This window comes from Lichenifustis flavocetrariae, assembly GCF_026130545.1.
GTDB lineage: Bacteria > Pseudomonadota > Alphaproteobacteria > Rhizobiales > Beijerinckiaceae > Lichenihabitans > Lichenihabitans flavocetrariae.
The window spans coordinates 1-50,240 of record NZ_JAMOIM010000034.1; the positions used below are offsets into that span (position 1 = coordinate 1).

The 50,240-nt window shown below is 64.9% G+C and carries 43 protein-coding genes; 25 read left to right on the forward strand and 18 right to left on the reverse strand.

The window, feature by feature from the left end:
* From M8523_RS28165 to M8523_RS28195, 7 genes are all read left to right on the forward strand, one after another.
* A partial coding sequence (locus tag M8523_RS28165) for a hypothetical protein (protein ID WP_282588204.1) occupies positions 1–367 on the forward strand: 367 nt, incomplete at its 5' end.
* 7 nt (positions 368–374) lie between these two features.
* Entirely contained in the window at positions 375–1,055 is a 681-nt protein-coding gene (locus M8523_RS28170; RefSeq protein WP_282588205.1) for a GntR family transcriptional regulator, read from the forward strand.
* Between the two features lie 140 nt (positions 1,056–1,195).
* Positions 1,196–1,912: a cyclase family protein gene (locus M8523_RS28175; protein ID WP_282588206.1), complete on the forward strand. Its 717-nt coding sequence runs from the start codon at positions 1,196–1,198 to the stop codon at positions 1,910–1,912.
* A 64-nt stretch (positions 1,913–1,976) separates the two neighbouring features.
* Positions 1,977–2,837 (forward strand): ABC transporter substrate-binding protein, encoded by an 861-nt coding sequence (locus tag M8523_RS28180; protein WP_282588207.1) that lies wholly within the window; start codon positions 1,977–1,979, stop codon positions 2,835–2,837.
* A gap of 61 nt (positions 2,838–2,898) precedes the next feature.
* Complete coding sequence (locus tag M8523_RS28185; RefSeq protein WP_282588208.1) at positions 2,899–4,710, forward strand: amino acid ABC transporter permease/ATP-binding protein; 1,812 nt, start codon at positions 2,899–2,901, stop codon at positions 4,708–4,710.
* A gap of 43 nt (positions 4,711–4,753) precedes the next feature.
* On the forward strand, positions 4,754–6,307 hold the full coding sequence (locus tag M8523_RS28190) for an amidohydrolase family protein (RefSeq protein WP_282588209.1): 1,554 nt from the start codon (positions 4,754–4,756) through the stop codon (positions 6,305–6,307).
* 172 nt (positions 6,308–6,479) lie between these two features.
* Positions 6,480–7,112, forward strand: coding sequence for a tyrosine-type recombinase/integrase (locus tag M8523_RS28195; protein ID WP_282588210.1), 633 nt, complete (start codon positions 6,480–6,482; stop codon positions 7,110–7,112).
* A 372-nt stretch (positions 7,113–7,484) separates the two neighbouring features.
* Here M8523_RS28195 and M8523_RS28200 read toward each other — a convergent pair whose 3' ends face one another.
* The 6 genes from M8523_RS28200 to iolE all read right to left on the reverse strand — a co-directional run bounded on the left by M8523_RS28200 (position 7,485) and on the right by iolE (position 13,433).
* Complete coding sequence (locus M8523_RS28200) at positions 7,485–8,597, reverse strand: Gfo/Idh/MocA family protein (RefSeq protein WP_282588211.1); 1,113 nt, start codon at positions 8,595–8,597, stop codon at positions 7,485–7,487.
* A 24-nt stretch (positions 8,598–8,621) separates the two neighbouring features.
* Entirely contained in the window at positions 8,622–9,446 is an 825-nt protein-coding gene (locus M8523_RS28205; protein WP_282588212.1) for an ATP-binding cassette domain-containing protein, read from the reverse strand.
* Positions 9,446–10,567: an ABC transporter permease gene (locus M8523_RS28210; RefSeq protein WP_282588213.1), complete on the reverse strand. Its 1,122-nt coding sequence runs from the start codon at positions 10,565–10,567 to the stop codon at positions 9,446–9,448. Before M8523_RS28210 ends, M8523_RS28205 begins: the two co-directional genes overlap by 1 nt.
* A gap of 46 nt (positions 10,568–10,613) precedes the next feature.
* On the reverse strand, positions 10,614–11,600 hold the full coding sequence (locus tag M8523_RS28215) for a rhizopine catabolism ABC transporter substrate-binding protein (protein ID WP_282588214.1): 987 nt from the start codon (positions 11,598–11,600) through the stop codon (positions 10,614–10,616).
* A gap of 78 nt (positions 11,601–11,678) precedes the next feature.
* The gene (locus tag M8523_RS28220; RefSeq protein ID WP_282588215.1) at positions 11,679–12,530 is read right to left on the reverse strand and encodes a polysaccharide deacetylase family protein; all 852 of its coding nucleotides are present in this window, start codon (positions 12,528–12,530) and stop codon (positions 11,679–11,681) included.
* A 3-nt stretch (positions 12,531–12,533) separates the two neighbouring features.
* Positions 12,534–13,433 carry a myo-inosose-2 dehydratase gene (gene iolE / locus M8523_RS28225; RefSeq protein ID WP_282588216.1) on the reverse strand — a complete coding sequence of 300 codons (900 nt, stop codon included), beginning with the start codon at positions 13,431–13,433 and terminating at the stop codon, positions 12,534–12,536.
* 119 nt (positions 13,434–13,552) lie between these two features.
* Here iolE and mocR point away from each other — a divergent pair, with 119 nt between their 5' ends.
* From mocR to M8523_RS28295, 14 genes are all read left to right on the forward strand, one after another.
* Positions 13,553–15,061: a rhizopine catabolism transcriptional regulator MocR gene (gene mocR, locus M8523_RS28230; protein WP_282588217.1), complete on the forward strand. Its 1,509-nt coding sequence runs from the start codon at positions 13,553–13,555 to the stop codon at positions 15,059–15,061.
* A 452-nt stretch (positions 15,062–15,513) separates the two neighbouring features.
* Positions 15,514–17,250, forward strand: a complete 1,737-nt coding sequence (gene poxB / locus M8523_RS28235; protein WP_282588218.1) for a ubiquinone-dependent pyruvate dehydrogenase — start codon at positions 15,514–15,516, stop codon at positions 17,248–17,250.
* 81 nt (positions 17,251–17,331) lie between these two features.
* Positions 17,332–18,630 carry an MFS transporter gene (locus tag M8523_RS28240; protein WP_282588219.1) on the forward strand — a complete coding sequence of 433 codons (1,299 nt, stop codon included), beginning with the start codon at positions 17,332–17,334 and terminating at the stop codon, positions 18,628–18,630.
* 181 nt (positions 18,631–18,811) lie between these two features.
* Positions 18,812–19,642 carry an alpha/beta fold hydrolase gene (locus M8523_RS28245; RefSeq protein WP_282588220.1) on the forward strand — a complete coding sequence of 277 codons (831 nt, stop codon included), beginning with the start codon at positions 18,812–18,814 and terminating at the stop codon, positions 19,640–19,642.
* Positions 19,643–19,684: 42 nt separating this feature from the next.
* Positions 19,685–20,401: a mechanosensitive ion channel family protein gene (locus M8523_RS28250; protein ID WP_282588221.1), complete on the forward strand. Its 717-nt coding sequence runs from the start codon at positions 19,685–19,687 to the stop codon at positions 20,399–20,401.
* A 146-nt stretch (positions 20,402–20,547) separates the two neighbouring features.
* Positions 20,548–21,114 (forward strand): cyclic nucleotide-binding domain-containing protein, encoded by a 567-nt coding sequence (locus tag M8523_RS28255; RefSeq protein WP_282588222.1) that lies wholly within the window; start codon positions 20,548–20,550, stop codon positions 21,112–21,114.
* Between the two features lie 181 nt (positions 21,115–21,295).
* On the forward strand, positions 21,296–22,009 hold the full coding sequence (locus M8523_RS28260) for a helix-turn-helix domain-containing protein (RefSeq protein ID WP_282588223.1): 714 nt from the start codon (positions 21,296–21,298) through the stop codon (positions 22,007–22,009).
* 38 nt (positions 22,010–22,047) lie between these two features.
* Positions 22,048–23,484 carry a cytochrome ubiquinol oxidase subunit I gene (locus M8523_RS28265; protein ID WP_282588224.1) on the forward strand — a complete coding sequence of 479 codons (1,437 nt, stop codon included), beginning with the start codon at positions 22,048–22,050 and terminating at the stop codon, positions 23,482–23,484.
* A gap of 1 nt (position 23,485) precedes the next feature.
* Positions 23,486–24,502: a cytochrome d ubiquinol oxidase subunit II gene (gene cydB, locus M8523_RS28270; protein WP_428351506.1), complete on the forward strand. Its 1,017-nt coding sequence runs from the start codon at positions 23,486–23,488 to the stop codon at positions 24,500–24,502.
* 164 nt (positions 24,503–24,666) lie between these two features.
* Entirely contained in the window at positions 24,667–25,689 is a 1,023-nt protein-coding gene (locus M8523_RS28275; protein WP_282588226.1) for an HlyD family secretion protein, read from the forward strand.
* The gene (locus M8523_RS28280) at positions 25,686–28,022 is read left to right on the forward strand and encodes an ABC transporter permease (protein WP_282588227.1); all 2,337 of its coding nucleotides are present in this window, start codon (positions 25,686–25,688) and stop codon (positions 28,020–28,022) included. The genes M8523_RS28275 and M8523_RS28280 overlap by 4 nt, the downstream gene beginning before the upstream one ends.
* On the forward strand, positions 28,012–28,980 hold the full coding sequence (locus M8523_RS28285) for an HlyD family secretion protein (RefSeq protein WP_282588228.1): 969 nt from the start codon (positions 28,012–28,014) through the stop codon (positions 28,978–28,980). Before M8523_RS28280 ends, M8523_RS28285 begins: the two co-directional genes overlap by 11 nt.
* A 286-nt stretch (positions 28,981–29,266) precedes the next feature.
* Complete coding sequence (locus tag M8523_RS28290; protein ID WP_282588229.1) at positions 29,267–30,088, forward strand: alpha/beta fold hydrolase; 822 nt, start codon at positions 29,267–29,269, stop codon at positions 30,086–30,088.
* A 76-nt stretch (positions 30,089–30,164) separates the two neighbouring features.
* Complete coding sequence (locus M8523_RS28295; RefSeq protein ID WP_282588230.1) at positions 30,165–31,376, forward strand: alpha/beta hydrolase; 1,212 nt, start codon at positions 30,165–30,167, stop codon at positions 31,374–31,376.
* A gap of 65 nt (positions 31,377–31,441) precedes the next feature.
* Here M8523_RS28295 and M8523_RS28300 read toward each other — a convergent pair whose 3' ends face one another.
* Positions 31,442–34,237 (reverse strand): ATP-binding protein, encoded by a 2,796-nt coding sequence (locus M8523_RS28300; RefSeq protein ID WP_282588231.1) that lies wholly within the window; start codon positions 34,235–34,237, stop codon positions 31,442–31,444.
* Positions 34,238–34,781: 544 nt separating this feature from the next.
* Here M8523_RS28300 and M8523_RS28305 point away from each other — a divergent pair.
* On the forward strand, positions 34,782–35,258 hold the full coding sequence (locus M8523_RS28305; RefSeq protein WP_282588232.1) for a hypothetical protein: 477 nt from the start codon (positions 34,782–34,784) through the stop codon (positions 35,256–35,258).
* Between the two features lie 279 nt (positions 35,259–35,537).
* Here the strand turns inward: M8523_RS28305 and M8523_RS28310 are convergent, their stop codons facing one another.
* The 5 genes from M8523_RS28310 to M8523_RS28330 form a co-directional block, all read right to left on the reverse strand.
* Complete coding sequence (locus M8523_RS28310) at positions 35,538–36,095, reverse strand: hypothetical protein (RefSeq protein ID WP_282588233.1); 558 nt, start codon at positions 36,093–36,095, stop codon at positions 35,538–35,540.
* A gap of 149 nt (positions 36,096–36,244) precedes the next feature.
* Positions 36,245–36,853, reverse strand: coding sequence for a hypothetical protein (locus M8523_RS28315; protein ID WP_282588234.1), 609 nt, complete (start codon positions 36,851–36,853; stop codon positions 36,245–36,247).
* 59 nt (positions 36,854–36,912) lie between these two features.
* Positions 36,913–37,413, reverse strand: a complete 501-nt coding sequence (locus M8523_RS28320; RefSeq protein ID WP_282588235.1) for a DUF4189 domain-containing protein — start codon at positions 37,411–37,413, stop codon at positions 36,913–36,915.
* A gap of 128 nt (positions 37,414–37,541) precedes the next feature.
* Positions 37,542–38,183, reverse strand: coding sequence for a hypothetical protein (locus tag M8523_RS28325; RefSeq protein ID WP_282588236.1), 642 nt, complete (start codon positions 38,181–38,183; stop codon positions 37,542–37,544).
* A gap of 129 nt (positions 38,184–38,312) precedes the next feature.
* Positions 38,313–40,337 (reverse strand): VIT domain-containing protein, encoded by a 2,025-nt coding sequence (locus M8523_RS28330; protein WP_282588237.1) that lies wholly within the window; start codon positions 40,335–40,337, stop codon positions 38,313–38,315.
* Positions 40,338–40,534: 197 nt separating this feature from the next.
* On the opposite strand from M8523_RS28330, the gene M8523_RS28335 reads away from it, so the two are divergent.
* Positions 40,535–41,779 carry a S1C family serine protease gene (locus M8523_RS28335; protein ID WP_282588238.1) on the forward strand — a complete coding sequence of 415 codons (1,245 nt, stop codon included), beginning with the start codon at positions 40,535–40,537 and terminating at the stop codon, positions 41,777–41,779.
* 176 nt (positions 41,780–41,955) lie between these two features.
* Here M8523_RS28335 and M8523_RS28340 read toward each other — a convergent pair whose 3' ends face one another.
* Positions 41,956–43,098, reverse strand: a complete 1,143-nt coding sequence (locus tag M8523_RS28340; protein ID WP_282588239.1) for a tetratricopeptide repeat protein — start codon at positions 43,096–43,098, stop codon at positions 41,956–41,958.
* Positions 43,099–43,326: 228 nt separating this feature from the next.
* A complete protein-coding gene (locus M8523_RS28345; protein WP_282588240.1) occupies positions 43,327–43,788 on the reverse strand; it encodes a hypothetical protein in 462 nt (153 codons plus the stop codon).
* A gap of 74 nt (positions 43,789–43,862) precedes the next feature.
* On the opposite strand from M8523_RS28345, the gene M8523_RS28350 reads away from it, so the two are divergent.
* Positions 43,863–44,363, forward strand: a complete 501-nt coding sequence (locus M8523_RS28350; RefSeq protein WP_282588241.1) for a hypothetical protein — start codon at positions 43,863–43,865, stop codon at positions 44,361–44,363.
* 19 nt (positions 44,364–44,382) lie between these two features.
* Here M8523_RS28350 and M8523_RS28355 read toward each other — a convergent pair whose 3' ends face one another.
* Together M8523_RS28355 and M8523_RS28360 are read right to left on the reverse strand one after the other, a co-directional pair.
* On the reverse strand, positions 44,383–45,213 hold the full coding sequence (locus M8523_RS28355; RefSeq protein WP_282588242.1) for an anti-sigma factor family protein: 831 nt from the start codon (positions 45,211–45,213) through the stop codon (positions 44,383–44,385).
* Complete coding sequence (locus M8523_RS28360; protein ID WP_282588243.1) at positions 45,210–46,382, reverse strand: sigma-70 RNA polymerase sigma factor region 4 domain-containing protein; 1,173 nt, start codon at positions 46,380–46,382, stop codon at positions 45,210–45,212. Before M8523_RS28360 ends, M8523_RS28355 begins: the two co-directional genes overlap by 4 nt.
* A gap of 149 nt (positions 46,383–46,531) precedes the next feature.
* On the opposite strand from M8523_RS28360, the gene M8523_RS28365 reads away from it, so the two are divergent.
* Complete coding sequence (locus tag M8523_RS28365; RefSeq protein ID WP_282588244.1) at positions 46,532–47,101, forward strand: invasion associated locus B family protein; 570 nt, start codon at positions 46,532–46,534, stop codon at positions 47,099–47,101.
* 15 nt (positions 47,102–47,116) lie between these two features.
* Here the strand turns inward: M8523_RS28365 and M8523_RS28370 are convergent, their stop codons facing one another.
* Both M8523_RS28370 and M8523_RS28375 read right to left on the reverse strand, forming a co-directional pair.
* The gene (locus tag M8523_RS28370) at positions 47,117–47,485 is read right to left on the reverse strand and encodes a hypothetical protein (RefSeq protein ID WP_282588245.1); all 369 of its coding nucleotides are present in this window, start codon (positions 47,483–47,485) and stop codon (positions 47,117–47,119) included.
* A gap of 215 nt (positions 47,486–47,700) precedes the next feature.
* Positions 47,701–50,175, reverse strand: coding sequence for a tetratricopeptide repeat protein (locus M8523_RS28375; RefSeq protein WP_345894315.1), 2,475 nt, complete (start codon positions 50,173–50,175; stop codon positions 47,701–47,703).
* Between the last annotated feature and the right edge of the window lie 65 nt (positions 50,176–50,240).

Consider the following 50,240-nt stretch of genomic DNA (forward strand, 5'->3'; position numbering starts at 1 on the left):
CCTTCTTACAACTGGCGTCTATTCGACTCATGCTGCGAAAGCTCTGCCAGAAAAAGATATGACTTCGGACAGACTCTCAGACGCGCTGGCTCCCAAAACAGCTCAAGCGCGACCGCCTTTCCCGATGTGGATGATGTCGCCCGCGCTTTTCTGCGGCTTACTCGCACGAAGCCAACGACACCATGCCGGCCGGCGCCAATCCGGCTGTCGAGCGAGAACGGAAGGCGAGTCCAACTTTGGCAAATGCTCGTGCGTTTTTCCGCAAACTGCCGTGCCGCAAGGGCGCACGGCCGGCCTGTTCACCCACCTCGCTTCCGGATTGTTCAAGAGAGACGATCTGGCCAAATCCTCACGGCTCTGCGAATGACATCGTCATGGAACTCAGACCTCTTCTGGATCAGGTCCGCGCGCGCCACCGGACGGCAGCGTCCGCAGTGACGGAGACGTTACGCGCGGCCATCGTCGATGGCGTCATCCCCGGTGGCGCGGCGCTGCGGCAAGACCTTTTGGCCGCCGAACTCGGCGTCAGCCGCATGCCGGTCCGCGAGAGCCTACGCCGACTGGAGACCGAGGGCCTGATCGACTTCGTGCCACATTGCGGCGCGGTCGTCGCAACGCTTTCGACAGAGGATATTTTTGAGATCGCGCAGATGCGCGTGGCGCTGGAGAACCTCGCGCTCGAACGCTCCTTTGCGTCGTCTGATATGAGCCATCTTGATCAGGCGGAGGCGATCTGCGTGGCGCTTGACGATGCGGAAGCCCTGACCGTCTTCACCAGCCTCAACCGCCGCTTCCACATGGCGCTTTACGGGATTAAGCCGGGCACCCGCCTGCGTCGCCAGATCGAGACGCTTTATGACGCCTACGATCGGTATTTTGCCGTCGAGCACGCGAGGCTCGACCGCCGGCGACGCTCGCAAGACGAGCATCGCGCACTTCTGGCAGCCTGCCGCGCCCGCGATCTGTCCGCGGCACGCCGGACGTTGAAGCGCCACATCGGCGACCCAGCCGCCAAGCTGGCTGCCATTTTCGAGCGACGCAACCCGCCTGTCTAAGCGAAAGCCAATCTGTTTCAGAAAAGGCTTTCTGCATAAGATTGGATCCGATCTTGTCGAAACATTGGATCCAATCGACGCCGGCTGGTGGCACGGAGCTTGCTCATGATCAGCGAACCCAACCGTTCGCGGAGCTTGATATGGCCGTCGCACGCCCAAACCCGATCGTCGACGTCGTCGACCTCAGCCACGAGATCCGCGAGGGCATGCTCAACATGGGCGGCTGGACGACGGCCTTTCCGGTCATCGACACGCTCGCCAAAACCCGGACCCTGAGCCAAGGCAAGATGGGCGTCGCGTCCCGCATGATCCTTGTGTCCGAGCATAACGGGACGCATATCGACGTCCCCCGCCACTTCGTCGACGATGGCGCGGCGATCGACGAGGTGCCGCTGACGAAACTGTTGCTGCCCGGCCACCTGCTCGACTTCACCCAAAAGGGTCACGGGGAAGCAATTACCGTCGCCGATTTCGAGGCCGCGGAAGAACGCTCGGGCCAGCGTGTGGGGCCGGGCACGGCTCTCGTTTGCTGGACCGGTGTCGACAAGTTTTGGGGCAGGCCGGACATGAACCGGCTACGGCCATACGTCCCCGCCGAGACCGCGATGTGGATGGTGGAGCGCCAGGTCTCGCTGTTTGCGACCGACCTTGTTGGCATGGACAATCCCGACGAGTGGTGGGAACCGACCCACCTCGCTTGGCTGTCCAATGGCATCTGCATGGTGCAGCAGCTCTGCAACCTCGACCAACTCGTCGGCAAGACCTTCCTGTTCCAAGCTTTTCCGATGAAGACCGTCGGCGGTACCGGCTGCCCAGTGCGCGCCGCAGCCCTGGTGCTCGGCGACGATACCGCTTGACGCTGCCGACGCCCTGTAGACCGGGCGGGCCAAACCGATGCCGATCCCTAGAAGGAGTGCTGACATGACGATACGTGCTTTGAGCGTTCTTGCGATGCTGACCCTCGGCGCAACCGCGGCTGGCTTAGGAACTGTACAGGCAGCGCAGCAATGCGCGCCCGATAAACTGGCCGAGCGCTACCCGGCACTCATTGGCAAGACCGTCAACGTCGGGTTGACCGCGGCGCAGGCACCCTACACTTACCCCGACCCCAAAAACCTCGACCACATCATCGGCGCCGACGCGGACCTGATGAACGAGGTCTTTGCCTGCATCGGGGTGCCGTGGAAACCCAATCTCGGCGCCTTCGCGGGCCTCATCACCTCTGTCACGGAGGGCCGCAACGATGTGATGTGGGACTCGCTGCTCTACACGCCGGCCCGCGGCAAGCAGGTCGATTTCGTCATCTATGAATCCGCCGGCACGGGGTTCCTCGTCCAGAAGGGCAATCCGAAGAAGGTGACATCGCTTGACGCCGTTTGCGGCATGAATGTCGGTGCCATGCTGGGCACCGTTCAGGAGGCGGCCTTCCGCGCTCAGGGCAAGCTATGCGTCAAAGACGGCAAGCCTGACGTGAACCTCCTGACGTTCGGCGACGAGGCGCAAGGCGACCGCGAGGTCATGAATGGGCGCATCGACGTGATCATGAACGATCTCGGCCAAGCTGCCTATCTGATCAGCAAGGAACCGCAGTTGGAGCTCGCCTTTTCGATCCAGAGCGACCTGCACATCGGAGCGGCGGTGAACAAGGGTGAACCGGTGCTGCTCCAGGCCATCGCCGATGCGCTCACAATCGCGCAGGCGGATGGCAGCCAAAAGGCGATCTTCGTCAAATACGGACTCGACCCAGCCCTCGTATTTCCGGTTGAAATTCGCAAGCAGTAGGAAGGATCGGCCACCGGGCCATGGCTGGGTCCGCTGATGAGCGCAGAAGGCGGGGGGTCACATGAAAACACTGATGCTCGCCGTCGCTTGGCTCGTCCTGGCGCACCTTCCCGCCTTGTCGCAGACTAGCGCGCCTGCCGACGAAGGATGCATCGTCGGCTGCGCCAAGCCCATTGCCCAGAACCCGCCGACCCACTCTGTCGCCGTCCCCCCGGTGCCCGCCGCGACTGCACCCGTGGCCGTCTCCACCGCCACGAGCTCGAAATTCAGCATCGAGGCCGTGCAGGAGATGCTCGGCTACCTTGTCGATCCCTTTCTCCTACGGGGAGCACTGGTCGCGCTGGAGATCGCCAGTGTTGCGATGGTGCTGGGCACCGCGCTTGGCCTTGGCCTCGCGCTTCTGCGCATGTCGCGTTTCAAGGTGATCAATGGGCTTGCCTGGACCTATATCTGGTTCATTCGCGGGACGCCGCCCCTGCTGCAGCTCGTCTTCCTGTTTGACGCCTTGCCAAGTTTCGGGATCAAGCTCGATATCTATTCGACGGCCGTGCTTGGCTTCGCGCTGAACGAGGCAGCCTTCAGCGCCGAAATCATTCGCGGTGGCATCCTGTCGGTCAACCGCGACCAAAGTATCGCGGCGACCTCACTCGGCATGGGGCCGATGCTGACGCTGCGGCGGATCATCATGCCCCAGGCCATGCGGGCGATCCTGCCCAGCATCGCCAACGACACGATCAGCGTCATCAAAAGCACGTCGATCGCATCCATCATCTTCGTCAACGAGCTGACATTTCGAAGCCAGCAGATCGTCGGGCAGAATTTCAAGTTCTTCGTCGTCTTCGCGGCTGCGGGGATTATTTACCTCGTAATGACGAGCGCGGTCGCCGGCGTGCAGATATGGTTAGAGCGGCACTACGACCTGGAGCGTCGCCAGGAAAGACGGCGCGGGCTGCTTGCCACCGCGGTCGCCCGCACCCGGCCGCGCCACCGGTCGACCTCTGGCGCAACGCCTCCAAGCCGCATCGACCTTTCGACCGCTCTTCGAGCGATCGGCGTGACATCCCAACCCGAGCACCCCGCCGCCGAGCCCTTCGTCACCTGCTTCAACGTCCAGAAATCCTACGGGGACCGCGAGATCCTGCGCGGTATCGACCTTGAAGTGAAACGCGGCGAGGTCGTCGTCATCATGGGGCCGAGCGGGTCGGGCAAGAGCACGCTGCTTCGCCTCGTCAACCATCTGGAGGTGTTGGATCACGGCGAGATCAAGGTAGAGGGGCGCTATGTCGGCTATGAAAAGCGGGGCGCGGTCCTGCGGCCGACGCGCGACCTCGCAAAGGCGCGGGCCAGGGCCCGGATCGCCATGGTGTTCCAGCACTTCAACCTGTTCCAGCATCTTACCGTGATCGAAAACGTCATGGAGGCGCCAGTTCACGTCCACCGCGAGCCGGCGGACAGGATGCGCGAGATCGCGCTCGGGCTTCTGGCCGCCGTCGGCCTCAGCCAACATGTCGACAAGCTGCCGCATCGGCTCTCAGGCGGGCAGCAGCAGCGCGTTGCGATCGCACGGGCGCTCGCGACTTCGCCCCGGCTCATGTTGTTCGACGAGCCGACTTCGGCGCTCGACCCGGAACTAGTTGGCGAGGTGCTGAGCGTGATGCGTCGCCTTGCCGATGCCGGCATGACGATGATTGTCGTGACGCACGAGGTCGCCTTCGCCCGCGACGTCGCCGACCGCGTGATCTTCATGGACGAAGGCCGCATCGTCGAGCAGGGGCCGCCGAACATCGTCTTGCGTACCCCCAAGGAGGAGCGCACGCAGCGCTTCCTGCGAATGGTCGAGCGAGGCGCCGACGTCTCGGCGACGCCCGCATGACGCGGGCTTTCACGCAATCCGTTTGAGAAGAGCGACACACCCGATGACCCGCGAACCCTCCCGCATCCTGATCCGTGGCGGACGCGTCTACGACCATAACGGCGACATTCACCAGCCGCCCGTGCGCGACATCTTCATCGAGGGCAACCGGATCTCTTCCGTCACGACGCCCGACGCCGATCTCGAGATGAAAAGCACGCTGGTCGCGTCGGCCAGGCGGGGCGAACCCGACGCGCCGGTGGTGATCGAGGCGCATGACCATCTCGTCATCCCGGGTCTCATCAATGCCCACTATCATTCCTATGATGTGCTGCAGAAGGGCATGCTCGAAGACATGCCGTTTGACGTCTGGGCGCTGCATTCCCAGCCGGTCTATTTCGGCAAGCGGAGCAAGGCCGAACTCCGCGCCCGCGTGCTCGTCGGCGCCCTGGAAGCGCTGCGCAATGGAATCACAACGATCCAGGACATGAACACGCTCGTGCCGCGCGACGAGGACACGCTCGACACGATTCTGGCCGCCTATGCCGAGGTTGGCATTCGGGTGGTGTTCTCCATTGCGATGCGTGATCTCGCGGCGCTCGATATCGCGCCGTTCCTGCCGCCGGATGTGCCGCCCGAGGTGCTGGCGATCATCACGGGCAGCCCAAACGATCCCGCGACCGAAATCGATTTCGTCGATCGCCAAATTGCGCGCCGACCCGCGGGACCACGCTTCAGCTGGGCGGTCAGCCCGTCCGGACCGCAGCGCTCGTCGCGGGCCTTGCTGGACGGGGTCTGCGATATTGCGGGACGGCACGGCTTGCCGATCTTCACCCATGTGTACGAAACCAAGGCGCAGACCGCGAAGGCGCGCGAGATCTACGGCGAGGACGGCGGCTCGATGATCCGCTACCTCGAGCGGGTGGGATTGTTCAAGCATCGCACCACGATTGCACATGGGGTGTGGCTGATGCCTGATGAGATGGAGATCCTCACCGGCTGCGGGGTGAGCCTCGCCCATAACCCAATTAGCAATCTCAAGCTCAAAAGCGGCATTGCGCCCATGCGATGCGTGATGGACGCGGGAATCAACGTCGCGCTCGGTTGCGACAATTGCTCATGCGGAGATTGTCAGAACCTGTTTCAGGCGATGAAAATGCTGTGCCTGCTGGCGGGTGTGACGGACCCGAACCCCACTGGCGTACATGCCGCCGACGCTATACAGGCCGCCACGATCGGGGGCGCGAAGGCAGCGGGCTTGGAGCACGAGATTGGCAGGATCGCGCCAGGGTTCCGCGCCGACCTGGCGCTGCTCGACCTCAGCGATGTCGCCTATCTGCCGTTCAACAGCGCCGCCCGACAACTTGTCTATGCCGAATGCGGGCGAGGCGTCCGGACCACGATCGTTGACGGCCGTATCATCATGCGCGACGGCCGGATCCTCAGCGTCGACGAAGCGACCCTGCGTGCCGACCTCGATGACCTGATGCCGGCCTTTCGGCGCCACTACGCGGCTGTCGAAAGCGCGAACCGTCCCGCGATCCCCTATCTTCTGGCGGCGAACCGCCAGCTCGATCAGCAAGACGTCGGCCTCAATCGTCTTCTGAGGGATCGCTGAGCGGAGAGGCGCGAGCGAAACTGGATCCTGCCGATCGGGGGCGGCTTCAATCATCGTCCGCTGCTTCGTCTGCCACGTTCCGAACCAGACGTTCCCCTTCCGGCCATGCTCTCCAGTCTGTGGCTGCTTGCCTGTTCTACCAACGGCCGCTTTCGGCCGTGGGAGATCAACGATGGGACATTCAGAATTCGATCCAGGCTTCAAAGAACGGCGCCCCTGGAATGCCGGCCGAAAACTTGGCGCCAAACAAGCGTTAAAGCCGCAGCAAGTTTGGGCCGTTCGGTTCTGGCTTGGTCGGGAAGACCGGTTACGTGATCGCGCCATGTTCGACCTGGCGATCGACAGCAAGCTGCGTGGCTGCGATGTCGTGAAGGTCAAAATCAGCGACCTCGTCGTTGGCGGCCGGGTCCGAAACCGCGCGATCGTGGTCCAGCAGAAGACCGGCCGGCCTGTTAGATTTGAGCTGCTCGAGTCAGCTCGGGGCAGCATCCTGGCTTGGCTCGAACGTCGAGGCGGATCACTCGACGACTTCGTTTTTCCGAGCCGGATCGACCATGCCCGGCACATGAGCACCCGCCAGTATGCACGGCTTGTCGACGAGTGGGTGACTGGAATTGGGTTGCGGCCAGACGACTACGGAACCCATTCACTCCGGCGAACGAAGGCGTCGATCATCTACAAGCAGACCGGCAACTTGCGCGCGGTGCAGATACTTCTTGGGCATACGAAGATCGAGAGCACGGTGCGCTATCTCGGCGTGGATGTCGAAGACGCGCTGACCTTGTCTGAACGTACCGAGATCTGAACGTAGGAGGCGCAGCCCACCTTCTGGATCTCGGCTGCGCCTTCGCGCCCATCCACGCCGTTCAGCGCTCGCGGGGGCCGCTACTTAAAGCAGACGTTCCTAACACAGGCGGATTGCAAGCAGGCCGTGTCAAGCTCCCAATCCATCGGCTTCGGGGAGCGCCACGGCTGCTGAAGCCAGGACCAAAGTCATGAAGCGCGAAGCTTACGAATCATAATTGCACCACTGACTGGTCGACACCAAGAGCGGACCGCGTGCGCCGCAGGTCATCATTTTTGATATTTCAATGCTGACCCGGAGAGACCCACCTCCAGGCCCAGACTGGGCGCGGCCGGCCGGGAGCGAGCGCGCAATGGCAGTTCGACGCCTCGATTAGTTTGGACATTTTCCCGGTGCTGCGGCTACGCCCGCCATGGCAATCAGAAGCGATTGGTCGCGCCTGGCCTCGACCACTGTGTTTCGAGGTAAAGCGCCCCTGACGATGCAAGCCCAAAAGTGATCGAGTTCGCGCGCGAAGGCTTCCTCGAAGCTTGGACGTATTGCGATCGACTCAAGACGACCGCCTGTCGAGCGGCGGTGCAGGAGTTGGGTCGGATGATGGTTGAGATAGGGGGCCGGAAAGACGAGTTCGACGATCTCGTCTTCGAAATAGAGGGAAATGCGCTCGGCATAGTCGGCTACCTTGGGCACTTCCACATGGGTCATGGTCCAAAGCGCTTCGCCGTCTCGCAAATCGACCGCGGCCTGTCCGCCGGACCCGCCGGCGAACAGCGCCGCACCCTTGACGCGCCCAGGAGACAGTCCCAGGCCATCGAGCAGCCCATGCACCGCATTCACGTCGTGGACGAGCGCCGAACAATAGGCGCCCGCGAAGCCGCGGAAGATCGTCTCGGACGGGATGAAACCAAGCGCAGCTTCGACTTGCGTTCGGCGGCGCTCGCCCGTCATGGCGATCAGGCTTTGAGGCACATCAGTGCCGACGACGAGCGGCTGGTGCGCCACGAAGGGCCAGGCATCGGGGTCATGCACTTCCACCGACAGATAGCGCAGCCGCTCGCCCTTGCCTCCAATTAAGTCGAGCGCGGCCTCGTAGCTCGGATCGAAGCGCTTCATGTAGCCGACTTGGAGAACGACGCCGGTGCGGGCCTGGGTCGCGATCAGCGCATCGAGTTCGGCAAGCCCGTAGCAGAGCGGCTTTTCGCAGAAGACGTGGAGGCCTGCTTCCATGGCGCGGCTAGCCAAATCCGCATGCCAGGGATCGGGCGCCGCGATCAGCACGGCATCGAGGTTGAGCGCGAGCAAATCGGCCGCATCGATCACGGTTGTTACCCCAAAGCGCTCCGCGAGGCCTGCCCGCACGGTCGCGGAGGGATCGCTGACGGCGACCAAGTTGAACTTTGCCCTTAGGGCCAGGAGATTGGGGATGTGCTCGACCTGCGCGATCAAGCCGCCGCCTACGACACCGATGTTGAGGCGTTCCGTCATGGATGTTCCTTGCGATAGATGCGGTCAGTGCAGGCGGACGGCGTTCTCGGCCGTGAGACGATCGAGGTCGACCTGCAGGCTCTTGAGGTCGCGACGGCCCGCCATGATGTCGAGCACCTCGGCTTCGGTGATCTCGCTCTTGCGGAACGTGCCGTGGGTGCGGCCGCGGTTGAGCAGCGTGAAGACGTCGCCAATCGGATAGGCGTGGTTGATGTTGTGGGTGATGAAGATGACCCCGATGCCGCGTGCACGCGCTTGCGCGATGTAGCGAAGCACGATCGAGGCCTGATGGACGCCGAGCGCCGAGGTCGGCTCGTCGAGGATCAACACGCGCGCCCCGTGGTAGACGGCTCGCGCGATCGCAACGCACTGCCGCTCGCCGCCCGACAAGGTGCCGACGGCCTGCTGCGGATCGCGCACGGTGATGCCCATATTGGCGAGTTCGCTGAACACGATAGCGTCAGCGCGTTTCATGTCGATGCGGCGGGTGAGGAAACGGCCGAGCACCGGCTCGCGGCCGAGAAAGAAGTTCCGGGTGATACTCATCAACGGGATCATCGCGAGATCCTGAAACACGGCAGCAATGCCCCGATCGAGCGCCTCGCGGGGTGATTGCAGCATGGTCGGCGCACCGTCGATCCGCAGCGTGCCGGCCGTGGGCTGATGCACGCCGGACAGGATCTTGATGAGGGTCGACTTGCCGGCGCCGTTGTCGCCGAGCAGGCAATGCACCTCGCCGTGCCGCACCACGATCGAGATGCCGTCGAGCGCCGTGACCGTGCCGAAGCTCTTGCCGACCCCGTCGAGTTCAATCAGCGGCGGGTTTGCCGCAGACTCCGGGGATGCCATCAGCGTGCCTCCGTGGCTTTGCGGCGGATGAAGTTGTTGAACAGGACGGCGAGCACGACCATCAGGCCGAGGAAGACCATGAACCAGTCGGTATCGATGCCGGTGTAGAAAATGCCCATCTCGACCGTACCGAAGATCAGCGCGCCGAACATGGCGCCGATGGCCGATCCGTAGCCGCCGGTCAGCAGGTTGCCACCAATCACCGCCGCGATCACGGATTCGAATTCCTTCTGGGTGCCGCGCAGCGTGTCGGCCGATCCGGTCTCGAGCACCTGGATCACCGCGAACAGCGTCGCCGCACAGGCTGTGCCGACGAACAGCAGGATCTTGACCCGGCCGACCGGCACGCCGACGTTGCGCGCCGCCTGCGCGTCGCCCCCAACCGCATAGATCCAGTTACCGAACTCGGTCTTGACCAGGATCCACGTCGCCAGAGCCGTGAGGCCGAGCCACCAGGCGACCGACATCGGAATGCCGGACACGAGCGGTGTTCCGTCGGCCTTGATACCGATCCAGCCCATGTGTCCGAGCCAGGTGAAGAGCGGACCGCCGAACTTGCCGCCAAACAGCGATACGAAGGCCGTCTCGGTGGTGTTCCTGGTGATGTAGGGGATCTGGGTTCGGCCGGTCAGCGCGCGGGTGGTGGCGAGACTGAGGCCCCGCAGCACAAAATAGCCGGCCAGCGTGACGATGAAGGAGGGCAGCCGGGTACGCGTCACCAGCATGCCGTTGGCCGTGCCGACCAGGATCGCGACGCCGAAGGCGATCACCACCGAAAGCCAGATCGGCAGATGGAACTGCGTCACCGCGATGCCGATCACGATGCCGGCGAAGCCGATCATTGAGCCGAGCGATAGGTCGAACTCGCCGCCGATCATCAGCAGGGCCACGGCCGCCGCCAGGATCCCGAGTTGCGCTGAAACCTGCAGGAAGTTGACGATGCCGAGGGCGCTGAAGAGTCCGCTGTTCCCCGCCGTCACGGCGAAGAACAGGAAGACGAAGATGGTCGCGCCGAACGAGCCGAGTTCCGGCCGGCGCAAGCTCCGCTTCATCATGCGGGTGAAGCGGCTTGCCGGCTGCGCGGCGTCTCCCGCGGAAAGGTTCACGGCTGCATCCGACATGCTATCGCTCTCGCAACGCGACGGCGGCTGAAGCCGCCGCCTGATGTCAACGGATGCCCTGGTCGCTCAGGGTCTTGATGGGCGCGGCGTCCGCCTTGGTGACGAAGGCCGGACCGGTCATCACGTCGGCGGTCGGAAAGGTTTTGTAGAGTGCCTTCATGGTCAGGAACACGACGGGCAGGTAGCCCATCATATATTGCTGGTTGTCGATCGCGAACATCATCTTGCCAGTGTTCAGCGCGTCGAGCACCTCGGGCGCGAGGTCGAAGGTGCCGACCTTGAGCTTGCTCGCGTAGCCGCGTTCGTCGAACATGGTGAGCATCGGACCAGCCAATGACGTGCCGAGCATGAGCGCACCGTTCACGTTCGGATGAGCCGTCAGATAACCCTCGACACGGCGCACCGAGTCGGTCGGATCGAGCGTGACGGCCACCACCGACACCGTCCCACCCAGCGGCTTCAGGCCGTCTGTGAAGCCCTGGCAGCGCTGGTCGAGGCTGCCGTTGCCCACCTCGTGATTGATGCAGATGGCCTCCTTGACCCCCGCTTTCCCCATGATGTCGCCGGCCTGCTTGCCATTGTCATATTCCGACCCGCCGCCGACGAAAAGGTCGAGCTTCCAGGGCTTGACCTGCTCCTCGCCGGAGTCGATCACGACGACCGGGATGCCGGCCGCCTTGGCCGCCTCGATCGGGGCTTCAAGCGCCGTGGGGTCCGGGATTGAAACGACGAGCCCGTCGGGTTTGGAGGCGGTCGCGGCCTGGATCAGCTGGCCCATCTTGACGACGTCGAAGGTCTCGGGCGCCCGGTAGTCGACCTTCACCTTGAGCGCCGCGGCGGCGGCCATCATGCCGTTCTTGACCACCGTCCAATATTGATCGTTGGCTTGGCCGTGCGTGACGAAGACGATGCGCACGTCTTCAATGTTCTTAGCCTGCGCCAAAGCTGGCGACCAAGCGCTGCATGCCGCTACAGAGGTGATCGTCGCCGCGGCGACGAACGACCGAATGCTCTTCAGGGACCCCATCGACATAATTCTCATCTCCCGTGATGCGACTGCGGTCGATCCCAACCGTGCGCTCGCCCGCAGACGCAAACGCACGGTTCGCGTTCAAGACGCGGACAAGGCCATGCTAAAGTCCTTCAGCGTTCCGCGCTCGACCTCAAGATCGTCGATCCAGGCCGACGCGCCGAGGACAGCGTATTCGTCGGTGCGGATCCGTGCCGAGGCCGGCTCGATGGCTTCGATCTCGCCGGGCGCATTGGCATGCAGCGCCATGAAATTCACGCCGGGTCCGATCTCCGCGAACAGGGCGCGGTAGCGATCCTCGGCCGTTCCGTCCTGATGCCACGGAGTCTCGAGCACGCGATCGACGAGGAGCGCGCCAGATCGGGCGAGGTCGGCGGCGCGATCGGCGTAGATTGCGGGGTCGAGCGGCCCGAGATTGTGGATCGGGCCATAGCCGTCGATGGTGCGCGGGAAGAGGATCGGCACACCGTATTCGCGGCCAAGTGCGATCGTGATCGGCGCGAATTCGGGGGCCAGGACGGCGCCCTGATGCGCGTCGAGGTGCGTCGGCGTCAGACCGGCGGCGAGGAAGCCATCGATCTGCGCGCGGAGTTCTTTTTCGACCGCCTGCGGGTCGGCCCGTCGCCGGACCTCGGGCACAGAGCCCCAAAAGTAGCCCTGCGGATCGACGAGACCGGAACCTGGTCCCGGCGCGGTCAGCGGGCGCCAGCGATAGAACCGTTTCTCGGCCGTGATGGTCAGATGCACGCCGAGCTTGAGTGCGGGATCGGCCACGCCCGCCGCGGTGATCTCGAGAAACCAAGGGCACGGCACCATCACCGATCCCGAGTCGCAGCGGCCGGCCTGGAACAGCGCCAGATAGGCCGCGTTGGCGCCATGGCACATGCCGAGATCGTCGATGTTGATGACCAGTTTTGGAAGCTCAGGGCTCATCGGCTAGACCTCCACCGAGAGGCCGGCCGCCTTGGCTGCGGCCAGGAGATTCCGATAGCCCATCGTCGCATAGGTCAGAGGGTGGGCCTTTGCGGGATCCTGTTCCGCCTCCACCACCAGCCAGCCGGCATAACCCGCCTCCGCGAGCTTCGGCAGCAGGGCCGCATAGGGGATTACGCCGTCGCCCGGGACCGTAAAGATCCCCGCCATCACGGCGTCCATGAAGCTCATGTCGGCATTGCGGGCGCGGGCCAGCACGTCGGGCCGCACGTCCTTGCAATGGAAATGCACGACGCGACGGAGGTGACGATCGAGGAGAGACACCGGATCGCCGCCGGAGAAGGCGCAATGGCCGGTATCGTACAGCAGCCCCACCGCCTCGCCGCTATGCGCCATCAGCGCGTCGATTTCGGCGTCGCTTTCGACGATGGTTCCCATGTGGTGGTGGAATGCCATGGCCACGCCGAAGTCGCGCATGCGCTCGGCCAAGGCGGTGATCTTGGCTCCGTAGGCGGGCCACTCGTCTTCTGTGAGCCGGGGCCGCTCCGAAAAGGGGCGGAAGATGGCATCGTGCCGGCCGCGGGAGGTGTCGGCGTAGACGACATGCTTGGCGCCGAGATCGCGAAGCAAGGTCAGATGAGGCAGCACGGCCTCGAACTCGGCGTCGACGTCGCGTTCGAGGATTCGCCCATCATACCAGCCGGAGACGAGTTCGAGATCGTGTTCGGCCAGAACGGTTCGCAGCGCGTCACTGGTGCGGGGAAATTTTCCGCCGAGTTCGGTGCCGCGATAGCCGGCCTGGCGTGTCTCGGCGACGCATTGCTCGAGGGGAGTGTCCCCGCCGAGCGATGGAACGTCGTCGTTCGTCCAGGTAATTGGGTTGATGCCGATCTTGACGCTCATCGCAGACATCCGGATCCAAGACCGGATCAGTGTCTCGCCATTCTGATACCTTTGCGAGATCCAGTTTTTCGGCTTTGATTGGTGCCAGTTAGACGTCTCGTAGGTCGGAGATGGTGTCCATGGCCGCAGAAGCATCATTTCCGCTGGACGCTCTCCGGCTCGATCGTTCGGGCTCCGTGGCGCTGCATCGCCAGCTCTATCAGGCGCTGCGTCTTCTCATCATTGACCGCGCATTGCCGCCCGGAAGCGCATTGCCTTCGACCCGCGCAATGGCCCTGGACCTCGCCTTGGCACGCAATACGGTCACGGCGGCGTATGACCAGCTCACCGCGGAGGGGTATCTCCTCAATCGGCCCGGGGCTCGGCCCAGAGTGGTGGACCTGCCGACCGGCGTAGCCAAGGCGGCGACTATCGAGACCGCCCAAGCCCATCAGCCGTTGTCCCGCCGGGGCTCCTTGATGGCGCGGCAGCCGGTTCACCACGGTGAACCGGGCCGTATGATCTTTCATCCGGGGATGCCGGACGCCGATTATTTCCCGTTCGGGACCTGGAGCCGGCTGCTCAGCCGCCGGGCCAGCCATGCAGGCGAAACCTTGTTCGGCACCTACGATGTGGCGGGCCATCCGGCTCTGCGGCGGGCCATCGCCGCCTACCTCAAGGCGGCCCGCGGCGTGCTCTGCGCGCCCGAGCAGATCGTGGTGACGACCGGAGCCCAGGCGGCCCTCGATCTGCTGGCGCGCCTGCTGCTCGATCCGGGCGACGCGGTGTGGATGGAGGAACCCGGCTATTACGGCGCGCAATCGGCCTTCGTGGCGGCCGGTGCGAAGCTGCTTCCCCTCGACGTCGATGCCGGGGGTTGGGCGCTCGACCCGCCGGCGCACCAGAGGCTGCGCCTTGTCTATGTCACCCCCTCCTGTCAGCATCCCCTCGGGGCGACGATGCGGATGGAGCAGCGCCTGCGTCTGCTCGAGATCGCGGAGAACCGAGGCGCCTGGATCATCGAGGATGATTTCGACGGCGAATACCGCTTCCAGGGTCAGCCGATCCCGGCGATGCAGGGGGCGGACCGCTCGCAGCGAGTGATCTACCTCGGCACCTTCGCCAAGATCCTGTTCCCGGCGCTGCGGGTCGGTTTCATGGTCCTGCCGCATGATCTCGTGCCCGGCGTCACACGGGCCATCAGCATCACGGGCCAATTCGCGCCGCTGCTGTTGCAAGCCGCGCTCGCGGATTTCATCGAACAGGGTCACATGGCGCGCCATCTCCGCCGCATGCGCCGGATCTATGCGCAGCGACGACAGGTGTTTCGAACCCTGTGGGAGGCGCGTCTATCGGAATGGGGTCAGCTGGGCGACGGAGAGGCCGGCATCCAGATCCTCGGCGTGCTTAATGGCGGCCTGGATGATGTCGCCATCTCCGCTACCTGCCGGAGTCACGGCGTGAACGTTTCGCCGCTTTCGATCCAATACCGCCATGGGCCGGGATGCGCCGGACTGCTGATCGGCTATGCCGCGGCCAACGAGGCAACCACCCGGCAGGGTTTGCTTTGCCTTGAAGCCGCATTCCGCTCGCATGACGGAGCAGCGTCACGGCCCTTGGCGCTCAGTCTCCAGTCGGACCCGGGGTGATAACGCTCGCGGAAGAAGTCGGCGGCGAGTCGTGTGAATTGGCGCGGTGACACCATGGCGGCGCGGATGCGGGATCAAGACATGACGCCGACCCAGATTCAGCGAAGTGCCGACCAGCTTGTCTCCCACGGGCCGACCCAGTTTGGGGAACCGCGAGCAGACTTGCAGCTGTGCGCCCATCCCGGACTTCCCGAGTCTATTCAGCCGGCTTTCAAAGCAGCCATTCTCCGTTCTGCAGAGATTACGAATTGCGCATGTCGATCCGGCCACGATGGCGGCGTCCAATCGTTCAAGTCGGTGCGCATTCGTTCAAGATCACGACCGGCAAAGCAGATAGCCTCAATCTCGAACTTATCTGCGCTAAGCATCAGCGCATCCTACAGCGGCCAGATAGTGTCATTCATAAGTAGAGTGATCTGCATGCGTTTGAATCGCGGACAGAGGAGCGCCCAGTGACGGCAGACAACATCGCTAACCTGATCGTGGAGACGCTGAGCCAGGCCGGCGTCAAGCGCATCTTCGGGGTCGTCGGCGACAGCCTGAACGGTCTGACGGAGTCGCTGCGCCAGCAGCACGTCATCGAATGGATGGGCGTGCGCCACGAGGAGGTCGCGGCCTTCGCGGCGGCGGGCGAAGCGCAGGTCACCGGGAAACTGGCGGTTTGCGCGGGCTCCTGCGGGCCAGGCAACCTCCATCTCATCAATGGCCTGTTCGACGCCCATCGGAGTCGGACCCCGGTGCTGGCCATCGCGGCGCACATTCCCTCGGGCGAGATCGGTGGCGGCTATTTTCAAGAGACGCATCCGCAGAACCTGTTTCGCGAGTGCAGCCACTATTGCGAGCTGGTCTCGGACCCCGCTCAGATGCCTTACGTCCTCGAGAACGCCATCCGGGCGGCCATCGGCCTGCGCGGCGTCGCCGTCATCGTCGTTCCCGGCGATGTCGCGCTCCGCCCCGCGCCGGCGCGGGCGATCTCGCCCAACACCGGGCTGCTGCCGCCCACGCCCCGCGTCGTGCCGGCCGAACGCGAGCTCGACGCTCTCGCCGCGCTCCTCAACGAGGCCGGGCGCATCACGCTGTTCTGCGGACGGGGCTGCGCCGGCGCCCACTCCCCCCTTATGCGGCTCGCCGAGACCTTGAAGAGTCCGATCGTCCATGCACTCGGCGGCAAGGAGCATGTCGAATACGACAATCCCTACGATGTCGGCCTGACGGGTTTCATCGGCTATTCCTCCGGCTATGCCGCGATGCACGCCTGCGAGGTGCTGCTGATGCTTGGCACCGACTTTCCATACAAGCAGTTCCTGCCGGTCGCCGCGAAGATCGCACAGGTCGACATTCGCCCCGAAAACCTCGGCCGGCGCGCCAAGCTCGATCTTGGCCTCGTCGGCGACGTCGGCGCCACTATCGAGGCGCTCCTGCCGAGACTGAACACCCAGACCGACCGGTATCACCTCGATCACGCGGTGGCGCATTACAAGAAGGACCGAGCGGGCCTCGACGATCTCGCCAAGGGAACGCCCGGCCACAAGCCCATCCACCCGCAGTACCTCGCCAAGGTCGTTAGCGAGGCCGCGAGCGACGACGCGGTGTTCACCTTCGACGTCGGCACGCCGACGATCTGGGCGGCTCGCTATCTCGAAATGAACGGCAAGCGGCGGATGGTCGGCTCGCTGGTCCACGGCTCGATGGCGAACGCCATGCCGCAGGCAATCGGCATCCAGGCAGCCCAGCCCGGACGTCAAGTCATTTCGCTCTCGGGCGATGGCGGCTTCACCATGCTGATGGGCGACCTGATCTCGCTGAAGCAGCTCAAGCTGCCGGTGAAGGTGGTGATCTTCAACAACGGCGTGCTGGGCTTCGTGGCTCTCGAGATGAAGGCGTCGGGGTTCGTCGATAGCGGCGTCGACCTCGAAAACCCGGATTTCGCCGCCATGGCGCGGGCCATGGGCATTCATGCCCAGCGCGTCGAGGATCCGGGCGAGCTGCCCGACGCCGTTGCAGCCATGCTAGCCCATGACGGGCCCGCGCTGCTCGACGTGGTCACGGCCAAGCAGGAGCTATCCATGCCGCCGACCATCGGCATAGAGCAGATGAAGGGCTTCAGCTTATGGGTGCTCCGAGCTGTCATGAGCGGCCGCGGCGACGAGGTGATCGATCTGGCCGAGACCAACCTGCTGCGCCGCTGACGCGAAGCGCTTTGCAAGGTGTCGGCCTCCTTGCCAGGGCCGACCTGTCTTCAACGTCACCGAACTAGTAGGAGGACGGACTTGATCGTTAATGGCGAAGGCAGGACAGGCTCGCTAACCAGTGCCTATAGGCTTGCATGGGGCGTGGCCCTGATCTTCTACTTTCTCGAATACGTCGTCCGCGCCGCGCCGGCCGTCATGCTGCCCGAGTTGAGCACCGCGTTCAACGTCGATACCGTTAGCGTGAGCGTCATCGTCGGGACCTACTACTACACCTATTCTGTGACCAGCCTCGTCGCCGGCGCCGCCCTGGATAGGTGGGGGGCGAGGACGCCCGTGGTGATCGGCTTGGCGATGCTGGGCCTTGGCTGCCTCTTGTTTGTCGTCCCTGTGTCGCCGATCGGCGACACAGGGCGGCTTCTGCAGGGCGCTGGATCGGCCTTCGCATTCACTGGGGCGGTCTTCCTCGCAACCCGCGGCTTCTCCGGTAGCGCCCTAGCTACAGCCGTCGGGTTCACGCAGTCCTTCGGGATGCTGGGTGGCTCGGCGGGCCAACTCGGGGTGGGTCCCCTGATCCACGGACCATTGGATTGGAGAGGGTTCTGGATCGTGACAGCACTCGCCTGCTTTGTCGTCGCGGTCGTGCTGTTCATCACGACGCCGCGCGATGCAGGTCGTCCGAGCCACGATGCTGGACGGTCGAACAGCATCCTCGCCCCGTTCAAGACCGTGCTCGGCAACCCTCAGTCCTATCTGTGCGGGATCATTGCCGGCCTCCTGTTCGTGCCGACCACCGTGGGCGACATGGTTTGGGGCGTCCTGGCTTTCGAGAAAGACAGGTCCTTCGAGTACGGGCGAGCCATATCGGTGGTCGCGATGGTTCCGCTCGGATGGGCGATCGGTTGTCCGCTTCTGGGCTGGATGGCCGACGCGCTCGGGAGGCGAAAATTTGCCCTGACCGGCGGCGCAATCGTCATGCTGGCCGCCTTGCTCGTGATCGCTTTCACGCCCGACCTCCCGGTCAACTACGCTGCCATGCTGGTCGTCGGCATCGGATCCGGGGCGGCGATGATCCCCTACACGATCATCAAGGAGGTGAACCCTGCCGGGGTGGAAGGCAGCGCGGTCGGGGTGATTAACTTCGTCACCTTCGCAGTCACCGCGGTCATCGGCCCGGTCTTCGCCCGCTTCATCGGAGCGGGCGTTGGCTTGAACTCCGATCACATTGCACAGTTCCGCGAAGGAGCGCTGTTTTGGGCGAGTTGCGTGGCAGTGGCCCTCTTCCTCAGCCTGCTGCTGCGCGAAACAGGCCGCGGCCGATCCGGCGAGCCTCGATCGCCTTTGTCTCTGGTCAACCTCGGGAGCGCAGGTCAGCCATGAGGTCCGTGACGTTCCGGACATCCTTCGACAAGTAAATATAAAAGGAGTTATTGCAGCCGGCGCATGACGGGAGCCGGGTGCCAGGTCTTTGGCCACACGAGCGTCGCAGTGACTTACGAAAACGAGCCTAATTGCTGCACATTTCCTGAGGTAGAATACTATCGGTCGAGGTTGTGAGTCGATGACGACCATTACGACGAGAGACGGAGCAGAGATCTATTTCAGAGACTGGGGCGCCGGAGAGCCAGTCGTCTTCAGCCATGGTTGGGCTCTGTCGGCCGACGCCTGGGAAAGCCAGATGTTGTGTCTCGCCTCGGAAGGTTACCGCTGCATCGCCTTCGACCGGCGGGGACATGGCCGTTCCAGCCAGCCCTGGGACGGCAACGAGATGGATACCTACGCGGACGATCTTGCAGAGCTGACCATGGCGCTCGATCTCGGGCCGGCCGTGCACGTGGGTCACTGCGCCGGGGGCGGCGAGGTGGCCCGTTACGTCGGGCGGCACGGGACACGGCGGGTCTCCAAGGTCGTTCTGATCGGAGCGGTTCCGCCCCTGATGATCAGGACCGACGCGAACCCGGACGGAGTGCCGGCGAGCGCCTTCGACCAGATCCGCTCCGGACTGATCGAGGACCGCGCTCAGTATTTCGATGACCTGTCGATCAGATTTTTCGGGATGGATCGGCTCGGCGCCGGGATCAGCCAAGGCTTGCGCCATGCGCTCTGGATGCAGGGCATGATGGGGGGACTGAAGTCCGAACTCGATAGCGTCAAGGCGTTCTCCGAGACTGATTTCACCGAGGACCTGATCAGGTTGGACAGGCCGACCTTGATCCTGCACGGCGACGACGATCGGTTCGTGCCCATCGACGTTTCCGCCCGACGTTCGGTCAGACTGGTGCCGAACGCGGTACTAGAAGTCTATTCCGGCGCCGACCACGGCCTGTGCTCGACCGCCAAGGACCGGGTCAACGCCGACCTGCTCGCCTTCCTCAAGGCTGACAGCTTTTAAGCGCGCGGGCCCTCGCGCGGGTCGCAGAGTGAGGATTCGGCCTTGCCCAACGAGATCATCGCCGCCGCCCTGACGGTGCTTTGCCTCATCTGGTGGGGTGCTTCGCGCGCGCAGGCTACCTGGCAGAGACTGGGAGCCGCCGCTTGCCTCTTTGCCACACTGAGCACCTTCGTATTCCGTATCGTCGGCACCCCGATCAAGCCATCGTTCAGCGGCAGCGCCGGCTGGCTCCTGGGACAGCAGGCGATCGTCGCCCTGTGGTGGCTGCTTTCCGCCAAGCTGCTCAGCGAGATCGCGCGCCACGTCTTCCGCAGCGGTCCACTCGCGCACGGCGGCAGGCTCGTGCCGGACCTGTTGGCTGGTCTCCTCTACCTGGCCGCGGCCCTCGGCATCATCGGGGCCGTCTTCGGCCTCCCGGTGGGCGCCCTGGTCGCCACGTCGGGGGTAATCGCGATCGTACTGGGCCTCGCCCTGCAGAGCTCGCTGTCCGACGTCTTTTCGGGTATCGCCGTGGGCATCGAGCAGCCCTACGCGGTCGGCGACCGGATTCTCATCGACGGCCAGACCGAAGGCACGGTCGTCCAGATCAACTGGCGGTCCGTCCGGATCCAGACCGATGGGGACGACGTCGCAATGATCCCCAACAGCGTGGCCGCGAAGTCACGTATCGTCAACAGGAGCGTGCCGTCGAAGCGGCGGAGAGACACCATCCATGTCCCGTGCCCATCCTGCGTCCCCCTGAACAGGTCATTGCCCTGATCGGCAACGCGCTCCTGCTCTGCCCAACGATCCTGCTGAAGCCTTCCGCCGCTGTCGCGATTGGCGAACTCGGGAGACGCTTCAACACCTACCATGTCTCATTCTCTGCCAAGGACGGGGATGCGCTCGGGAGCGCGCGCAACACTTTGCTGCTCCAGATCGTCCGCCAGTTTCGGGCGGCTGGCATCGTCGGCGCAGAGGTCAGGCGACGAAGCCTCGAAGAGGAGAAGCGCGATGCCATCGCAATCCCGCTTTTTCGTGCCTTAACTCCGGAGCAAATCGCCTTGCTGGCTGCGGTGACGCTGAAGCGGACCCTCCTTCCGGAAGACGTCTTATTCACTGAGGGCAGTAGTGGCGATTCGCCATTCATCGTGGTGTCTGGCATCTTTGAGGTGGCGCGCAACTTGGCGGGCGCATCAACAGTCGTCGGGCGGATCGGTCCCGACGACTACATCGGCGAGATCGCTCTGTTGACGGGCGCGCCTTACGGTGCCGGTGCGAAGGCAATCACCGATGCCGTTGTCCTTGAGCTGCGGTCAGACGATTTGCGCCCACTTATGGCTTCCGATCCGGACCTGCTCCACGCATTCGAGATTTCGGCCAGGCGCGGCCAGAGTATCCTCCAGCGCTCGGTGGCTGCGAGCGTCGGCGCGCACGCGATCGCCGCCCCCGACCTCTTTTCCAGGATCAAATCCTATTTCGCCGTGCGATGAAGCGGTTGAAGGCCTCCTGATGAACCCCATGGAGGGCTCATTGTTGCTCCCGAGTCTACCGTGCGGGATTCACGAATTTTCACACCGTTTAACTCGCTTCTTCAGTGATGCACGTGGAACATTGGTCAAGCCCGAGCTAGCCGCCCCGCGAGCGGCGCCCGTTGATGGAGGCCTGACCGGCATGCCTACATTCGAACAGACAGTCTGCCCGAACGCAGCTTGCTCCGCCTCTTCCGACATCGTTGTGGGCAGTGTCGCCGGCGCACGACATGCGGGTTCCCTGCTTTCAGGGCTCATGGATCAAGCGACCGCAGCGCTGGACGGGGATCGGGAGCGGGCCCTCACCTTCCTCGGACGCGCAATGGCCCTTCTGGAGGCGGCGGTCGAGGCCAAGTCGATTGACGACAGAAACGCGACGCGGGGAGGCTCTTTGGCTCCTTGGCAGTCCCGAAGGATCGCGGCCTACATCGAGAGCCGGCTTGAGACACCGCTATGTCTGGATGAACTCGCGCGGATCACGTGTCTGAGCAGGAGCTACTTCACACGTGCCTTCCGGCGGAGCTTCGGCACGTCGCCGCATAACTACATCATCAAGCGGCGCATCGAACGCTCGAAAAAGAGGATGCTCGAGACCACAGACCCGCTGAGCCAAGTCGCGCTCTCATGCGGCTTCACGGATCAGGCGCATTTCTCAAGGGTGTTCCGCCGTCTCGTGGGAAACGCGCCGTTCGAATGGCGCCGGAGCCGAGTCGCGGAACGCAGCGATGCCGGGCTGCCGGCTTATCGCACGGCGATGCCTACCAAGGCCGATCAACGGAGCCATCAAGCGGCTGATCTGCCGCTCATTTCACACCAAGTCTGCGACAGTTCGCTTTCTTCGTTACGCGCCTTCTGATCACTCGTTCTCGTCCATTTCAGCCTCGACCGCCAGGGATGATCGCAATGTTCGACGCATTCCATCTCGCGAGAGCACAGTTTGGCTTCACCGTCGCCTTCCACATCATGTTCCCGGCTTTCTCGATCGGCCTCGCCAGCTTCCTGATGGTGCTCGAAGGCTTGTGGCTGCGAACCGGCAGGCAGGTCTATCTCGATCTCTTCCGCTACTGGATCAAGATCTTCTCGATCGGCTTCGGCATGGGCGTCGTGTCCGGTCTCGTCATGTCCTATCAGTTCGGAACGAACTGGTCGCAATACGCGGATAAGGCCGGCCCGGTGATCGGCCCGGTCATGGCCTACGAGGTGCTCACGGCGTTCTTCCTGGAGGCGGGCTTCCTCGGCGTAATGCTGTTCGGCATGGAACGCGTTGGGCGCAAGCTGCACTTCTTCGCCACATGCATGGTCGCCGGCGGCACTTTCCTGTCCGCCTTTTGGATCCTGTCGGTGAACAGCTGGATGCAGACGCCGGCCGGCTTCGGCATCGGCCCGGACGGGCGAATGTTCCCCACCGACTACTGGCAGGTGGTGTTCAACCCTTCCGTATTCGTTCGGGTGCCGCACATGGTGCTCGCGTCCTACCTCGTGGTCGCTTTCATCGTCGGCGGCGTCGCGTCCTGGCACATGCTGCGGGGCCACGCGACCCCGGCCGTGCACACGATGTTTTCGATGGCGATGTGGATGGCCGCCATCGTCGCTCCGGCCCAGATCGTCATGGGCGACCTTCACGGGCTGAACTCGCTTGAGCACCAGCCCATGAAGATCGCCGCCATGGAGGGCGACTGGGAGCCCTCCGGCCCCGACGGCGCGCCGCTCATCCTGTTCGGGCTGCCAAACATGGAGCAAGAGCGCACCGACTACAAGATCGAGATCCCGCACGCCTCCTCGATGATCCTGACCCACACCTGGAGCGGCCGCGTCCCCGGCCTAAAGGAGGTCCCGGCCGCCGATCGGCCCTATTCGCCGGTCATCTTCTGGACCTTCCGCGCCATGGTCGGGATCGGCTTCCTCATGGTCGGGCTCGGGCTTTTCAGCCTCTATGCGCGCTGGCGCGGTATGCTCTACACCAACCGGTGGCTGCACCGCGCGGCACTGACGCTATCACTCGGGCCGCTCGTCGCCCTGCTATGCGGTTGGATGACGACGGAAATCGGCCGCCAGCCCTACACCGTCTATGGGGTGCTTCGCACGATCGACAGCGTGTCTCCGATCGGCCTTCCGGGGATCGCGACCTCCTTCGCGGTCTTCGCTGTCGTCTACTTCATCGTGTTCGGCGCAGGCATCCTCTTCATCCTCCGCCTGATGGCCAAGCCGCCGCGGGCCGGCGAAACGGGCGTGCGCACTGACCTGCCGACCCGAACCGCGGGCATCCATCCGGGCCTGCCGGGCGCCGTGCCGCCCGGCACGGGCGAAGCCTCGATCCAGCCGGCGGAGTAGGATCATGAGCACCGAGACCATCGCCACCATCTGGGCCGGCCTGATCGCCTTCGCGGTCATGGCGTATGTCGTGCTCGACGGCTTCGACCTCGGTGTCGGGATGCTGTTCGCCGTCGAGCGCGGGGCGGAGGACCGGGACACGATGGTGAATTCCATCGCACCCATGTGGGACGGGAACGAGACCTGGCTCGTGCTCGGCGGTGGCGGCCTCTTCGGCGTGTTCCCGCTCGCTTATGCGGTGATCATGCCGGCGCTCTACCCAACCATCCTCGGCATGCTGTTCGGCCTGATCTTCCGGGGCGTCGCCTTCGAGTTCCGCTTCCGCACCGAAACCGAGCGGGGGCGGAAGCTATGGGATTTCTCGTTCTTCGGCGGTTCCACGCTCGCCGCGCTCTGTCAGGGGCTGACGCTAGGCGGCCTGCTGCAGGGCATACATGTTGTGAACCGGCAATATGCAGGCGGCTGGTTCGACTGGTTGACCCCCTTCACGGTGTTGTGCGGGATCGCGGTGGTGGTCGGCTACGCGTGGCTCGGTGCCTGCTGGCTGGTGTGGCGCACGGAGGGTTCGCTCCAGCACCGCGCCCGCCGTCAGGCGCAGGTGCTGGCCTGGGCGACGCTCGCGCTGATCGTCGCCGTCAGCCTGTGGACCCCGTTCCTCAATGCGACCTTCATGCACCGCTGGTTCGGCTGGCCAGGCATCCTGCTCACCAGCCCCGTGCCGATCCTCATCGCGCTGATCGCCCTTGGCTTCCACATCGGCATCACGCGCGAGCATCACCTCACGCCCTTCCTCAGCGCGCTGGCAGTGTTCGTCCTCTGCTTCGCGGGCCTCGGCATCAGCATGTTCCCGCTGATGATCCCGCCGGACATCACCATCTGGCAGGCTGCCGCGCCCCGCGCGAGCCAACTCTTCGTCCTGGTCGGCGCCTCGGTTTTGATTCCGCTGATCCTGACGTACTCGGGCCTCAGCTACTGGGTGTTCCGCGGAAAGGTGAAGGCCGGTGCGCACTACCACTGAGAGGACGAGGGCAGATAACCTTCCCAAGCGGCTTGCCTGGTTCGTTGGCCTGTGGCTGGCGGCGTGCTCACCGTGGCCGCTGTTGCTACTGCCCTGCGCTGGGTCTTGCATGCGCTTTGACCCGCTGTTCAACAGCCTGCGAAAACGAGTTCTGGAGTCCAGCCTTGAGTGATCCCCTAGCAGGACCTCCCGCCGTCGCAAAGGCGCCGCGAACCTCGGCCGCCATCGTGATCGTCACTGTGGCCGTCATCGTCGGCCTGTCGCTGTGGTATCTCGTGCAGCCGCAACCGCTGCTGGTGCAGGGCGAGGCGGACGCCACGCGCATCGACATCGCGGCTCGGGTCGACGGGCGGGTCGCCGAGCGGCCGGTTGACCGGGGCAGCGACGTGGCGGCCGGCGCCATGCTCGTGAGGATCGACAATCCGCAGCTCCTGACCAAGCTCGCCGAGGCGGAGGCCGCAGAAGCCGTGGCGCAGGCCGACCTCAAGCGCATCCTGGTCGGCACGCGGGCCGAGGTGGTGGCGCAGCGCAAGGCGGCGCTGGCCGCGGCGCAGGCCGACGCCACGCTGGCACAGCAGACCTTCGACCGGACCAAGCAACTGACCGCCCGCGACTTCGCGCCCGTGCAGAAGCTCGACGAGAACACGCGCAGCCTCGACGTCGCCCAGCGCGGCGTCGAACAGGCGACGTCCGCCTACAATGAGGCCGTCGCCGGCTACACCCCGGAGGAGCGGGGCGTCGCCCGGGCCGCCGTCGCCAAGGCGCAGGCCTCGGTCGGAACCCTGCAGGCGCAGGTGGACGAGCTCGTGGTCAAGGCGCCGTCCACTGCCCAGGTCTACCAGGTTGGCAGCGAGGTCGGGGAATACATCTCGCCGGGCGTGCCGCTGCTGTCGCTCGTCGACCTCGGCGATGTCTGGCTGCGGTTCGACCTGCGCGAGGACCTCGTCAAGGGCCTCAAGATCGGCGACCGCTTCACCGTCAAGGTGCCGGCCCTCGGCGACCGCATGGTCGGCGTCGCCGTGCGCACCATCGCGACACGCGGCGAATATGCCGGTTGGCGCGCCACACGCGCGACCGGCGACTTCGACCTGCGCACCTTCGAGGTGCGGGCCTACCCGGTCGAGAAGATCCCCGAACTTCGCCCGGGCATGAGCGCCTATGCGGCCTGGGCGGACGGCGCTCGGTGAGCGGGCCGCTGCGCCCCGGCTTCCTCGCCGTCGCGCGCCGCGAGGTCGCCTGGATCCGTCGGGATCGCGTGGCGCGCCTGATGGTGCTCGTGGTGCCGCTGCTCGCCTTCGCGCTCCTCGCCATGACCTTCGGCAACGCCGTCATCCGCCAGCTGAAGGTCGACGTCGTCGACCAGGACCGCTCGCCCTCGTCGCTGAGCTTGGTGCAGGCGATCGACGCCGCGCCCGGCGTCACGGTCGCCTTGCGCTCGCCCGACCTCACGGGCGCCATGCACGCCATCCGATCGGGCGAAGCCATCGCCGCCACCTATATTCCGCAGAATTTCGAGCGCGACCTGATGGCCGGCCGGCGGCCGCAGGTGGTGATCTTCTACAACAAGCAGTTCTTCACGCCGGGCAACGTCGCGTCCGGGGCGCTGCAGGCCGCCATTTCTGCCGCCGTTACCGACCTGCCGAAGGGCGTGAAGACCGCCGGCGCCACGCCGGGAGCGCTGGTCGTCGAGCAATACGTGCTGACCAACCCGGCCCTCAACTACGCCCAGTTCCTGCTCCGGGCGATCCTGCCGACCGTGCTGCACGTGATGATCGCGATCGCGGCCGGGTTCGCGGTGGGGTCGGAGTTCACCGGCCGGTCCGTCGCCGACTGGCTCGCGACGGCCGGCGGCTCGCCGCTCACGGCGCTCGTCGGCAAGCTCGCCCCCTATTTCGGCCTGTTCGTCGTCATGATGACAGTCGGCCTCGGCATCATCCACGGCCTCTACGGCATTCCGTTCCGCGGCGACCCGGTCATGACCGCCGTCGCGGCCTGCCTTTTGATCCTCGCCTATCTCTCACTCGGCGCGCTGTTCCAGCTGCTCGTCCTGAACCTCGCCACGGGCCTGACGCTGGCCGGCGTCGTCTGCTCGCCCGCCTTCGGTTTTGCGGGCGTTGGCTTCCCGGTGCTGGCCATGAACGGTTTCGCGAGGACGTGGGGATCGCTGCTGCCGCTGCGCTGGTACATTCAGATCCTGTTCGACCAGGCCGCGCGCGCGGTTCCGCTGCGCGATTCGGCCATGCCCTTCGCCTATCTGACGGCGCTAGCGATCATCTTCTTCGGCCTCGCCTGGCTGCGGCTGCGCGTCGTCGCGCGACATCCGCCTGCCTCCGCGGCGGACCCCGCCCCGCCTGCGGCCACGCCGCATGGCATCGTCGGCTTCTTCGTGGCCGAATACGGCCGGGTGCTGTGCGACAAAGGCGCCTTCGGCCTGATCGTGCTCGGGCCGCTGATCTACGGGGTCTTCTATCCGCAGCCCTACCTCGGCCAGTTGATCCGCCACGTGCCCATAGCGGTGGTGGACGACGACGGCACCGATCTCAGCCGTACACTGGTGCAGGCTCTCGATGCGGACGAGGCCATCACGGTCGCAGCGCGTCCCACCACCCTGGCGGAGGCGCAGGCCGCCCTGGCGCGGCGCGAGGTGTTCGGCATCCTCTCGATCCCCGCCGGCACCGCGCGCGACGTTCTCAAGGGCGACCGCGCGCGCCTGCCGGCCTATGTCGATTCCGCCTATTTTCTGCTCTACAGCCGGACCCTGCAAGGGATAACTGAGGCCGCCGGCACGGTGTCGGCCGATCTCGCGGGCGGCGGCGCGCGATCCGACGGCAGCCTCTACCGCGCCGCGCTGGCCCGGAGCTCGCCCGTCGAGATCCTCAACCAGCCGCTGTTCAATCCCACCGGCGGCTATGCGAGCTACATCGTCCCGGCCGCCTTCCTGCTCATCCTGCAGCAGACGCTGCTGATGGGGTCGGCGACGCTCGGCGGCATCGCGTTCCAGCAGGGCGGCTTCGCGGCGCGACGCCGTCGCGGCACGCCAGCCGCTGTCGTCGGGCAGGCGCTGGCCCACCTGCTGCTCGCCTTGCCGGGATGCGCGCTCTACCTCGTGGTGCTGCCCCGCCTTTACGGCTTCTCCTACACCGAGCGGCTGCTCGACCTACTCGTGCTCGTCATTCCCTACATCCTGTCGATCAGCTTCCTGGGTCAGCTCGTCGGCGCAGCCTTCCGCCGCCGCGAGACGGCGGTGCTGCTGCTAATCGCCGTCAGCCTGCCGATCTTCTTCCTGGTCGGCGTCGCCTGGCCGCCGGAGGCCATTCCGCCCGTGTTGCGCGCGCTGGGTGCGGCCCTGCCGAGCACCTCGGGCATCGAGGGCCTCGTACGCATCAACCAGATGGGCGCCTCGTTCGGCGACGTCTTCGCCAACTGGGCGCGGCTGTGGGTGCTCGTCGTCGTGTATGCCGTGCTGGCCATGGTGATGGCCCGTCTCGCCAGCCGTGAGGAGCGCGTCCATGTCGACTAGACGAGTGGCTCTCGCCATTCTTGTGCTTGCGGCGGGGGCGGGGGCCGTCCTCTACAGCCGCCACGGCGCAGACGAGGCGCCCCCCATCCTCGGCATGGTGCGGCGGACCGAGATCCGCATCGCGCCCGAGGTCAGCGGTCGGCTGGCGTCGATCGCGGTCGCGCCGGGCCGGCACGTCAGGCGCGGCGACCTGCTGGCGGTGATCGACAACCCGGACATCACGGCGGCCCTGGCCGAGGCAAAGGCGGCGGCGGACAGCGCCGCAGCGGATCGCGCGAACACCTATTCCGGCACGCGGCCCGAGCAGGTCTCGATAGCGGCCGAGGCCGTTCGGACGGCCGAAGCCAACCTCCTGCTGGCCCAACAGCAATACGATCGCGCTGCTACCTTGAACTCGAAGAGCTTTCTCAGCCAGCAGCAGCTCGACGAGAGCAGGACCTCCCTCGCCAAAGCCTGGGCCGATGTCGAAGGCAAGCGGGCTGCCGCCGCCGCCGACCGGGCCGGCCCCACGGCCGAGGAACGCCAGTTGGCCGACGCCAAGCTCGCGGCGGCGAACGCCGCGGCCGCGTCGCTCCAGGCCCAACTCGACAAGGCCCGTCTCGTGGCGCCGGACGACGGGACCGTGGGCGTCCGCGTGGCGGAACTCGGCGAGATCATGGCTCCGGGCAGGGCCGTGATGACGCTCAACCTCGACGGCCAGCGCTGGTTCGCCTTCACGATACGCGAGGACCGGCTGCAGGGACTAACGATCGGCGGCGCGGCGACGCTGACGGCCGCCGATGGCAAGCGCCTGGAGGCTCGCGTCGTGGAGATGCGGCCGCTCGGCGAGTTCGCCACGTGGCGCGCCGCTCGCGCCGTCGGCGACCACGACCTCAACAGCTTTCGCCTCCGGCTCGACCCGCAATCTCAGGACGCAGGATTGGACCCTGGTATGACGGTCTGGCTGGCCGCCAGATAGGCCGGCACGGCGCTCCGCCCAGCGAAAAAGGTGGCCGAACGTACAATCGGTTTGGGCCACCGTCGCTAGATTGGCCCAACCTGGAGCCGCGGACATGCAGCTCGACCGGCCGGATCGACCCTTTGGAGCATCAGCCTTGCCTCATTGCAATCGCCATTCCGCAGGATTGACCCGACGGATGGCCGTCCTGGGATCAACGGCGCTCTTCGCCGTTGCGGGTCTGCCCTCGGGCGGAGCGCTGGCCGAGGGACAACCTGCACAAGCGAACACGAACGGAGCCGAAGCGATGGGTACCATCAAGGTCAAGGACGGAACGGAGATCTTCTACAAGGACTGGGGGAGCGGGCAGCCCATCGTCTTCCACCACGGTTGGCCGCTCAGCAGTGACGACTGGGACGCACAGATGATGTTCTTCCTCCAGCACGGTTTCCGCTTGATCGCCCACGACCGGCGGGGCCATGGTCGTTCGACGCAGACGTCCACCGGCAACGATATGGATACCTATGCCGCCGACGTGGCTGAGTTGGCCGCGGCGCTCGACCTCAAGGATGCGATCCATGTCGGCCACTCCACCGGCGGCGGCGAGGTCGCCCGCTATGTCGCCCGATACGGTGCGGGCCGCGTGGCGAAGGCCGCGCTAATCAGCGCCGTCCCACCGATCATGGTGAAGAGCGAGAGGAATCCGGGCGGCCTACCTATCGAAGTGTTCGATCAGATCCGCGCCGGCACAGCGTTTAACCGCTCCCAGTTCTACATCGACATCACGTTGCCGTTCTACGGATACAACCGTCCGGGCGCGGCCGTCTCGGAAGGCGTGCGCCGCAACTGGTGGCGTCAGGGCATGATGGGCGGCATCAAGGCGCAGTATGACTGCATTAAGGCGTTTTCCGAGACCGACTTCACCGAGGATCTCATGGCGATAGCCGTGCCGACACTCGTGATGCACGGCGAGGACGACCAGATCGTGCCTTTCGCGGATGCCGGCCCGCTGTCGGCCAAGCTCCTGCGCAACGCGACGGCCAAGTTCTACCCGGGCTTTCCCCACGGCATGCCGACCACGAATGCCGAGCAGATCAATGCGGATCTGCTCGCGTTCATCCAAGGCTGACCGGATGTCCCGCGTCGCGGACGCCGAGCCGGCCGGGCCACCTATCGATAGCCGCTAGGCACATGGGTCGGGAGCCGTGAATCACCAAGTGTGCGGTACGCGCCGTCGGCTGGAGCACGCGGCGTCGAACGCAGTCCGTACCATCAAGCCGCTGGGCTTGGCCGCCGCTTTGGCAGTGACACTTTGTGGCTGTGCCGAGCATGCGCGCAACGTCCTGATCCCGATCGATGTCGAGGTGCCGAACACTAGCAGGGTCGACATGCTCGTCATGACGACCCGCGCACCATCCTCACAACCCGGCGAGTTGTTCACCGGGGAGCGCGGCGCGGGGCGGGCTCTCGACGAGATCGTCGTCTCCGTCCCCCCCGATGCCAACCGCAAGGTCGGGGACGTCCAGTGGCCGGCGGCGCTCCCGGCAGATCCGGCGCTCGACTTCGCGACCGTGAAGGTGGTCGACATGGCGCGAAGTCAGGCGGGTTCCTGGTTCCGCCGCGTCGGAACGAACGGAAACAAGCTCCTGATCTTCGTGCACGGCTTCAACACCACCTACGAGGAGGCGGTCTACCGCTTCGCCCAGATCGTCCATGATGCCGGTACGCGCGCGGCACCGGTTCTATTCACCTGGCCGTCGCGCGGCGACCTGTTCCAATATGCCTACGACAAGGAAAGCGCGACCACTTCCCGGGATGCCCTGGAAGCGCTCCTTGCGCGCGCGGCGGGCGACCCGAATGTGAGCGATGTCACAGTGCTAGCCCATTCGATGGGGAACTGGGTCGCCATGGAGGCCTTGCGGCAAATGGCGATACGACACGGGGCAATCAGCCCGAAGATCAAGAACGTCATCCTCGCCTCGGCTGACCTTGACGTCGACGTGTTCAAGAGCGAGTTCCTCGACATCCCATCGCCGCGACCGCGGTTCACGCTCTTGGTATCGACCGACGACCAGGCGCTTGGAATTTCGAGAGCGATCGCCGGGGACATCGACCGGCTCGGGGAGATCGACCCGTCGGTGGAACCCTATCGCTCGAAACTCACAGGGGCCGATATCGCCGCGATCGACCTCACGAAGGTCCGCACCGGCGACGACATCAACCACACCAAGTTCGCAGAAAGTCCCGAGATCGTGCGGCTGATCGGTGCTCGCCTAATCGAGGGGCAGAAGATCGACGGCGATAGCCCGTCCGTGGATGCGGAGGTCGGACAGACCCTGTCGCAGGCCGCCGCGAAGGTCGGTACGATCGCGGGCAAGGCAGTCGTCGCTACGGATGTTGGGGGAGAACGACGATGACGGCGCATCGGCCTGTCCTGGCCAATGACCGCGCCTGAATGGTACGTTGACATGACCTTTCGCGATCAGGCGGAGTTTCGGAGCTCGTTCAACAACACCGAGGCGGCGAGGAGGTCGGTGGTCTCGAACCCTTCGGAGAAACGTTCCAAGACGGGCTGCAGAATGCCGAAGGCCGCATGCGGTTGCTTCCCTTTCCGCTTGCTCGATGCAAGAGAGATCGCCGCGCGAAGTTCCCAGGCAAGTGCGCCCTGTTCGCGGGCGACGTCCAATGCTTCGACGAACAGCCGCTCCGCTAATACCTGCCTGTCTGTTTCGCTCGACCGGAGGGCGCGTTCGCCTTCCGCACGCAGCACCTCTGCGCCGCACCAGCTCGCTTGGCGCGCGCCGGTGTCGACGAGATCCGGGCCGCTGAGCAACCCCGCTTCGATCGACACGAGGATCTGGCGATCGAACCAGATCAGGTTGCTGACTCCTGGAATGATGTTGCTGCCGGCGACGTCTACGCCCGCCTTTCGGGCTGTCCAAATCCGACGGTAGCGGTCCGCCCAACCCTGCATGTATGCGAAGGCGTTTCGCTGGGTTTCCGAAGCCAGCAGGTCGATGTAGTGCGCCGCAAGCTCATTGTCGCCCGACCAGAATGCCAATGGGCATGCGCAGCTCGACAATATGTAGCAGAGTGAGCTCGGGTTGCGGGCCTCGGCCGCGTCCGCGACGGCGCCGCGGACCATCTCCAAGGCTCGATCGGCATGTCCTCGGATCCACAGCACGCAAGCGAGGTTAGCCCGCGACGCTGTCGTTTGGTCATAGCGGTAGACGGTGCCGAAGGAAGGGCCGACGGGGCGGTGCTCCGCGACGAGCGCCTCACCTATGCGTTGAGCCTCGACAAGATTACCCTGACGAAATTTCGTAAGTGCCAACGTGCGGCTCGCGATCGCCGCCGTTTCCAGGTTCCCCTCGCTCTCGCCGAGCGCAATGAGCTTGTTGCAGAGCGACATCGCGGCCGGATGGTCGCCCATGACACCGCGCTCGTGAGCCAACGCCCACACGGCCGTCGTCATGCTCGGGACGTCGTCGGTGGACTCGGCAATCTCCAGGGCACGCTGAAATGCGAGAACTTCGGCTGGTCCTGGTCCATGGATGTGGAAAACGAGGTGTCCCAGTGCGAGCTGCAGCTGCATCTCCTCCCGACCGCCGCCAAGGTCTGTCGCGATCAGGCGATTGAGCGATTGTGTGACGCGGGTCCAATATTCGCCCAACTGGGATCGTCCGAGCCAGAGCGGCGCTGACGAGATCGTGAGCTCGATGCCGGTTCTTGCGTCTCCCTCAGGAGAGAACGCCCAGTCGAGGGCAGCCTGGACATCCTCGACGAGGCTGCCATTGCGTGCCCACCAATCATCCTGTCGGGCGGCTTTCCACTCGGCCTCGGCCGCGGCGAGGCGCATGCGCACGTAGTCGGCATGCTGTCGGCGAGCCTGGTCCAGGCGGCCTGACGCAACAAGCTTTTCCGTCGCATAGACCCGGGTCGTGTCGAGCAGGCGGTAGATAGCCGTCGTGTCTGCCTTGTCGACGTGCAGGAGCGACGTCGCCGCGAGCTGGAGGACGGCGGCAACGACATCGGTTTCCGAGACCCCGTCCATCTGGGCAACAGCTATCGCCCCATTCAGGGTGAACGCTGTCCGGAATACTGAAAGGCTTTCCAGGACCGCGCGATGGTCGTCGGCCAACAGGTCGTGGCTCCAGTCCAGCATGGCCCGCAGCGTCTCATGACGCGCGATCGTTCGCCGACCTTGCGTCAGGAGGTTCAGGCGATCACCGAGACCGGATGCCAGGATGTCCAGGCCGAGGGTGCCGGCGCAGGCGGCCGCAAGTTCGAGGGCGAGTGGCAGGCCGTCCAATTGGCGGCAGATCCGGGCCACAGTTCCGGCGTTCATGGGCGTGATGCTGACCGGGTTCAATGACGTTGCAGCCCGCTCCGCGAAGAGCTGCACGGCCGAGAAGGCAGTGATGTCGGTCGCCGAAGGTGCGTCTTCGTTCGGCGGCACCTGCAAGGGAGGTAGCCGGTAGACCGCCTCGCCCTTGCAGCGGAGGGCCTCCCGGCTTGTGGCCATGATGCCGATTCCGCTGCATGACAGCAGCAAGGTCTCGGCAAGCGTTGCGGCAGCCACGATGACGTGTTCGCAGCTGTCGAGCACGATCAGTGCTGATTGCCCTCGCAGCGCCCTCAGGATCACGGGAATCGGCTCGCCCGACAGCGGCAGATGCAAGGCGGATGCGATGGCGGCCGCTACGCGGGAAGGGTCGTCCAGCGTCGACAGATCGACGAAGCAGATCTCCTTACGTCCCAGATCTGCCAATCGAGCCATGCACGACATGGCCACGCTGGTTTTTCCGATCCCACCAGGCCCGACGAGCGTCAGCATGCGCTCCCGGCCCAATCGCTCCACGACATCGGCTATGGCCTTGTCCCGACCGATCAAGGGCAATGAAGGCGCTCGTTGGTGCCATCGGATCACCTCGGATCGAGGCTCCAAGCCGCTTAACGCCGCCGAGACAATGGGCGCGATGAACCGGTAGCCGCGCCCGGATTCGTTCACGATGTAGCGTTGACCATGCATTCCGTCGCGGAGCGCCTTGCGCAATGCGGCGACTTGGACCCGGACGTTGCTCTCCTCAACGATAACCCCGGGCCATGCGAATTGGATGAGCTCGTCTGTCGTGACAAGCCCGCCGGCCCGCCGGGCAAGCACGGTGAGAATCGCGAGCGCTCTGCTGCCGAGCGGAATACGCCTCCCTCCGTCCAAAAGCACCGCCTGCTTCGGCCGAAGTTCGAAGGTGCCAAAGCAGAGGCTGTCGTCGACCATGGAGGGGCGTGCCCGCGCTGGACCTGATGATTGAGCAGTCGGACTACACTGCAGCATTTCGACAACCCGCACGCAATGCTGACCTTAGACCAGCGTAAGCGGGCGAAGGCATCCGGAAGGTGCCTGGTGGGAGTTCAGAAGCGACGAGGTTTCGGCAGTGACGAGTGAAGCGCGGCTCGTCCTTCGAAGCCGCCAAGAACGTTTCCGGGCTGATCGCTGGGGTGCACTCGGCCATTTTCGGTAAATGTCGGCTTGCTGATGATCTCACCGGAAAGCAGCCATTCCCCTTTCGGCCAGGCTTGCTCATATTCGACGAAACAGGCTGCCCGCTTGCAGACCTTCCGAATGCCCGCAAAGGGTCGGTTCCGGTAATTGTCATTCCCGGAAGCGGCCGGGCATCTTCTCTCCTAATGGGCGATTGCCTTGCCTTAGGGGCGAAAAGGAAGGCGAGTTGATCGGGGTAGGTGCTCGACCCGCGAAGTTGCGGATGGAGCTAATCTCGTGCGAGTTTTGACGCTCTTACCGCGGTCTTCATCGAGACACATTGCGACGCTTGCTCAAATTCCTGCACACGATCGGGGCGATCGGGCTCGTGGGATCGGTCGCGTCGATGCTTGTATTGCTTCGCGTCGCTCCTCCCCCGGCCTCAGTGGCCGGATATGCCCTGCTGCGCGGCGCCATGGGCGCCATCGCCAAGTGGATTTTTCTGCCGTCGATCGCACTCACTCTGGTCGCGGGCCTGTTCGCAATGGCACTGAACAACTCCTATCAGAATGCTGGCTGGGCATGGCTGAAGCTTGCGAGCGGTGTTCTCATTTTCGAGGGCTTCGCGCACGTTCAGGGCGTGATGCAGGACGAAGCCGAACGAAGTGTGAGAGCCGTCGCGGGCCAAGTCGATCCAGCGACGTTGGGAGGATCGTCAGGGGCGGAGCAACTCACATTGTGGGTGGTGCTCGCGGTCGCAATCGCCAATGTCGCGCTCGGCATCTGGCGCCCACGGCTTACCCGGCTTCCCAAGTAGCCATCCAAAGGCCACAGCCGGCTGACGATCGCTGGACCGCGAGCCAACTTGGTTAACTCGGGGCCAAGATGGCGACGGGTTTCCTGAAACTTTGCCACTCTTGGTCGACATGGAATGCATTGGTGATCCGCCGCTTCAAGAAAACGCGGTGATCCGGGCGGCCGAAGAAATGGGGTTGTGACCGGCGGAAGGCACGATGGCAAGGGAAACGCGCGCAGCGTGAGCCGCGGGCGCTAGGTATTGGTGCTCAACCGTCGGCTGGATTCCTCGGTGAGTGTCTCAGGCGTGCGCCTTCGCATTCCGCTTCATGCCATAACCGACTACGCCGAGAGCCATGAGGGCGGCGCCGAACATCGGGGCGGAGGCAGGCAGAGAGACGGTCCCTACCGAAACGGACACTTCCGACGAACTGAGTTGTGCATAGTACCCGGTTCCTCCCACGTTGCCTGTGGAAGCAGCACCATACGTGCCATTGCCATTACTGTAGACCGCGAACAGCGGAAAGGCTCCGAACGACGCGGTCGTGGTTCCGACGTCGAAAAGCAGACCATTCGTGAGAATTGGGTAGGCTTGATCCAACCCGCCGAAATCAGTCCCATCATTCCCGCGAAAGCCTACAGGCCCAGGAATTGTCTCGTTATAGGAAGTGCTGGTGGTGATTAGGACGAGATCGGCGTTCGTCAGCCCGTACCCAGTAAATGTACCGGTACCGCTCAAAGCCTGATTGCCAACAACATCGAGATTGAGCTGGCTTGTAAATGCACGTCCCTGAATGACACCCGACACCTCTACGATGGTCGACGCTTGTGCAGCCCCAGTTATGAGGCTCAAAGCCATTCCGGCCAATGGTGAAGGTTTTCGGATGCCGGCCGGCTGAGGCCGAGCGTGAGGGCTGAGGGCCGGCGTCTGAAAACCGCCCAAGGACGAACGCACGGCTGAGCGTGGAACGCGCAGGCGACGTTGGCTCGGAGAGGCGGCAGCCTGTCTCACTGCCCCCCGCGCCTTTTGAAAACCCTGTCGAGCGCCTGGTGGCCCACCATGCCTTCTTCGAAAGTGATCTTGGCGAGGCGGTTGCCGGTGAGCTTGATCGGCAGATCGAACCATTCCGCGCTTCGCAAGAGGGTGGCGTCCTTGTCCGCGTCCGGACCATGCGGCAGGCCGACGAGATAGACCCGCGCACTGATCGGCACCACCGTCGCGGCGAGCGGTTGGCCGACGGCCCCTTCGGTCGCGCGCAGGGTCGGCGGTGCGACGGTCTCAATCAAATCCTGGAAGGAAGTCTCGGCCGCGGTGAAGCGAAGTTCGATCGTATAGTCGACGGGCAGGCTTGGGTCTGTGTTGGAGCGGACCTGTATCGTCAGATCCGCGCCCGTGCCGGGAAGCGCCACATCGGCGCGGATGGCGTCGCCGTCGGCCTCGGCATGCCAACGGACCTCCCCGACCGAGATCTGCGGGTGATCGGGATTGTCGAACGTGCCGAGGAGGAGTGCTGCGCGGGCCGCGGGGGCCGGCTCTGCCGCCGCTGGCATAGACAGTACGCCGACGAGGCCACTGCAGACGAGCAGGGGCCCGCAATATCGTTTGAGAATGTTCATCCACCGCTCCTGTTGGCGACAACAGGCGGCTGCCGGGGAAGGCCGCCGCCTTAAAACACTCAATCGGTGCAGACGACCTTGCGGACCTTGCAATCGTTCTTGTCGCAGGCGGCCAGCGCCGCCTTCTTCGCCTCGTCCGCACTCTCGCCCCACGCAGTGCCGGAGCTGCCGTCATCGGCGAACGCAATGGCCGCGCAAGCGTTGACAGCCCAGACCACGGATGAGCAAGCGCCCATCGCATTGGCCTCGCGGTCGCAGCTCGATGCGGCGGCCCGCTCCGCCGCCCCCTGATCGGAATAGTTCCACGCATAGCCGATCGCCTGGCCGCGGGTCTGTCTGGCGATGGCCGCGTAGCGGGGGCCGGCGGCGACGCCCGCATCATGCGAGCAGTCCATGATGAAGTTGCCATAGGCATCGGTCATGATCGCCTCGCACGCGAGCGCCGGCGAGGTTGTTGTGATCAACCCGCCGAGAAGCGCCAGAGCGCCGAGGCCACCAAGGCCACCGAGGCCCCCAACGAGGCGGCGCGCCGTCAGGGCTTGAGAAAAATGCTTGCTCATGTCCGTCTCCCACGAAGCGGCCGCCCCAATGGCGGCCTGCTAGAGGTGACGAAGGGCCAGAGACTTTTCGCGTGATCGAGCCGGAAGAATCATGAGCACTGCGCGGGGCGCCGCGCTCACGGTGCCTGTCAATCATAGCAATCGACCCGGAAGAAATGGCCGATGAGATGCCGGCCCTTTGGCAGCGGAAGATCGAGTCCGGGCACGGTTCGGTTCTGCCAAATAGCTGGACGGTCGCCCGGCTCGCGACCGATGTCGTCGCTGTCGTCGTAGACGAGCAGGACGAAGTGGTTGGGATCGATCCCGGCGAAACCGGACGACACGTCCTCGGCCTTGAGCACGGCATAGCGCGGGGCCGTTGCCGGTGCGGTGGTGGCGACGGTTTCGAGCTGGGATTTGTTGGCGATCGTGTACCATAGCCAGGGATCGAGCACGGACGACCGCGCGATGATGACGTGGCAGACCGGAAGCGCCGCAAGGGCCAGGAAGCTGCTCGCCGCCCGACGGAAATATCGTCGCCACAAGGCGATGCTCATCCCGATCAGAAGCGTGAGGACGAAACCGGCGAGCGGCAGGATGAGCACGAGGCGCGAGAGGTCGACCACCACACGCAGGGCCTGCGGAACGCCCGCACCCAGAGGCCAGAAATCGAGGATCCAGCGGGCCGCTGCAAACCACGCGCCGCAGGCGGCGCCGATCCAGATCCGGCGCATTCGCCAGCCGTCGGCCGGTCGTGGCCGAGCCACAGGCTCCAAGGTCGTATCAGTCATAGAAGGCATCCATCCCGGGAGTGAGACAAGTCCGGCGCCGCGGGTCCAGACCTCCGCGACACGGAATCGAGGGAAGCTTTTGGACCCCCGCGCCGGACGGCGCGGGAGCGTTGTGCAGGGCTCGTGCCCCTAGATCGGCAAGGTCGCGAGGGTCCTGGCGACCACATCGTCGTTCAGGGGCGCGAAGATGCGGCGAGCGACGCGCTCGGCCGTTCGGCTGCCCGTGGCATCGCGCCGGGCCAGAATGCCCAGGACCAACACCACCGGCGAGAGGCCCAGGATCCGGGCGACCCGCTTGAGAGTGGCCCGCGCCGCCAGGCGCTGGACCTGGTCCGCCATGTCGGGCGGCAAACCGCTGAGATCCCCGTCAACCAGCTGGGGCCCGGCGGCATCCCAAAGGTCGGCGGGAACCTGTGGCCACGGACTGCTGGGACGTCTGCTGATCGGCGATCGCTCCAGCCATTGCGACGCGGCATGCGAGACCCGGTGAACCATCCGGCTCAACCCTGTCGGGATCGGCGGCTCCCTCCGCATCATCATCATGCTGTCGCCGTCGTAGCTGTGGCCAAGGGCGACGCCGGTCAATCTCGGTGACGAGGCCGCAGGTGCCGGCAAGTCGATTTTGCGCGTGACAAGCAGACCGCTCTGTCGCGCCCCGTCACGATCGACCAGGACAAGGCTTGTCAGTGGGCCGGCCAGCCCCTCCGCCACGCTCAGGGCCGTGGCCTGTGCTTCCGGCAACCGGGGCAAGGCGAGGGTGGTGGCCAGCGCCGCCACTGCCTCTAGAGCTGGCAAGTCTGTTTCGACTGGCAGCCGCCATTCGGCCGTGATTCGCAGCCCATCCCGAACGGCAATCAACCGATCGAGCGGACCCTCGATCATCTCGGCCTCTTCGTGCTTTGTGCGCAAGGCCGCGATGGCGCTGGCCACCGCGCCGGCGACGTCGCTGCCGCGCGCCACGACGAGGGAGCCCCCGGTCAATGCGGCGAGATGACCGATCCCGGCTTCGAGGCTGTCTTCCCCGATCAGCACCACCGAGAAGCGGCGCCCGGTCCGTGCCAGGGCCATGGCATCGGGGGCGTAGCTCTTGCCGTCGGTGACGATGAGGACGTCCATCGCGGGTGACCGGTCGATCGCCTCCTGCAGCGCTCCGCCTATTTCCGTGCCGCCTTCCGGCCCTCCCAGGTGCCAGAGCAACTCCTCGAATCCGCTCGCCGTCGTGGCCTTGCCGAGAGCCTGGCAGGCTTGGTTGAACTCGAAGAGATCGATCTGGTCTGCCGATCGCAGGTGGCCGGACACCGATCGAAGCCCGGCCACCACCGAACCGTGCTTCGTGGTGGCGGCGTCGGCGGAGCAGCGCTCGGCCATCGAGCCCGACCGATCGACGAGGATCGCCGCCGCGATCGCGTGGTCGCTTTCGGGTTCTGCCACGATCGACAACGCGATCGATCGGCCGTCAGCCGCGCGGCCGGCGCTGTTCGACCGGCTTGGGGCCTCCATGGACAGATCGATGGGTCGATTGAGCGGCACCTCGATCTCCCCGACCTGAAGCGCCGTCTCCCCGAGCCAGACGGTCTTGTCCCCTGCCGAGATACTCAGAGGCGCCATCCCGTTCGGTCCTCCATTGCTGAGGCGGTCCGACGCCCTGAGCGGCGAGCGTCCGTAGACATCGCCAACCGTCAGCGGGATGCGCAACATCACACGCCTCGGCCCATTCGGAACGAGCAAAGCGGCCCACCAGGCGCGGATGACGACCTCCGCCCCCGGCGCGAGATGCGCGAGGGAGAGCTGATGAATGCCCCGAAGGACTTCCTCGTGAAGCACGGCGAGCCAGCCTTCGTCGATGGCATCCTCGTAGGTCTGGCGCGCTGCCTCGCGGGGCTGGCAGATCCCCTTCAGGGTGCGTCCGTTGACCGTCGCCTCGAGATCGTAAAGGACGGCTCGGACGGGCATCGGCATGGTCAGCGTCGCCTCGATGCTCTCGAATTCCCCGTTGCGAAACGTCCGCCACGTCTCAACCGCCGCGACATGGCCTTGCAGGGTGACGTGAAAGCGCGTGGCCGTGAGCGGGATCGGCAGGCCGCTGCCCTTGCAGACGACGCCATCCCGAAAGCGCGAAAGCGGATCGTCATCCGGTCGATTGTGCATGCTCATCGTGATCTCCTGAGTCACGACACGATTTCCCCGGTCCGGGCGCGTGCTGGCGCCAGGCCGTCGAAACCTGTCGTAGATCAGGACGGAGGGGGACTAGCTTTTAGGGCTCCACGGAAAATCTCCACGAGGCTCCGCCGAAATCCGATCAAGCATCCGTCTCCCCAAATAGCCGCCATCATGCGAGCGGCAGGGAGATCATGATGTTTGGACGCACCTGCAGACTTCCGATCAGCGCCCTCGCGCTGTCCGTCGCCGTGGCAACCCATGCGCAGGCAGCGCCCGAGCTGCCGATCGCCGACATGGTCAAAGCCGCAAAGCTCAGTATCGGCAAGATCGTCGTGAAGATTCCGTACAAGCGGAAGGACGGCAATCTCGGAACCCATGTGGGCACGGGGACCGGTTTCGTCTTCGACGGGAACGGGGACTTGGTCACCAACTGCCACGTCGTGTCGTCGGACGACGACAAGCCGGTGGGCAAGATCGAGGTGGCCGTGCAGTTCCCGGACGATCCGGCCTTGCGGCTGAACGCGACCGTGGTGGGCTGCGACGCCCCCGGCGACATCGCCGTCATCCACGTCGACGGACTCGGAGCCGAACGCAAGCCGCTGCGCTTTGCCGACGCGCGCACCATCGAGGTGGGACAGGAAGCCATCGCCATCGGCTTCGCCGATGCCATCGACGGCGAGGCCACGGTGTCTCGCGGCATCGTCAGCGCGCTGCATCGCTCCTATCTCGATGGCACGGTCAGCGATCTCGTGCAGACCGATGCGGCGGTCAATCACGGCGATTCCGGCGGCCCCCTCCTGAATCGGCAGGGCGAGGTGGTCGGCGTGAACAGCTACATTTCGGTCGCCAGTGTGAAGGTCGGCGATATCGTCAGCGCGACGGCGAAGAAGGCCAATGTCGATGATGACATTCCGGTGCACGCTTCCCGGACGGGCATTTCCTATGCACGCGGCGCGGAGACGGCGGCCCGCTACGCCCGCGCGATCCTCGCGAATGGCGCGGTCTCCCGTCCTGACCTTGGGGTGGTGGTCAAATCCCCGGACTTCAGCAGCCTCACGCTGCCGAGGTCGGCGCTCTTCGTGAAGAGCGTGGACGCCCACGGCGCGGCGGCGTCCATCGGCCTACATGCCGGCGATTTCGTCTACTCCGTCGAATGGTCCAACGGCTTCGTCTACCCTATCTGGGATCAGGGCAGCCTCAGCGATGCCCTGGCGCGGATCGAGCCCGGCGACAAGGTCAAGATCCACTTCTATCGGATGACGGAGGCCGGACTCGACGCCGCTGCGGACATGGCGACCGTCCCGGATGCGGAGGTGCAATGGTTCTACGTCGATTGGAGCCCGCTGGTGACCCGGCCGAAGCGAGACGAGGCGCCTGCCCGCCAAAAGAGCACGAACGAACGCATCGCGGAGCTGTTGAAGGCTTGGCAGCGCTGACATCATGAAGGCGGCGGGCCTACACCGGGGTCAGCGAGAGCACCACCCCTCGTCCCACCTTCCCCGAAGCGGGGAAGAAGACACCTATCCTCATTGGCCCGCCGGTGCCCTCTCGCCGCAAGCGCGACGAAGGACGCCGTTCGGCTGGCGCGCCTGCACCAATCCGAGTTGCATCCCTAGTGAAGGGCGCCCCACCGGTCTCTTGCACGCGCCGCTGCTTCGTTTTTCGTGGCGTCGTCGAGCACCCGATCGAGGTCATCGAGCACATCCCGGAACGTGGGATGCGGATCGCGGCACGCGAAGAGAAGCAGCGACCGGGCTTCGACGAGGTCCTTGGCGACGCCACGACCGTGAATATGGAGGAGAGCGAGGTGGTAGGCCGCGCGCGCGTCGCCGCTCTCCACCGCTTGCGCGAAACAACGCGCCGCTTCGGCATCGTCCCGCGGCACGCCATCGCCGCGCACATGGAGATTGCCAAGGTTGACGAGCGCACGCGTCTCGCCCGCCTCGGCGGCCCGCTTGTAGGCTTCGATCGCACGGGCGATATCGCGGGGCACCAAAGCGCCTTCGCTCAACATCGCCGCGAGATTGAAGCTCGCGCGTGCATGGCCGGCGTCGGCGGCGGCCTCGTACCATTCGAGAGCCTCGACGGGATCACGCTCGATTCCGGTCCCGAACTGCAGGGCCAATCCGATACGGAACGCGCCCTCGCGATCCCCCTCTTCAGCGGCCTTGAGATAGAGGCGAGCCGCCTCGGCGGCATCTTTCTCGACTCCAAGCCCTTCGTCGAAGGCGATCCCCAACCATCGCAGCGCGACCGGATCGTCCTGCTCGGCGGCCTTGCCCATCCACAGGTGGGCCGTCTGATAGTCGGGGGGCGTCGCCCGCGCGGCCTGTAGGCCTAGGCGCCGCTGCGCGCGCGGTTCCTCTCGTTCGACCGCGCGAGCAAACCACTCCTCCGCCTCGGATTTTTCGTTCTCAGACCGACCCGGCCGCGTGAGCAGCCGCGCCAGAGAATACTGCGCAGGGCCATAGTCGTAGCGGGCCGCTTCGCGAAACAGCGCTTCGGCTTCAGCCACCGGGTCGTCGCTCTTCACGCGCCCGCGCAGGCAGGCATTGCCGCGGCGTGTGAGGAAGACGCCGAGGTGCACCGCCGCCGGAGCATGCCCCTGTTCGGCCCCTTTCCGGAACCAAGCGAGCCCCTCCGCTCCTCCTTCCGGTGTCCAGGTCCTGATCGCCGACATGCCCATGGCGATCTGCGCGGAGGGATCTCCCGCTAGGGCCCGGGCCTTCAGGTCACGGGCATCATCCTCGGACATGACGGCATTTCCATCGGAACAGTTTTCCGGAACACTACGGAGCCATGCCAAAGCAAGCCACCGGCGAGACCAACTGCCTTCTGGGTAGGGCTTGGTTCGACGCGGAGGGACGCCATCGCTTCGCCTGGGGCGTGGTCGGACCCGGAGGCCTCGAAGAAGGGATCGAGTACCCTGCGGAGGATGGACGGCTGGTGCCAAAGACGGAGCCGGCCGAACCGCCCCCCGACATCACCACTCCCGATTCCGATATCGTGTTTCACTCGCCTCCGGAACGAGCGGCACGTAAGGGGCCGACGCCGAGAGCGCGACGTTCCAGCAGGCGTATTTGTTGCCGTCGAGAAATTCATCCATCGCGCGAACCGCCTGCGCCGTCGTGATCGAGCTCAGCAGGACGTCGCGATAAATCCTGGGATCGGGATGAAACAGGCGCTGCGTGCCCGCCACGGCGCCGTAGACGCGCCGACTGAGCCGGACCTCCATCCAGCTGGCGATGCAGACCGCTGTTCCCTGGGAACATGATCCCATGTTGAAGGCCACCTTCGGGCCCTCGTCGCGATTGTGAGGGGCATGGAGGATGTGGCCTGCCACCAGCTCATGCCTGATCCAGATCAGCGCCTGGAGCTCGTCGGGCTGGAGATTCAGCAGGGCCGCAGATCGCTCGATATCGTCGTTCAAGAATCGTGGCGTCATCGTGTATCGTTTCGCGAGAAGAGCTTAGTCGACGCGCTCTTGTGGCCGGATGCTTTCAAGGCAAGGACATTTGCATGCGTATGTTTTTCTCTCGAGCGACTGTCACGATCCGCCGAAAAGCGTTGCTGGTTTCCGGGATAGTCGGATTGCTCACTGGTCTTGTTGCCGTCGGCTCCTCCAGCCACGCGCAGACGACGCCCGTGCCGATGAACGGGCCCTTCGGACCCGGAAAGATCGATGCCAGCCTGGCACCGAATTTCGTCAACCAGCACGTCTCAGCCTGTGGGCGCGTCACCAGTGCCAAGGGCAACATCATGCTGGTCGGCTCGAACCTGTGGGTTTTCACCCCCCATGGGGTCGACCCCACTCAATATTACAACCGCGTGATCTGTGTCAGCGGCAGCGTCACCCTTCGCGACGCCGCCAGCGGCGGCATCCGCGTGCCGTCGATCGATGCAACATCGACGGACCAGATCGACACCGACCCCAACACCGTCATGCCGCAAAACCGCTGTCGGCCCTGTGAAAAGCAACAACCAGATGGGACGTGCCGGCGATTTCGGGCCTGCACGTAATGCGACAGCCTTCGCCGCTTCAGTCGAAATCCTCCCGTCGGCGGAAGGTGCCGCTTGCCCTCGGGTCTCTGAGAAGGGCCACGGCCTCGCCAACGTCAGGGGCGTCGGTATCGGCGATCCATTTCATCTCGCCTTTGTGCGCCGGCGGCAGGGTCAGATAGGCGAGCGTCCCGTCCGAGCCCTGAAGCTCCAGCGCGTCGAAGCTTGCTTCTCCGCCCTCGAAGCGGATGCGGATCAGGAACTGGTTCGGCAGGCCGGCCGAGCCGATGTGGATCGTCGCGCCCGCGAAGCTCCGCCCGTCGATCTCCCGATCGCTGGCCGCCGCCGCCCGAGCGGGCATCGCCAGGTGCGGCACTGCTCGCAGCATGGAGGGCGAGGGCGCGGCCGCGGCGGGCAGCCGATCCACCCTGATGAGGCGGTTGTAGTCCGCGCGCAGGGTTGGATTGGTGAAAAGCGCTCGTTGCTGCGCCATGGTCAGGGGCTGTCTCGCTTCGAGAGTGGCGCGCAGACCGGCCAAGTCCACCTCCCCGGCGACAGATGCTTGGACCGCCTCCTCGGCATTGGAGCCCAGCGCCGCGATGTCGCCGCGCAGGTCTTCCACCTCGTCCCGCAGCGCGGGGGACGCGGCCAGCTTCGCCTCGAAGGCCAACAGCTCGGCGCCGTGAAGCTGCCCGTCCACATAGGCCGCAATTTCCTCGGCATCGGCTTCGATCTCGTCGCCATTGGCATCCGACAGCGCCCCGCGCCACGTCTCCGCCAGTTTGGCGAATTCGGGCGGCATCCGACCGTCGGGCTTCGTCGCTTCCTCGGACAGCCGATCGAAGAATGCGGCGACCTCGTCCTTGGTCATGGCTTCAAACCCTTCAGCGATGCGCGCGGCTCGTCCTCACCCTTCGTCGAGCGTCTCGGCTCCAGAAAGGCGTCGTTACCAGTGACGGAGGCCATGAGGTTTTTCGCGGCCGGAGCGTCCAGAAGTTGCGTCCGAAGCTTCGCGTGGACATTGCGCGCCATCTTGTAGATGGCTGTCACGGGTTCCACCATCGTCTCGGCGATGTCCCGCGACGGCTGTCCGTCGAGATAGAGTTCAAGATACTGCCGCTCGCGACGAGACAGGCGAGCGTCGATCATCGCGCGGAACAGCGCGGCCCGAAAGATTTCCCACGCCTCCTCGTCCTCGATGTCCGTATCGGCGGTCGGTTCGATGCTCGGCTGGATCCGAGGGCCGTTGCCGTCGTCCGCGGGCTCGTCCGCGGAGACCACGTCGACCGAAATCGGTTGGGGGTTCGACTTCAGCGCCGCCTCGACGCGAATGCGCGCGTCCAGAACGGTCAACTCCGTGGTCCCGGGGAAGAAACTCACGAGCCCGTACATGATCTCGCGCGCCGAGGCGGCGTGATACCAGTAGAATTGCGCGAAGACAGCGCGATCGAAGGGCGTCAGCGCCGCGATGGCCTCGGGGAGGTCCCGCCGGCGCACCTCGGATGGCGCGTCTGACGACCTCAGAAAGTCGGAGGCGAGCAGAATCAGTTTGGTGACGACAAACCCGGGCGCCCGCGCCTGCTCGGCCCAGATCGCGAGCTGTTGCCGCTCGTTTCGTAGAACCTGTTCCAACACCCACTGCCTGCCATCCCTCTGCAGCTCGCGATCTTCAATGCGGGCGGCGACGATGCGGCTCAGGCGGCGCCGGAAGAACGCCTCAAAGGCAATCATGCCCTGGTCCCGATCTCGCCGGATCAGAGCGAGCAGCCGATGGAACAAGAACCCATCGACCAGCACCTTGGTCGCGAAGGTGGAAAACTCGCCGCGGCCCCGATACCCCGCGAACTCCGAGGCGAAGGTGGGCGACGCCATCAAATCCCGAAGCGCCGCCTCCGCTGAGGCCTGATCGGGCGAAACCGAGCGACAGATGTCGCGCAGCAGCCTCTCATGGCGCGACTTGAAGGCGGCAAGGGCCGCCTGATCGCCTTGCATCATCGCGGCGATGCTTTCGACCTCACGTTCGCCGCCGGCGACACTCATCAGGCAGGGTCCTTCACTTGCTCAGACAGCGCGCGGCCATCGCGCAACTCCCGACATCGACGGGGTCCGACACGACACGATGGCGGTCGTCCCAAAAACCAGGACGCCTCCGTCACTCTCAGTGTCAATTCCAACATGGGGTCACGACCTTGTCCAATCTTTCCAGCTCCAAGCCCTCGCGCTCCACTTTGCCTGTCGCGGTCTTCGCGATGGCGCTTGTCGTCCTCTCGCTTCTGTTCGGTTCGATGTTTCTGGCCGCCGCGCCGGCGCCCACCGATCATCAGACCTTCGGCGCCTGGAACGTGTCGTGCCGGGCCGACGCCATGTCGGACCAGAAGCTCTGCACCAACGGCAGCACCAGGCGCATTCCCTATCCGATCGGCGCGACGCACCTTGATGTCGAAGTCGTGGCGATGCCTCAAGGCCAGAAGGAAGTCTTTCTCGACAATCCCAACTTTGCCTGGGCTATGACGCAGATCATCATGCGCGTCGACGATGGCGCGGTCGACACACTCGCCTGCGGTCAAGTCAACGGAAAGTCATGCATCTTGGCTCCCTCGTCGCGGGATCTGCTGCTTGACCGTATAGAGAATGCCAAGACACTGCGCATCCGGATGACGATCTTCGGCGGCAAGTCCTTCGACTTCGTCTACGACCTGACCGGCTATTCCTCCGCGCAGCGGGCTTTCGAGGCGGCCGCCTCAACTTACCTCAACTAAGAGAAGGCCGGGCGATCAATATTCTCCGGGTGGCGGCACGCAGAGCTTGTCGCCCGGGTCGCACCATTGCTTCCGCTTGGCCACGAAAACCTTGATCACGCATTGATCGCCCTCTCGCGACACGGTTGAACCGGGCGGGAACGGTTTCAGGGCTCCCGGTGGGGTCGGGAGCGTGAAGCCGGAGATGTCCAACTCGCCGGGGGGGAGCGTGTAGGTGCCGCGCTTGGTCCAGGCGACTTCGCAGCTTTCGCCTGGCTCGGCCGTCACGTTTATGGTCGTCTGGAGTTCGAGGTTGGGAAGATCCTCGGCCAGGACCGGCGTCACGAGGAGCGGCAGAAGCAATCCGAGCGCCGTCAGCGCGCGGACGGACCTCGGGCCTCTCACGACCGCATCCTGAGAACCCGACCCAAAATTCCAAGCTCTCACGCTGACCCGGCCTCCGCGAGGCCTGCTCAAGATGAGGTTCGAGCTGCACTCGGCCAGGACTGGGGGAGCGCGCTGCACGCGGGCGTCGCAAAGGATCGGCGACATCGTCAGAAGAGGCGATGCGCACGACGGTTGTCTGATCATGATGGCTTCCCCCACGTTCCAACCGCTGTTCATGGCTGAGGCCATGGCTTCCCGTCCTTATATGCGGCCAGCCGCTGCTCGGCATCCGTCGTACGAGCGAAGGTGGCATCTGATAGAACCTTCGTCTCGAATGCGACGGCGCTGACGAAATCCCCGGTCCGCGCGGACGCGGCTGCGAGAGCATCAAAAACCCGTATATCGTCGGGCCGCTCCGCTTGGACGGCTTTGGCCAAGGCCAGCGCCTCGTCACCATTGCGCAGGCTGGCGACCGGCCCGGTGGCAAGGATGGTGGACAGGGCAAGACGCGCATTTGCATCCCTGGGGTCGGCCGCTACCGCCTTTCTGAGCGCATCAATGCCCTTGTCGTAGAACGAAAGCGCATCGGCCTTTTGCCCACGCGCCTCGGCAAGATCGCCTGCCGCCAACAGCGCTGACCCGTAGGCAACCAGATCCGCGGGCGGGCTCGACGTATCGGTCACGAGCTTCTCGAATTGGCCAATCGCGTTTCGGTAATAGTCGAGCGCGACTCCGCTCTTTCCGTCTCGCGTCGCATAGAGGTGGCCCATATCGCCATAGGCGGTCCCCAGACGCCGGACATCGGGAGCCGAATCGCGGCCGGAGATCAGAAGCTTCAGGGCGAGATCGATGCGGGACTGCAAGGCGACCTTGGCTTCGTCGAACCGAGGTGGCGACGCCCTCGACAAAGCCTCTGCCAGACCACCTTCCGCGTCGGCCAGGACCAGCTGGATGTCCCGGGCGGCCGGGACCCTCTCTAGACCATTCTCCCCGGCGTCGCGCGCCGCCGAGTGAGACCGGATGGCGTCGTCGATGTCGCCCGCGTCAAGATCGATCCTGCCCAAGGCAGACCGCGCGGCGACCAGATCCTGCACCGACGCGATGTCGTTCGGGTGCCGAACCACGATGGCCTCGGCGGTCTCGGCGGCGGCCTGCGCGATGGGGCGCGCTTTGGCCGCGTTCCCGGGCGTGGCCAGCAGGGCGGCGAGACGGCGTTGAGCGTCGAAAAGATCGTGACGCCAGACGTCGTTGCCCGGGTCCGTCTCGACGAGGTCGACAAGGATCGTCCGGGCCTGTTCAAGCAGGTTGATGACTTTGCCGGTCTGCCCGGCGGGTGCCCCCGGCTGCTCGTTCTCTTCGACATAAATCCTGCCAAGCAGCAGCAGCACCTCGGCCTTTTGCTGTTGATACAATGGGCGGGTGGATACGCCTGTCAGCAGCTGGTCAACGACAAGCAGTGCTTCCTTGGCGTATCTCGCGGCCTCTCCTACCTGTCCAACTTTCAGATAGGCCGTCGCCACAGTCCGATCGGCCTCGCTCAACGCGAGCTTGTCCGCATCGCTCGCGATGTAATCCTTCAAGATGTTGTACATCGACGTGTAGTCGTCGATCATTGCTTTGCCGAGACTTGCGCGTTGAGCGTCGTCCCTTTCCGGGGCGTCCTGCCACTCTTGGGCGGCAATGTCGCCTTTCCCCTTGTGGATGCTGGCCTGCAATCGTTGATCCTGCGGATCCAGAAGCGGATCGATCGGGTTCGCTGTCAGCAACGCGTCCACGATCGTCTGCGCATCGTTGAAGGCGACGATGGCCTTCTCGCGCGAGGTGGTGTCTCCTGAGGCCACCAGCATCTCGCCCAGAGCCACGTTGGACTTGGCCAAGAGCCGCTGCCACTCGACGTTCTCGGGATCTTGCTCGACCAGGGCGCGGAGGATCGTGATGGCTTTGGCGATATCCTGCTCGGCCGATCGCCGATCGCCGAGCGCGTTCGCATAGCTCGACGTGACGCCCAGAAGTACGGCTTGCTGGAACCGCACGGGGGGCGAGGCGGCATCCTTGCTTGCGATCTTTTCTTGGAGATCCCGCGCCGTGGCCAGCAGTTCCCGACCATAGTCGCTGGGCAGGCTGAGTGTCACGAAGCGCTCGAACCCCTTGGTCGCAAGCGTCTGCACGGCCTGGCTGGCGAGTTCCAGATTGCGTGTCGCCTCCAGCTCAGCCCGCGTGGCCTTTTGCGAGTACCAATAGAGGCCGACCAGCAGAGCCACCAGAACGCCGGAGCCGGCTGACGCCACCTGCCATCGGAGACGCTCCCGCCTCGCTCTTCGCTTCAGCTCATCCTTTTCCGCGTCGAGTGCCAGATTGGACCCGTGGACGAGAGCGGCGAGATCCGCCGAAACCCACGCGGGCTCCTCCTTGACCAATGCATTGGCCGCTTCGAGGTCCAGGCCTTTCAGGAGATAAGCGGGGTCGCGCGTCTTCTTCCAGTTGTCGACCATGTCGTAGAGGCGCGTGCGCAGGACCACCATGCCCTTGCGCTTGCTCAGCACCTGGCGAGCACGATCCCAATGCGAAAGGAGGGTGTCATGAGCGAGCCGAACCACCTGCTTGCCCGCCGCCTCATCGACGGTGACGAGGCGCGCCTTGGCGAGCGCCGCTATGGCACGGCCCTTGGGGCTGCTGTCATGAACTTCAAACGTCGCAGTTCGGCCCACGGCCGCGCCGCTCTCCCGATCGAACCGCGCCAGCGCGACGATGATGTCCTCGACGGCACGGGTCA

Coding starts and splice junctions, on each gene's coding strand:
- M8523_RS28170 (WP_282588205.1), top strand. CDS start 375: ATGGAACTCAGACCTCTTCTGGATCAGGTCCGCGCGCGCCACCGGACG.
- M8523_RS28175 (WP_282588206.1), top strand. CDS start 1,196: ATGGCCGTCGCACGCCCAAACCCGATCGTCGACGTCGTCGACCTCAGC.
- M8523_RS28180 (WP_282588207.1), top strand. CDS start 1,977: ATGACGATACGTGCTTTGAGCGTTCTTGCGATGCTGACCCTCGGCGCA.
- M8523_RS28185 (WP_282588208.1), top strand. CDS start 2,899: ATGAAAACACTGATGCTCGCCGTCGCTTGGCTCGTCCTGGCGCACCTT.
- M8523_RS28190 (WP_282588209.1), top strand. CDS start 4,754: ATGACCCGCGAACCCTCCCGCATCCTGATCCGTGGCGGACGCGTCTAC.
- M8523_RS28195 (WP_282588210.1), top strand. CDS start 6,480: ATGGGACATTCAGAATTCGATCCAGGCTTCAAAGAACGGCGCCCCTGG.
- M8523_RS28200 (WP_282588211.1), bottom strand. CDS start 8,597: ATGACGGAACGCCTCAACATCGGTGTCGTAGGCGGCGGCTTGATCGCG.
- M8523_RS28205 (WP_282588212.1), bottom strand. CDS start 9,446: ATGGCATCCCCGGAGTCTGCGGCAAACCCGCCGCTGATTGAACTCGAC.
- M8523_RS28210 (WP_282588213.1), bottom strand. CDS start 10,567: ATGTCGGATGCAGCCGTGAACCTTTCCGCGGGAGACGCCGCGCAGCCG.
- M8523_RS28215 (WP_282588214.1), bottom strand. CDS start 11,600: ATGTCGATGGGGTCCCTGAAGAGCATTCGGTCGTTCGTCGCCGCGGCG.
- M8523_RS28220 (WP_282588215.1), bottom strand. CDS start 12,530: ATGAGCCCTGAGCTTCCAAAACTGGTCATCAACATCGACGATCTCGGC.
- iolE (WP_282588216.1), bottom strand. CDS start 13,433: ATGAGCGTCAAGATCGGCATCAACCCAATTACCTGGACGAACGACGAC.
- mocR (WP_282588217.1), top strand. CDS start 13,553: ATGGCCGCAGAAGCATCATTTCCGCTGGACGCTCTCCGGCTCGATCGT.
- M8523_RS28245 (WP_282588220.1), top strand. CDS start 18,812: ATGACGACCATTACGACGAGAGACGGAGCAGAGATCTATTTCAGAGAC.
- M8523_RS28260 (WP_282588223.1), top strand. CDS start 21,296: ATGCCTACATTCGAACAGACAGTCTGCCCGAACGCAGCTTGCTCCGCC.
- M8523_RS28265 (WP_282588224.1), top strand. CDS start 22,048: ATGATCGCAATGTTCGACGCATTCCATCTCGCGAGAGCACAGTTTGGC.
- M8523_RS28285 (WP_282588228.1), top strand. CDS start 28,012: ATGTCGACTAGACGAGTGGCTCTCGCCATTCTTGTGCTTGCGGCGGGG.
- M8523_RS28290 (WP_282588229.1), top strand. CDS start 29,267: ATGGGTACCATCAAGGTCAAGGACGGAACGGAGATCTTCTACAAGGAC.
- M8523_RS28300 (WP_282588231.1), bottom strand. CDS start 34,237: ATGGTCGACGACAGCCTCTGCTTTGGCACCTTCGAACTTCGGCCGAAG.
- M8523_RS28310 (WP_282588233.1), bottom strand. CDS start 36,095: ATGGCTTTGAGCCTCATAACTGGGGCTGCACAAGCGTCGACCATCGTA.
- M8523_RS28315 (WP_282588234.1), bottom strand. CDS start 36,853: ATGAACATTCTCAAACGATATTGCGGGCCCCTGCTCGTCTGCAGTGGC.
- M8523_RS28320 (WP_282588235.1), bottom strand. CDS start 37,413: ATGAGCAAGCATTTTTCTCAAGCCCTGACGGCGCGCCGCCTCGTTGGG.
- M8523_RS28325 (WP_282588236.1), bottom strand. CDS start 38,183: ATGACTGATACGACCTTGGAGCCTGTGGCTCGGCCACGACCGGCCGAC.
- M8523_RS28330 (WP_282588237.1), bottom strand. CDS start 40,337: ATGAGCATGCACAATCGACCGGATGACGATCCGCTTTCGCGCTTTCGG.
- M8523_RS28335 (WP_282588238.1), top strand. CDS start 40,535: ATGATGTTTGGACGCACCTGCAGACTTCCGATCAGCGCCCTCGCGCTG.
- M8523_RS28340 (WP_282588239.1), bottom strand. CDS start 43,098: ATGTCCGAGGATGATGCCCGTGACCTGAAGGCCCGGGCCCTAGCGGGA.
- M8523_RS28345 (WP_282588240.1), bottom strand. CDS start 43,788: ATGACGCCACGATTCTTGAACGACGATATCGAGCGATCTGCGGCCCTG.
- M8523_RS28350 (WP_282588241.1), top strand. CDS start 43,863: ATGCGTATGTTTTTCTCTCGAGCGACTGTCACGATCCGCCGAAAAGCG.
- M8523_RS28355 (WP_282588242.1), bottom strand. CDS start 45,213: ATGACCAAGGACGAGGTCGCCGCATTCTTCGATCGGCTGTCCGAGGAA.
- M8523_RS28360 (WP_282588243.1), bottom strand. CDS start 46,382: ATGAGTGTCGCCGGCGGCGAACGTGAGGTCGAAAGCATCGCCGCGATG.